This is a genomic window from Cellulomonas sp. (assembly GCF_017744555.1).
Lineage (GTDB): Bacteria > Actinomycetota > Actinomycetes > Actinomycetales > Cellulomonadaceae > Cellulomonas.
Genome location: NZ_JAGIBD010000027.1, coordinates 1 through 41984, shown reverse-complemented (window position 1 = coordinate 41984; position 41984 = coordinate 1). Strand labels below are relative to the sequence as shown.

At 73.5% G+C, this 41984-nt stretch carries 48 protein-coding genes and 1 pseudogene (1 of these 49 running past the window's edge); 19 read left to right on the top strand and 30 right to left on the bottom strand.

Annotation, left to right across the window (positions count from 1 at the left end):
- The 6 genes and pseudogenes from J7523_RS15690 to folE form a co-directional block, all read right to left on the bottom strand.
- On the bottom strand, positions 1-1330 hold the 5' portion of the coding sequence (locus tag J7523_RS15690) for a glycoside hydrolase family 11 protein (RefSeq protein WP_291888614.1). 53 nt of this gene lie to the left of the window's left edge; only the first 1330 of its 1383 coding nucleotides appear in the window; it begins with the start codon at positions 1328-1330; its stop codon lies off the left edge, out of view.
- Positions 1331-1761: 431 nt separating this feature from the next.
- Entirely contained in the window at positions 1762-2121 is a 360-nt protein-coding gene (gene nirD / locus J7523_RS15685) for a nitrite reductase small subunit NirD (RefSeq protein ID WP_291888612.1), read from the bottom strand.
- Positions 2118-4704 (bottom strand): annotated as a pseudogene (gene nirB, locus J7523_RS15680) (nitrite reductase large subunit NirB). Before nirB ends, nirD begins: the two are co-directional and overlap by 4 nt.
- A 145-nt stretch (positions 4705-4849) precedes the next feature.
- Entirely contained in the window at positions 4850-5701 is an 852-nt protein-coding gene (locus J7523_RS15675; protein ID WP_291888611.1) for a CAP domain-containing protein, read from the bottom strand.
- 124 nt (positions 5702-5825) lie between these two features.
- Positions 5826-7031, bottom strand: coding sequence for an FAD-dependent oxidoreductase (locus J7523_RS15670; protein WP_291888609.1), 1206 nt, complete (start codon positions 7029-7031; stop codon positions 5826-5828).
- A 34-nt stretch (positions 7032-7065) separates the two neighbouring features.
- Complete coding sequence (gene folE / locus J7523_RS15665; RefSeq protein ID WP_291888607.1) at positions 7066-7671, bottom strand: GTP cyclohydrolase I FolE; 606 nt, start codon at positions 7669-7671, stop codon at positions 7066-7068.
- 67 nt (positions 7672-7738) lie between these two features.
- Between folE and J7523_RS15660 the strand changes: the two genes are divergently transcribed.
- Entirely contained in the window at positions 7739-8434 is a 696-nt protein-coding gene (locus tag J7523_RS15660; protein WP_291888605.1) for a helix-turn-helix domain-containing protein, read from the top strand.
- Positions 8435-8658: 224 nt separating this feature from the next.
- Positions 8659-9606, top strand: a complete 948-nt coding sequence (locus tag J7523_RS15655; protein WP_291888603.1) for a FliA/WhiG family RNA polymerase sigma factor — start codon at positions 8659-8661, stop codon at positions 9604-9606.
- A gap of 3 nt (positions 9607-9609) precedes the next feature.
- Here the strand turns inward: J7523_RS15655 and J7523_RS15650 are convergent, their stop codons facing one another.
- Positions 9610-9939 carry a TfoX/Sxy family protein gene (locus J7523_RS15650; protein WP_291888601.1) on the bottom strand — a complete coding sequence of 110 codons (330 nt, stop codon included), beginning with the start codon at positions 9937-9939 and terminating at the stop codon, positions 9610-9612.
- A gap of 126 nt (positions 9940-10065) precedes the next feature.
- On the opposite strand from J7523_RS15650, the gene helR reads away from it, so the two are divergent.
- Positions 10066-12204, top strand: a complete 2139-nt coding sequence (gene helR / locus J7523_RS15645; protein ID WP_291888599.1) for an RNA polymerase recycling motor ATPase HelR — start codon at positions 10066-10068, stop codon at positions 12202-12204.
- A gap of 51 nt (positions 12205-12255) precedes the next feature.
- The gene (locus J7523_RS15640; RefSeq protein ID WP_291888597.1) at positions 12256-13506 is read left to right on the top strand and encodes a WS/DGAT domain-containing protein; all 1251 of its coding nucleotides are present in this window, start codon (positions 12256-12258) and stop codon (positions 13504-13506) included.
- On the opposite strand, the gene J7523_RS15635 is transcribed toward J7523_RS15640, so the two are convergent.
- Positions 13448-14191, bottom strand: coding sequence for a glycerophosphodiester phosphodiesterase (locus tag J7523_RS15635; protein ID WP_291888595.1), 744 nt, complete (start codon positions 14189-14191; stop codon positions 13448-13450). The two genes, J7523_RS15640 and J7523_RS15635, sit on opposite strands and share 59 nt — an antisense overlap.
- 106 nt (positions 14192-14297) lie before the next feature.
- Here J7523_RS15635 and J7523_RS15630 point away from each other — a divergent pair, with 106 nt between their 5' ends.
- Genes J7523_RS15630 through J7523_RS15610 form a run of 5 tightly spaced genes read left to right on the top strand, consistent with a single transcriptional unit; the run spans position 14298 to position 17392 of the window.
- Positions 14298-14423, top strand: a complete 126-nt coding sequence (locus J7523_RS15630) for a hypothetical protein (RefSeq protein ID WP_291888593.1) — start codon at positions 14298-14300, stop codon at positions 14421-14423.
- Positions 14424-14459: 36 nt separating this feature from the next.
- On the top strand, positions 14460-15305 hold the full coding sequence (locus J7523_RS15625) for an alpha/beta hydrolase (protein WP_291888591.1): 846 nt from the start codon (positions 14460-14462) through the stop codon (positions 15303-15305).
- The gene (locus J7523_RS15620) at positions 15302-16168 is read left to right on the top strand and encodes an RNA polymerase subunit sigma-70 (RefSeq protein ID WP_291888589.1); all 867 of its coding nucleotides are present in this window, start codon (positions 15302-15304) and stop codon (positions 16166-16168) included. The genes J7523_RS15625 and J7523_RS15620 overlap by 4 nt, the downstream gene beginning before the upstream one ends.
- Positions 16169-16217: 49 nt before the next feature.
- Positions 16218-16808 (top strand): sugar O-acetyltransferase, encoded by a 591-nt coding sequence (locus J7523_RS15615; RefSeq protein WP_291888587.1) that lies wholly within the window; start codon positions 16218-16220, stop codon positions 16806-16808.
- Entirely contained in the window at positions 16805-17392 is a 588-nt protein-coding gene (locus J7523_RS15610) for a TetR family transcriptional regulator (RefSeq protein ID WP_291888586.1), read from the top strand. Before J7523_RS15615 ends, J7523_RS15610 begins: the two co-directional genes overlap by 4 nt.
- 72 nt (positions 17393-17464) lie before the next feature.
- On the opposite strand, the gene J7523_RS15605 is transcribed toward J7523_RS15610, so the two are convergent.
- Complete coding sequence (locus tag J7523_RS15605) at positions 17465-18247, bottom strand: DUF4352 domain-containing protein (RefSeq protein ID WP_291888584.1); 783 nt, start codon at positions 18245-18247, stop codon at positions 17465-17467.
- A 297-nt stretch (positions 18248-18544) separates the two neighbouring features.
- On the opposite strand from J7523_RS15605, the gene J7523_RS15600 reads away from it, so the two are divergent.
- A complete protein-coding gene (locus tag J7523_RS15600) occupies positions 18545-19021 on the top strand; it encodes a YbaK/EbsC family protein (protein ID WP_291888581.1) in 477 nt (158 codons plus the stop codon).
- Here the strand turns inward: J7523_RS15600 and J7523_RS15595 are convergent.
- The 4 genes from J7523_RS15595 to J7523_RS15580 form a co-directional block, all read right to left on the bottom strand.
- Positions 18993-20252 (bottom strand): RNA polymerase sigma factor, encoded by a 1260-nt coding sequence (locus J7523_RS15595; protein ID WP_291888579.1) that lies wholly within the window; start codon positions 20250-20252, stop codon positions 18993-18995. The genes J7523_RS15600 and J7523_RS15595 overlap by 29 nt on opposite strands.
- Positions 20249-20575, bottom strand: a complete 327-nt coding sequence (locus J7523_RS15590; RefSeq protein WP_291888577.1) for a YciI family protein — start codon at positions 20573-20575, stop codon at positions 20249-20251. The genes J7523_RS15595 and J7523_RS15590 overlap by 4 nt, the downstream gene beginning before the upstream one ends.
- Positions 20576-20713: 138 nt before the next feature.
- A complete protein-coding gene (locus J7523_RS15585) occupies positions 20714-22291 on the bottom strand; it encodes a hypothetical protein (RefSeq protein WP_291888575.1) in 1578 nt (525 codons plus the stop codon).
- Positions 22292-22437: 146 nt separating this feature from the next.
- Positions 22438-22887 carry a hypothetical protein gene (locus J7523_RS15580; RefSeq protein WP_291888573.1) on the bottom strand — a complete coding sequence of 150 codons (450 nt, stop codon included), beginning with the start codon at positions 22885-22887 and terminating at the stop codon, positions 22438-22440.
- A 299-nt stretch (positions 22888-23186) separates the two neighbouring features.
- Between J7523_RS15580 and J7523_RS15575 the strand changes: the two genes are divergently transcribed.
- Positions 23187-24002 (top strand): hypothetical protein, encoded by an 816-nt coding sequence (locus J7523_RS15575; protein ID WP_291888572.1) that lies wholly within the window; start codon positions 23187-23189, stop codon positions 24000-24002.
- On the opposite strand, the gene J7523_RS15570 is transcribed toward J7523_RS15575, so the two are convergent.
- On the bottom strand, positions 23999-24400 hold the full coding sequence (locus J7523_RS15570; RefSeq protein ID WP_291888570.1) for a VOC family protein: 402 nt from the start codon (positions 24398-24400) through the stop codon (positions 23999-24001). The genes J7523_RS15575 and J7523_RS15570 overlap by 4 nt on opposite strands.
- A gap of 83 nt (positions 24401-24483) precedes the next feature.
- Here J7523_RS15570 and J7523_RS15565 point away from each other — a divergent pair, with 83 nt between their 5' ends.
- A complete protein-coding gene (locus J7523_RS15565; protein WP_291888568.1) occupies positions 24484-24897 on the top strand; it encodes a DUF6314 family protein in 414 nt (137 codons plus the stop codon).
- 136 nt (positions 24898-25033) lie between these two features.
- Here the strand turns inward: J7523_RS15565 and J7523_RS15560 are convergent, their stop codons facing one another.
- From J7523_RS15560 to J7523_RS15530, 7 genes are all read right to left on the bottom strand, one after another.
- A complete protein-coding gene (locus tag J7523_RS15560) occupies positions 25034-25636 on the bottom strand; it encodes a PilZ domain-containing protein (RefSeq protein WP_291888565.1) in 603 nt (200 codons plus the stop codon).
- A gap of 119 nt (positions 25637-25755) precedes the next feature.
- A complete protein-coding gene (locus J7523_RS15555) occupies positions 25756-26403 on the bottom strand; it encodes an NAD(P)H-dependent oxidoreductase (RefSeq protein ID WP_291888562.1) in 648 nt (215 codons plus the stop codon).
- 22 nt (positions 26404-26425) lie between these two features.
- Complete coding sequence (locus J7523_RS15550; protein WP_291888559.1) at positions 26426-27877, bottom strand: hypothetical protein; 1452 nt, start codon at positions 27875-27877, stop codon at positions 26426-26428.
- 165 nt (positions 27878-28042) lie between these two features.
- Positions 28043-29470, bottom strand: coding sequence for a cellulase family glycosylhydrolase (locus J7523_RS15545; protein WP_291888555.1), 1428 nt, complete (start codon positions 29468-29470; stop codon positions 28043-28045).
- Positions 29471-29682: 212 nt separating this feature from the next.
- Positions 29683-30045, bottom strand: coding sequence for a hypothetical protein (locus J7523_RS15540; RefSeq protein WP_291888553.1), 363 nt, complete (start codon positions 30043-30045; stop codon positions 29683-29685).
- A gap of 61 nt (positions 30046-30106) precedes the next feature.
- The gene (locus J7523_RS15535; RefSeq protein WP_291888549.1) at positions 30107-30463 is read right to left on the bottom strand and encodes an FMN-binding negative transcriptional regulator; all 357 of its coding nucleotides are present in this window, start codon (positions 30461-30463) and stop codon (positions 30107-30109) included.
- Between the two features lie 576 nt (positions 30464-31039).
- Positions 31040-31486, bottom strand: a complete 447-nt coding sequence (locus J7523_RS15530) for an SRPBCC family protein (protein WP_291888546.1) — start codon at positions 31484-31486, stop codon at positions 31040-31042.
- Positions 31487-31672: 186 nt separating this feature from the next.
- Between J7523_RS15530 and J7523_RS15525 the strand changes: the two genes are divergently transcribed.
- Positions 31673-32971 carry a HEAT repeat domain-containing protein gene (locus J7523_RS15525; RefSeq protein WP_291888544.1) on the top strand — a complete coding sequence of 433 codons (1299 nt, stop codon included), beginning with the start codon at positions 31673-31675 and terminating at the stop codon, positions 32969-32971.
- A gap of 11 nt (positions 32972-32982) precedes the next feature.
- A complete protein-coding gene (locus J7523_RS15520; protein WP_291888541.1) occupies positions 32983-33558 on the top strand; it encodes a hypothetical protein in 576 nt (191 codons plus the stop codon).
- A 4-nt stretch (positions 33559-33562) separates the two neighbouring features.
- On the opposite strand, the gene J7523_RS15515 is transcribed toward J7523_RS15520, so the two are convergent.
- Positions 33563-34141, bottom strand: coding sequence for a hypothetical protein (locus J7523_RS15515; protein ID WP_291888538.1), 579 nt, complete (start codon positions 34139-34141; stop codon positions 33563-33565).
- 167 nt (positions 34142-34308) lie between these two features.
- Between J7523_RS15515 and J7523_RS15510 the strand changes: the two genes are divergently transcribed.
- Entirely contained in the window at positions 34309-35178 is an 870-nt protein-coding gene (locus J7523_RS15510) for an AraC family transcriptional regulator (RefSeq protein WP_291888536.1), read from the top strand.
- A gap of 45 nt (positions 35179-35223) precedes the next feature.
- Here J7523_RS15510 and J7523_RS15505 read toward each other — a convergent pair whose 3' ends face one another.
- From J7523_RS15505 to J7523_RS15500, 3 genes are read right to left on the bottom strand one after another with little or no spacing between them, the layout of a single operon-like run.
- Positions 35224-35604: a DapH/DapD/GlmU-related protein gene (locus tag J7523_RS15505; protein ID WP_363267130.1), complete on the bottom strand. Its 381-nt coding sequence runs from the start codon at positions 35602-35604 to the stop codon at positions 35224-35226.
- 23 nt (positions 35605-35627) lie between these two features.
- Positions 35628-35798 (bottom strand): hypothetical protein, encoded by a 171-nt coding sequence (locus tag J7523_RS20630; RefSeq protein WP_363267127.1) that lies wholly within the window; start codon positions 35796-35798, stop codon positions 35628-35630.
- Entirely contained in the window at positions 35798-36670 is an 873-nt protein-coding gene (locus tag J7523_RS15500; RefSeq protein WP_291888533.1) for a helix-turn-helix transcriptional regulator, read from the bottom strand. The genes J7523_RS20630 and J7523_RS15500 overlap by 1 nt, the downstream gene beginning before the upstream one ends.
- A gap of 142 nt (positions 36671-36812) precedes the next feature.
- On the opposite strand from J7523_RS15500, the gene J7523_RS15495 reads away from it, so the two are divergent.
- Both J7523_RS15495 and J7523_RS15490 read left to right on the top strand, forming a co-directional pair.
- Complete coding sequence (locus J7523_RS15495) at positions 36813-37832, top strand: zinc-dependent alcohol dehydrogenase family protein (RefSeq protein ID WP_291888530.1); 1020 nt, start codon at positions 36813-36815, stop codon at positions 37830-37832.
- A gap of 23 nt (positions 37833-37855) precedes the next feature.
- Complete coding sequence (locus tag J7523_RS15490; RefSeq protein ID WP_291888528.1) at positions 37856-38254, top strand: cupin domain-containing protein; 399 nt, start codon at positions 37856-37858, stop codon at positions 38252-38254.
- Position 38255: 1 nt separating this feature from the next.
- On the opposite strand, the gene J7523_RS15485 is transcribed toward J7523_RS15490, so the two are convergent.
- Both J7523_RS15485 and J7523_RS15480 read right to left on the bottom strand, forming a co-directional pair.
- On the bottom strand, positions 38256-38897 hold the full coding sequence (locus tag J7523_RS15485) for a helix-turn-helix domain-containing protein (protein ID WP_291888526.1): 642 nt from the start codon (positions 38895-38897) through the stop codon (positions 38256-38258).
- Entirely contained in the window at positions 38897-39328 is a 432-nt protein-coding gene (locus J7523_RS15480) for a VOC family protein (RefSeq protein WP_291888523.1), read from the bottom strand. The genes J7523_RS15485 and J7523_RS15480 overlap by 1 nt, the downstream gene beginning before the upstream one ends.
- Before the next feature lie 430 nt (positions 39329-39758).
- On the opposite strand from J7523_RS15480, the gene J7523_RS15475 reads away from it, so the two are divergent.
- Positions 39759-40022, top strand: a complete 264-nt coding sequence (locus J7523_RS15475; RefSeq protein ID WP_291888520.1) for a hypothetical protein — start codon at positions 39759-39761, stop codon at positions 40020-40022.
- Between the two features lie 53 nt (positions 40023-40075).
- Here the strand turns inward: J7523_RS15475 and J7523_RS15470 are convergent, their stop codons facing one another.
- Both J7523_RS15470 and J7523_RS15465 read right to left on the bottom strand, forming a co-directional pair.
- On the bottom strand, positions 40076-40450 hold the full coding sequence (locus J7523_RS15470; RefSeq protein ID WP_291888516.1) for a YciI family protein: 375 nt from the start codon (positions 40448-40450) through the stop codon (positions 40076-40078).
- The gene (locus J7523_RS15465; protein ID WP_291888513.1) at positions 40447-40833 is read right to left on the bottom strand and encodes a YciI family protein; all 387 of its coding nucleotides are present in this window, start codon (positions 40831-40833) and stop codon (positions 40447-40449) included. Before J7523_RS15465 ends, J7523_RS15470 begins: the two co-directional genes overlap by 4 nt.
- A 121-nt stretch (positions 40834-40954) precedes the next feature.
- Between J7523_RS15465 and J7523_RS15460 the strand changes: the two genes are divergently transcribed.
- Positions 40955-41344: a Rid family detoxifying hydrolase gene (locus J7523_RS15460; protein WP_291888510.1), complete on the top strand. Its 390-nt coding sequence runs from the start codon at positions 40955-40957 to the stop codon at positions 41342-41344.
- Here the strand turns inward: J7523_RS15460 and J7523_RS15455 are convergent.
- On the bottom strand, positions 41341-41984 hold a 644-nt coding region (locus J7523_RS15455), incomplete at its 5' end, for an MBL fold metallo-hydrolase (RefSeq protein WP_291888507.1). The two genes, J7523_RS15460 and J7523_RS15455, sit on opposite strands and share 4 nt — an antisense overlap.

The window sequence follows — 41984 nt, the reverse complement described above, 5'->3', positions numbered from 1 at the left end:
CCTCGCTCATGTTCACCAGGTGCGGGTGGTCCCAGCTGTGGTTGCCGATCTGCAGCCCGGCGTTCTTGTAGGTCTGCATGAGCGACGCGTTGTTCGACGCGTTCTGGCCGGTCGGGAAGACCGTCGCGGTGGCGCCGGCGTTCTTGAGGATGTTGACGAGGTTCGTCGTGTTGCCCGCGGTCGGCCCGTCGTCGAACGTCAGGCCGACGTAGCCGGCGGAGCAGCTGCCCGTCCAGCCGCCGGTCGAGCCGCCCCCGCCACCGCTGGTCGGCGTCGGCGTGGGCGTCGGCGTGCTGCCGCCACCGCCGCCGCTCGAGGTCGCGCACGTCGCGCTCGGCAGCGCGGTGCTGCCGTTCTTGTAGAGCGTGAGCCCGAAGCTGTTGCCGGAGCCGTTGGGCGTGATGGTGCGGGTGCTGCCGCTGCCGGAGACGGTGGCGTTCCAGCTGTTCTGCAGGCTCTGGCTGCCGTTGAACGTCGTCGTGACGGTCCACGACGTGGCGCCGCTGACGGTGTAGTTGACGTTGAAGCGGTCGGACCACTCCTCACCCTTGGTGACGCTCACGGTGCAACCGTTGCTGCTGCCGCCGCCGCTCGTCGGCGTGGGTGTCGGCGTGCTGCCGCCGCCCCCGCCGCCGGAGCCCTCGCTCACGGTGATGTTGGAGTTGCCGGAGGACTGGTACCCCTCGGTGGCCATGATCATGTAGTTGTGGTTCCCGAGGTTCATGCCCTTGGACGCCCATGCGTCGAAGTGGTTTCCGGTCGTGATGGTGCCGCCGGTCTTCTTCGACTGCCGCACCGACCAGTACTGGTAGAACGTCGAGTGGTCGCCCTCGATCGACGGCTTGTCGACCCGCTGCGTCCGGTAGATGTCGTACGTGCCGCCGTCGCTGGTGACGGTGCCCATGAACGTGCCGGTGGGCCGGTAGGTGCCCCAGTTGTCGACGATGTAGTACTCGACCAGCGGGTTCTGGGTCCAGCCGTACAGGGCGAGGTAGGCGTTGCCCGACGGGTTGAAGGACCCGGAGTAGTTGACCGTCTTGCGCCCACCGGTCGACCAGCCCTTGCCGGCCACGAAGTTGCCGGTGTTGGACCACTGCGTCGAGTAGTTGCCGCCGGACCCGAGGTCCATCGACACGGTGCCCTGCGAGTCGGTCCAGAACGAGTAGAAGTACCCGTTGTGGGTGCCGGTCCCGTTCGACGAGAGGGCGGCGGCCGGGTTGGCGGCGACGAGCGCGCCGACCACCACCGCGGACGACGCCGCGAGGGCGACGAGGGCGCGCAGCGATCTGCGCCCCCGGGTGCTGCGGATCAAGGTTGAGCTGCCGGACAAGGTGCACTCCTTCGTGTGTGCTTGCGGACATCTGTGTGCGCGCGGACGCCGAGGACGAGCCGTCCGGAACGAGTGGAGGCAGCCGTGGACGGTGCCCGTCTCGTTCGACCTCGTGCTGGTGGAGGGAGGCGCTCGAAACTATCGGTCATCGTGCACTCCTTCGTGCCGGGCGCCGACCGGGAGAGGGGCCATGCGCGCCGGTTCGCTGCGTGGGGACGGGCGGACCGGCTGCTCTGCGACCGACGGCACTGTCGGCCTGGAGCACCGTCGAAATCGTTATCGAGGCGAGTCTGCAACGCGTCGCAGGCGCGAGTGAAGAGCTCGATGCGGTGATGAACCGTTTAGGTCGGTCAACTCGCCCGCCGCTCGCCGGGCACACGGAGTGGGTCGATAGTTTCCGAAAGGATTCGACCCTGCCGGACCTGCGAACCTCAGGCGTGGGCGACCAGCACCCGGCCGTCGCGGACCTCCACGGCCCACGTCGCCAGGTCGACCGGCTCGTCCAGCACCGGCACCTTCCCGCCCGTGTCCAAGCAGGCGCCCGTGCGCAGGTCCCACACCTGCTTGTGCATGGGCGACGTCACGGTCGGGGCGTCGCCGACCGACCCGACGATCCCGCGCGACAGCACGTTCGCGCCGCAGAACGGGTCGTGGTTCTGCACGGCGAGCACGGTGTCGTCGGCGAGGCGGAACAGGGCGACCTGCCGGCCGTCGACGAGCGCGGCGGCTCCGCGCTCGGGCACGAGCGCGTCGAGCGCGCAGACGTCGGTACGCACGAGGACGGTGCTCACCGGGTCACCTCCAGGGTCCGGGCGACGCGTGGGTCGTGGTGGGCGGGCTCGCCGGGCCGGGCCGGGCGGACCTGGCCGCGCAGCGGGGTGTAGGCGAGGTCGGGGTCGGCCGTGGCCGGTGCGTTGACGAACGCGGCGAACCGGTCGAGCTTGTCAGGGTCGTCGAGCGCCTCGGCCCACTCGTCGCGGTAGTCGCCGACGTGGGCGGCGATCTCGGCCTCGAGGTCGGCGGCGATGCCCTGCGCGTCGTCGACGAGGATCGTGCGGAGCTCGTCGATGCCGCCGGGGAAGTCGGCGACGAACGGGGCGGTGCGCTGCAGGCGGTCGCCGTGCCGCACGTAGAACGCGAGGAACCGGTCGATGACCGCGACGAGCGTCTCGTCGTCGAGGTCCTCCGCGAGCAGGTCCGCGTGGCGGGGGTTCGCGCCGCCGTTGCCGCCGACGTACACGTTCCAGCCGTTCGCGGTGGCGATGACGCCGACGTCCTTGCCGCGCGCCTCGGCGCACTCCCGGGCGCAGCCGGAGACGCCGACCTTGAACTTGTGCGGCGTCCGCAGCCCTGCGGTACCTGTTCTCGAGCAGGATGCCCATGCCGACGGAGTCGCGGACGCCGAACCGGCACCACGCCGACCCGACGCACGACTTCACGGCCCGCAGCGACTTCCCGTACGCCTGACCCGACTCGAACCCGGCGTCGATCAGGCGCTGCCAGATGAGCGGCAGCTGGTCGATGCGGGCGCCGAACATGCCGATCCGCTGCGCGCCCGTGATGCGGGTGTAGAGGCCGAACTCGGCGGCCACGGCACCGATGGCCATGAGCTTCTCGGGCGTGATCTCACCGCCCGGCACCCGCGGGATCACCGAGTAGGTGCCGTCCTTCTGCAGGTTCGCCATGACGTGGTCGTTGGTGTCCTGCAGAGGGGCGTGGTCGCGCGAGAGCACGTGCCCGGCGCGCAGCGACGACAGGATCCCGGCGACCACCGGCTTGCAGACCGCGCACCCACGCCCCGTGCCGTGGGCCGCGACGATCTCGCTGAACGTCCGCAGCTCGCTCGCCGCGACGAGCGCGTACAGCTCGGCGCGCGGCATCGCGAAGTGCTCGCACATCGCCCTGGACACCTCGATGCCGCTGGCCTCGAGCTGCGCGTGGACGAGCTTCGTGACGACGGGGACGCACGAGCCGCAGACCGTGCCGGCCTTGGTGCACGCCTTGACCTCGCCGACCGTGGTGCAGCCGTGCTCGGTGACCGCCTCGCGGACCGCGCCTGCGGTGACGTTGGTGCACGAGCACACGACGACGTCGTCGGGCAGGTCGCCGCCGAGCTCCGGCGCGCCGCCCTCGGGCGCGAGGAACGCGGACGGGTCGGCGCCGAGCGGGCGGCCCAGCATCGGGCGCAGCTGCGGGTACAGCGCGGCGTCGCCGACGAACACGCCGCCGAGCAGCGTGCGGGCGTCGTCCGAGACGACGAGCTTGCGGTACGTGCGGGCGACCGGGTCGGTGAACGTGACCTCGAGCGCGCCGGGGGTCAGGCCGAACACGTCGCCGAAGCTCGCCGCGTCGACGCCGACGCCCTTGAGCTTGGTGCCCTCGGGTGCGGGCGTGTACAGCCGCGGGCCGCCGAGCAGCCGGTCGACGACCACGTCGGCCATCGCGTTGCCCGGCGCGACGAGCCCGGTGCACTCGCCGTCGAAGGACGCGCACTCGCCGATCGCCCACACCGCAGGGTCCGACGTGCGGCACGTCGCGCCGACGACGACACCGCCGCGCTCGCCGATCGCGAGACCCGACTCGCGGGCGATCCGGTCGCGCGGCCGGACACCCGTCGAGAACACGACGACGTCGACGGGGAGCTCGCCGTCGTCCGACAGCCGCATGGTCGCGACGGCCCCGTCGTCCGCCGCACCGAGACCCGTGCACGCAAGCGACGTGCGGACGTCCATGCCGAGGTCGTTGACGAGCACCCGCAGGGCCTCGCCGCCGCCCGCGTCGAGCTGCACGTTCATGAGGTGGTCGGCGAACTCGACGACCGTCGCGCTCGCACCGAGGCTCTGCAGCGCGGCTGCGGCCTCCAGACCGAGCACACCACCGCCGACGACCGCGCCGCGCAGCGGCCGTCCGAGCGCCGCCGACCGGTCCGCGACCCAGGCCCGCAGTGCCTCGAGGTCGTCGAGCGTGCGGTACCGGAAGACGCCCGGCAGGTCGACGCCGTCGGTGCGCGGCGTCCACGCCCACGAGCCCGTGGCGAGCACGAGCTGGTCGTACTCGACGACCCGGCCGCCGCGCGTCGTGACCGTCTGCGCGTCGCGGTCGAGCCGGGCGACGGCGTCGCCGACGAGGAGCGTGGTGCGCGGGTCGTCTCACACGGTCGGGTCGAGCGCGAGGTCGTCGGGGGTGCGGCCCGCGGTGACCAGCTCCGACAGGTGCACGCGGTCGTACGGGGCCCACGGCTCGTCGCCGAGCACCGTGACGTGCCAGCCGTCCTGCGGTGCGCGCTCGACGAGTCCTGCGACCAGGCGGTGGGCGACCATGCCGGCGCCGACGACGACGACCCGGCCAAGTGCGGGAGGGGGAGCGGTGCGCATGGTGGACCTTCCATGGGGATGTGCTGCCAGCATCTGCGCACGCCGGACGCCCCATCCGGGCCGTTGGACCCACGCAAACTCACACCCGCACCGGGGCCACTGAGAGATCCCCTCCGCCGCGCAGCGGAGACGGACGAGCGGCGGCTCAGCCGAGGAAGACCTGCCCGCAGAGCATGCCCTTCGGGCCGGACGTGCACCCGACGCCGATCTGCGTGTACCCGGGCCGCAGGATGTTCGCGCGGTGGCCCTCGGACCCCATCCACCCGGCGACGACCGCCGCGGCGGTCGGGTAGCCGAGCGCGAGGTTCTCGCCGAGCGTGCCGATGCCGCACGCGTCGACGATCTCGCCCAGCGGGTCGTGCTCGAACCGGCCCTCGGCGACGAGCCGATCGGTCCGTGCGACCGCCATCGACGTCGCGCAGTCGTTCACCGCGAGCTCGCCGAGGCCGGCCTTGCGGCGCTCGGCGTTCGTGAGGACGACGATCTCGTTGGCGAGCGCCACGGTCGCCGGGACCTCGACGGGCGGCGCAGCCGGTGCCGGTGCGGGGCTCGCCGGTGCCGCAGGGGCCTGGGTCGACCCGGACCCGGACCCGGAGCCGGAGCCGGTGCCGGTGCCGGTGCCACCGCTACCGCCCCCGGGCGCGCCGCCGCCGTCGGCGGGAGCTGCGGTGGTCGGGACGGGCGTCGGGGTGACCTCGGCGACCGTCGTGACGGTCGGCGACGTGCTCGCGGCCGGGGCGCTCGCGTCGCCTCGGGAGAGCCCGCGGCTGACCGCGTCCGCCGCCCGCTCGACGAGGGCCGCGCCGACGTTCGACGCCTCGAACCGTGCGCTCGGCGACTGTGCGCTCGCGAACGGGTTGAGCGCCGCACCGGTGACCAGCACGCCGGACAGGACCACGGTCCCGATGACCACCCGACGGGGGCGGACCTTCGCTCGTCGCCGCCGCGCGTCCCGCCGCCGCAGGTCACGACGTCGGGGGTCCGTCGGCGAAGGCATGCGGGCGACGTTATCGGATCGTTATCTCGAACGGAACACCTGTCCAGATCGCCGGGTCGGTCCGACTCGCCGACCAGGTCCGTACCGGGGCGATGCAGACGCCAGGCGGGCGTCCCGTCGGTGCTCACAGGTCGTCGAGCGCCACGTCCTCGTCGGCCAGGCGGGCGGGGTCGATCTCGCGCCCGACGAGGGCCCGGAGCTGGTCGTTGACGTCCCAGACGTTGACGTTCATCGCCGCCCGCACGCGCCCGTCACGCAGCCAGAACGCGACCAGCTCACGTGCCGCGACGTCGCCGCGCACCACGACCCGGTCGGCGGAGTCGGCGTGGCCGACGTACTCCATGCCCAGGTCGTACTGGTCGGTGAAGAAGTACGGCTGCCAGTCGTGCACGTCAGGTCGGCCGAGGATCGAGCGGGCCGCGAGCCCGCCCTGCCGGATCGCGTTGTCCCAGTGCTCGACGCGCAGGCTGTGCCCGAGCACGGTGTTGTGGGCGTTCGCGACGTCGCCCGCGGCCAGCACGGCAGGGTCGGCGGTGCGCAGGTGCTCGTCCACGGCCACGCCGTCCCCGTCGGCGGCGAGACCCGCGGCGGACGCGAGCGCGACGTTCGGTGCCGCGCCGACACCCACCAGCACGACGTCGGCGGGGACGAGCTCGCCGCCGGCCCGCACGCCGGTCACACGGCCGCCCGACCCCTCGTAGCCCTCGACCCCGACGCCGGTCCGGAGGTCGACGCCGTGCTCGCGGTGCAGCGCGGCGAACATCGCTGCCATCTCGGGGCCCATGACCCGCAGGAGCGGCTGCGCGGCGTACTCGAGCACGGTGACGTCGAGGCCGGCCTGCCGGGCGGCGGCCGCGACCTCGAGACCGATCCACCCGCCGCCGACCACGACGAGCCGTTGCGGCGTCGCGAGCACGTCGCGCAGCGCGTCGCTGTCGGTGAGCCGGCGCAGCGTGCGGATGCCGTCGAGGTCGGCGCCGGGGACGTCGAGCGTGCGCGGACGGGACCCGGTGGCCAGCACGAGGTGGTCGTAGCCGAGCGTGCTGCCGTCGGACAGCGCGACCGTCCGGGCACCCCGGTCGAGCTGGCGCGCGGTGGTGCCGAACCGGGTCGTCACGTCATGCTCGGCATACCAACCGGGCTCGTGCACGAAGACCTCGTCGCGCGGGCTGGTGCCCTGGAGGTAGCCCTTGGACAGCGGCGGTCGCTCGTACGGGCGGTCCGGTTCCTCGCCGACGAGGGTGATCGGTCGGTCGTCGCCCTCCTCGCGCAGCGTCGCGACGACGTGCGCGGCGGCGAGTCCGGCCCCGACGACGACGGTTCCTGACATGGCGACCTCCTGCGGGCGGTGCGGACGTGGCGACCTATGGGCGGACGGCGGCGAGGAACTCGGCGCGCGTGGCGGGGGAGTCCCGCACGAGCCCGGACAGGGCCGACGTGGTGGTGACGGCGCCGCCGGCGCGCACGCCGCGCAGGCTCATGCACATGTGCTCGGCCTCGACGACGACCCCGACGCCGCGGGGCTCGAGCTCCATGTCGATCCAGTCGGCGACCTGACGGGTGAGCCGCTCCTGCACCTGGGGGCGGCGCGCGAACATCTCGACGACGCGCGCGAACTTCGACAACCCGAGGATCCGCCCGCCGGGCAGGTAGCCCACGTGCGCGACGCCGACGAACGGCAGCAGGTGGTGCTCGCAGAGCGACTGGACCGGGATCGAGCGGACCACGACGAGCTCGTCGTACCCCTCGTCGTTGGGGAACGTCGTCATCTCGAACGGGCGTGGCGTGAGCATCGCCGCGTACGCCTCGGCCATCCGGCGGGGGCTGCGCTCGGTGCCCGGGCTGTCGCACGCGATGCCGAGGGCCTCGAGGAACGCGCGGGCGGCGTCGGTAGCGGCGTCGAGCCGGGCACCGGAGCGGCCGTCGAGCGCGGTGCCGAGGTCGGCGTCGTCGTGAGTCGTCAGGGTCACCGGCCGGCCTCGTCTCTATCGAACATACTTGTTTACGTTAGAAACCCGCGCCGGTAGTGTCAAGGAGATGGAGCACGTGACCACGGGGACGTTCGCGGCCGACGCCGAGGCGATCGGCGCGCTCGCCGACCCCGTGCGCCTGGCGCTGTACCGGTTCGTGGTCGCGCAGCCCGAGCCGGTCAGCCGCGACCAGGCCGCCGAGGCCGTCGGCGTGCCACCCCACCGCGCCCGGTTCCACCTCGAGAGGCTCGCGACGGACGGGCTGCTCGCGACGAGCCACGCCCGGCTCACCGGCCGCACCGGACCCGGCGCCGGTCGGCCCGCCACGCTGTACCGGCGAGCGCCGCGCGAGCTCTCGGTGTCGCTGCCCGAGCGCGAGTACGAGCTCGCCGGCCGGCTGCTGAGCGACGCCGTCGCCGAGTCCGTGCGCACCGGCGGGCCCGTGCTCGACGCCGTCGACCGGTCGTTCGCCGCGTACGGGCGCGCGGTCGGGCGGGCCGCGGACCCCGACGGCGCCGACCCCCTCGACGCGACGGCCGCCGTGCTCGCCGGTCACGGCTACGAGCCGCGGCGCGAGCGCGACGAGGTGCACCTGCACAACTGTCCGTTCCACGCCCTCGCACAGGCGCAGACGGACCTCATCTGCCACGCGAACCTCTGCCTGGTCGCGGCGGTGGCCGACGAGGTGGCGCCGGAGAAGGTCGACGCCCGGCTCGAGCCGCGGGCCGACCGGTGCTGCGTGGTCCTCGCCGCCCGGTCGTAGCGACCGGCCCGCCAGGTTCCGGGACGTTGGACCCGCGAACGCATCGGCGTATCCACGTATTTTTCTGACATAAGTCCTCTTTCGTCCGGCCCCCGCCGGCGACCATCGGACCCCGTACGCAGCGCCGCCGGCCCTCCAGCACGGCGGCCCCTCGAGCACGCCCGTCGTGCCCGCACACCCTCAGCTACCCACGCCACGAGATCGCACCCCGATCGGAGTCGACGATGACCTACCCCAGTGCGCTGCACTGGTTGCGCGGCCTGCCCGCGGGCACGGCGCCCGAGGGGGTGATCCCGCACCCTTTCGCCGACGGTGAGCACGCGGCGCCGTCCGCGCACCCGGCCGGTGAGGCGCCGTCCGACGTCCCGATCCTGCGGCTCGTCGAGGACACGCCCGAGGATCGCGACGAGGTCGCCGACCCCGACCCCGAGTCCGCTCCGCTGTGGGCCGAGTACGCGCTCACCCGGTCCAGGCCGTCCCGCGACCGGCTGATCCTGCACTACGCGCCCGTCGTCGCCCGGGTGGCCGCGCGGGTCGGCATGCGCCTGCCGCGCGCCGTCGAGCACGCCGACCTCGTCTCGTACGGGATGTTCGGCCTCATCGACGCGATCGAGAAGTACGACACCGACCGCGAGGTGAGGTTCGAGTCGTACGCGGTGACCCGCATCCGCGGCGCGATCATGGACGAGCTCCGCGCGGGCGACTGGGTGCCCCGTTCCGTCCGGACGAAGGCGCGTGCGGTCGACAAGGCGCACGCCGAGCTCGAGGCCCGGCTGCACCGGGCGCCGACCGACGAGGAGACCGCCGCCCACCTGCACATGTCGGTCCGTGAGCTGCGCGCGGTGTACGCCAAGCTCGCGACCGTGAACGTCGCGGCGCTCGACGAGCTGACCGGCGCGCGCGGCATCCCGTTCAAGGACACGCTGCGCGACGAGCGCTGCACCGACCCCGCGGGCGCGATCGACGCGGCGGAGACCAAGCACCTGCTGGCCCGCGCGATCGAGCAGCTGGGCGAGCGGGAGCGGATCGTCGTCGTCCTCTACTACTACGAGGGCATGACGCTCGCGGAGATCGGTCGCGTGCTCGGCGTCACCGAGTCGCGGATCTCGCAGATGCACACGGGCGCGATGCTGCGGCTGCGCACCCGGCTGGTCGAGGCCGAGCGGGGCTGACCCTCAGCCCTTCGGGGGGAACGTCGCGACGTGGTCGCGCGCGCGGGCGAGCCACCCTGCGGCCTCGTCGGGCGGCATCGTCGGCGGCAGCGCGAGGTAGCTGCGCAAGGGCCGGCCGCCCGGGCTGAACGGGGTCGTGCCCTCGAGAGCGGACAGCTCGGCGCGCGCCTCGTCGTCGAGCTTCACCCCCACGTCGTCGCCGTACAGGCCGGCGAACATGTTGCCGTTCACGTAGGCACCGAGGTGGCCGAACATCGGCTTGACCCGCACGCCGGGCCCGTCGGGGACGAGCGCGCGGAACCGGTCCTTCTGGGCGTCGGTCGCGCTGATCATCGACTCCCTCGCAGGACGGGAACGTGCCTCCGTTCTCAACGTATAGCGCACAGGGGGGCTTGCCGCCAGACCCCCTGCGCGGCGCAGACTTCCTGCCTCATCCCCGCCGACCACGGAACGAGGCCCATGTCCACGGACGCGTTCGACCTGCCCGCACGGCTCGCCCCCAAGGCCGACCCGGCGCTGATCGGCGACGACGAGCGCCACTTCGCGGCGATCGCGGAGAGTCTCGAGCAGACGCTCGCGGAGCTCACCGAGCGGCTCGACGCCGCTCGTCGGGCACCCGGACGCGGCGGCACGGCCGCGCTCGAGCGGGACCAGGAGGTGCACCGGCTGTCGTCGCGCCTGCGGACGCTGCGCCGGTTCGGGCTCGACCTGTGCCTCGGCCGGATGGTCGGCACCGACGGCGGGTCGCCGGTGTACGTGGGACGGCTCGGGCTGACCGACAGCGCGGGGCGACGGCTGCTCGTCGACTGGCGGTCGCCCGTCGCGGAGCCGTTCTTCGGTGCGACGCACGCGAACCCGATGGGCCTCGTCAGCCGGCGGCGGTACCGGTGGACCGGCGGGCGGGTCAGCGACTACTGGGACGAGGTGTTCACACCCGAAGGGCTCGTCGGGCACGCGGCGCTCGACGACGAGTCGGCGTTCGTCGCGAGCCTCGGGGCCAGCCGGTCGGCGCAGATGCAGGACGTGCTCGGCACGATCCAGGCCGACCAGGACGCGATCATCCGGCGCGGGTCGCGCGGCACGGTCGTCGTCGACGGCGGCCCCGGCACCGGGAAGACGGTCGTCGCGCTGCACCGGTCGGCGTACCTGCTGTACTCCGAGCCGCACCTCGGCCGGCACCGCGGCGGCGTGCTGTTCGTCGGCCCGCACGAGCCGTACCTCGCGTACGTCGCGGACGTCCTGCCGCGCCTGGGGGAGGAGGGCGTGCAGATCTGCACGCTGCGTGACCTCGTGCCCGAGGGGGCGGCGGCCCGCCCGGAGACCGACCCGGAGGTCGCCCGGCTCAAGGCGTCGGCGGACCTGGTGCGGGCGATCGAGCCGGCCGTGCGGTTCTCCGAGCGGCCGCCGACGGAGGGCCTGCTCGTCGAGACGCCGTGGTCCGACCTGTGGCTGAGCACGCAGGACTGGGCGGACGCGTTCGACTCGCCCGACCCCGGCACGCCGCACAACGACGCGCGCGACCAGGTGTGGGAGGAGCTGCTCGACATCCTGGTGAGCAAGAACGACGACGAGGACGTCCCGCAGGACCAGCTGCGCGGGTCGCTCGCGCGGAACCGCGACCTGGCGGCGGCGTTCAACCGGGCGTGGCCGCTGATCGACGCGACCGACCTCGTCGCCGACCTCTGGTCCGTGCCGGCCTACCTGCGGATGTGCGCGCCCGGCCTCACGCCCGACGAGGTGCGGGCGCTGCAGCGCGACGACACCCACGCGTGGACCGTGTCCGACCTGCCGCTGCTCGACGCCGCCCGGCAGCGGCTCGGCGACCCCGACGTCTCCCGGCAGCGTCGTCGCCGGGAGGCCGCGCTGGCCGCCGAGCGGGAGGAGATGAGCCGCGTCGTCGAGCACCTCGTCGAGTCCGACGACTCCGAGCTGCAGGTCATGAAGATGCTCCGCGGCGACGACCTGCGGGCCGCGCTCGTCGACGAGTCCGCGCACGCCGGCCCGGCGCCCGACGCGCTGGCCGGGCCGTTCGCCCACGTCGTGGTCGACGAGGCCCAGGAGCTCACCGACGCCGAGTGGCAGATGCTGCTCAGCCGCTGCCCGTCGCGCAGCCTCACCGTGGTCGGCGACCGGGCGCAGGCGCGCGACGGGTTCGACGGCACCTGGCACGACCGGCTATCGCGGATCGGGCTCGACGACGTCGACGTGCGCTCGCTCAGCGTCAACTACCGGACGCCGTCGGAGGTCATGGCCGAGGCCGAGCCGGTGATCCGTGCGGTGCTGCCGGACGCGAACGTGCCGACGTCGATCCGCAGCAGCGGCGTGCCCGTGGTGCACGGGTCGACGGCCGACCTCTCCTCGATCCTGGAGCGCTGGCTCACCGACGACGCCGACGGCGTCGCGTGCGTCATCGGCGACCCGACGTTCCAGGAGGTCCCGCGCGTCCGCTCGCTGACGCCGCAGACGGCCAAGGGGCTCGAGTTCGACCTCGTCGTGCTCGTCGACCCGGCGGGGTTCGGGGACGGGACCCGTGGGGCGGTCGACCGGTACGTGGCGATGACGCGCGCGACTCGGCAGCTCGTGGTGCTGACGAGCTGACCGGGACGAAAGGACCTGCCGGGCCCCGCGCCGGAGGACCAGGCTGGCGGGGTGCCCGATCGGCTGAGCGTGTACGACCGTGCGGAGCTGGCGACCGACGTCGGGCCCGGCCCGCGGAACGTCGCCGTGCTGCTCGTGCTCGCCGGACCTGTGCCGGACGTCGACGAGGTTCGGCGGCGGATGGCGGCCGCCGTCGCCCACGAACCGCGGCTGGGCGCGCAGGTGCGGCGCACGTGGCGCGGGCCCGTCTGGCAGGGCGGGTCGGTGGACCTGCGGGAGCACGTGCGGGTGCTGTCCGCACCCGGAGCGGACCCCGTCGAGATCGCGGTCGACGAGCTCCGGCGGCCCATGCCGCCCGGGCACCCGGCCTGGCGGCTGACGCTCGTGGACCTCGCGGACGACGAACGGTCCGCGCTCGTGTGGACCAACGGGCACGTGCTCGGCAACGGGCCGAGCGTGCTGGGCGTGCTCCTGGACCACCTGACCGACGGGCCACCCGCGGTGCCCTGGCGCACACCGGGTCGTCGGCCGTCGCCGGGGCGTGATCCGCGCGTGCGTGCCGGCCGGGCGGGTCGGAGCGCGCTCGTCCGGCCCGTGACCGCCGGGCTCACGGCCGCGCCCGTGAGCGTGGACGTCGCCGACCTGCGGGCAGGGGCTCGGACGTGCGGGGCGACGGTGAACGACGCGCTGCTGTGGGCGTGGGGACGGGCGTTCCGGCGGGCCGACGCGGCGGCCGGGGGCCCGGGCGAGCGCGTCGTCGTCTCGGTGCCCGTGACCGTGCCGGGGTCGCGGTTCGGGAACCGGGTCGGCGCGCTGCGCGTGCCCGTGCCCGACGGTCGCGGGTCGGCAGCAGAGCAGCTCGCCGCGCTCGCGGCCCGCACCCGCGACGCGAAGCGGCACGTCCGGCCGTGGACGTGGGCCCTGGCACCCGCCGGCGTGCTCGTCGTGCGCCGGCTCGGGCTGCTCCCGGCGATGCTCCGTCGTCAGCGGCTCATCTCGACGGTCGTCACGCACGCGCCCGGGCCGCCCGACGCGATGCACGTGCTCGGCGTGCCGGTGGTCGCGACCGTGCCGCTCGTGCCCGTCGTCGGGAACGTGACGACCGCGGTCGCGGCCGTGTCCGTCGGCGGGCGGCTCGACGCCGCGGTCGTCTGCTCGCCCGAGTCCGCCGGGCTGGCGCACGTGCTCGCGGACGACCTGCGCGACGGCCTGGCCGAGGTCGCCGCGCTCGCCGACGCGGCGCTCACGCCCACAGCCGACGCTCGGCAAGCACCTCGCGCAGCAGGTCGGCCCGGTCGCTGATGATCCCGTCGACCCCGAGGTCGAGCAGCGTGCGCATGTCGTCCGGGTCGTTCACCGTCCAGACGTGCACGGGCCGCCCGGCCCGGTGGGCAGCGCGCACGTGCCGGGCCGTGAGCACCTGCCGGCCACGGAACCGCCACGGCACCTGGTAGGCGTCGAACCCGCGGGTCGCACGGCCGCCGACCAGGAACGCCACGGCCTCCGCGGTCGCCGCCGACGTCGCCACCGGCCGGGACAGTCGCGCGACGGTCGCGTCCCTGCGGGCCGCCGAGAACGACGCGACGCACACGCGGTCGTGCGCGTTCGTGCGCTCGATCGCCGCAGCGACGGGCTCGATGCCCGACCGCTCCTTGACGTCGACGTTGACCCGCACGTCGGGCCACGCGCCGAGCAGGTCCTCCAGCAGCGGCACCGGCTCGCTCCCGCCGACGCGGGCGGCGCGGACCTCGGACCACGGCAGCTCGGCGATGCGGCCCGTGCGGTCCGTGGTGCGGTCGAGCGCCGCGTCGTGCATGAGCACCGCGTGCCCGTCGGCGGTGCCGTGCGCGTCCGTCTCGACGTACCGGTACCCGAGGTCGACGGCCGCCCGGAACGCGGCCATCGAGTTCTCGAGCCCGTCCGGGGCGAACCCGCGGTGGGCGAGCGCGGCGACCCAGCCGGGTGCGCCGAAGTACGGGTGCGTCATGCCGCGACCTCCGGGGTCCAGTGCAGCACGTCGCCGACCTGCGTGCGGCGGACACGCGTGCGGCGGGCGGCCAGTCTGGACGCATGACGTCACGGGAACCGCCGTGGTGAGGCGGGCCGAGGAGCTGCGGAGCGAGGCGGTCGCGGTCGTCGAGCGCGAGCGCGCCGCGCTCCGGGACCACGAGGAGCTCAAGTCCGACTTCTTCACGCGGCTGCTCGCGGGCGACGTCTGACCGATTCCTTTCGCGGGGCGTGGGGGTCTACCCCTCATGACGACCACGACGCAGGACCCGAACCGTGCCCACTGGGAGGCCGTCGCGCGCGGCGAGCCCGTCGACTGGGGTGCGCTCGCCACCTCGCCGGAGGGCGTCGACTGCGATGCGGTGGACGAGCCGCGCGGGCTCTGGCTGCGCCCGCGCGACGCCGTCCCCGGGGTCGCCGTGCTGGCCGTGCACGGCGGCGGGTTCGTCAGCGGCTCGGCGGGCACCCACCGGCGGACGTTCGCGCACCTGGCCCGTGCCGCGGGCGTCGCGGCGTTCGTCGTCGAGTACGGGCTCGTGCCCGACCACGTGTACCCGAGCCAGCTGGTCGCCGTGACGGACGCCTACCAGTGGCTCCTCGACCAGGGTGCGGGGCGGGTGGCGCTCGCGGGCGACTCGTGCGGCGCGACCCTCGCGCTCGCGCTCGCGGTGCACGCCCGGGACGACGGCCTCCCGCCGCCCGCGGCGCTGCTGCTGATGTCGGCGTGGACGGACCTGCTGGCGACCGGTGCGTCGTACGACGGCGGCCGCGACCCGTTCTTCACGCGGGACCTCGTGCGCGGGCTGGGCGCCGGGTACCTGGCGGGCGCCGACCCGCACGACCCGCTCGCCGCTCCCGTGCACGCCGACCCGCACGGTCTGCCGCCCACGTACCTGCAGGTCGGCGCGGACGAGGCGCTGCTCGACGACAGCCGGGCGGTCGCCCGTCGTCTGGCTGCCGCCGGCGTCGACGTTCGGCTCGACGAGTTCGAGGGCCAGGTGCACTCGTTCCAGATGGCCGCGGGCCGGAGCCCGGTGGCCGACGACGCGATCGGGAGGGCGGGAACGTGGCTGCGGTCGACACTGGTCCCGTGACGTTCGAGGAGGAGTCCGCCGGGCTGCGGCCCGAGCTCACCGCGCACGCCTACCGGATGCTGGGGTCGTGGGACGAGGCCGAGGATGCCGTCCAGGAGACGTACCTGCGCGGGCACCGGTCGTGGGACGGCTTCGAGGGGCGGTCGTCCGTGCGCACGTGGCTGTACCGGATCGCGACGAACGTGTGCCTCGACCTCGCCCGTGACCGCGGGCGCCGGGCGCTCCCGTACGGGCACGTCGACGCGCTGCCGACCGAGCGCTGGGTCCAGCCGTTCCCGGGCGACCGCGACGACCTGAGGCTCGCGCTCGTCGCCGGGATGCAGGCCCTCCCGCCCGCGCAGCGGGCCGTGCTGCTGCTGCGCGACGTGCTGCAGCTCCCGGCCGACGAGGTCGCGTCGATCCTCGGGACGACCGTGCCCGCCGTCAAGAGCAGCCTGCAGCGCGCCCGGGCCCGGCTCGTCCGGATTGCACCGACGCCGCACGACGTCGTCGAGCCGTCGTCGCCCGAGGCGCGGCGGCTGCTGGACGTGTACGTGCAGGCGTTCGAGACCGCGGACGTGGGGCTGCTCACCGCGGTGCTGCGGGCCGACGCGACGCTCGCGCTCGTGCCCGACGGGGCGTGGTTCGACGGCAAGGTCGCGTGCGCGGGGGTGCTCGCCGATGCCGTGGGGACGCCCGGCGACTGGGTGATGCGGCCGACCGTGGCGAACGGTGCGCCGGCCGTCGTGGTCCGGCTGCGCGGCGAGCCGTTCGGGGTCGCGGTGCTCGACGTGCGGCGCGACGGGATCGCCGGGATCACGGTGTTCGCCGACGCCGCGCTCGTCGAGCGACTCGAGGTGAGGTCGCGTCGATCGCTCATGTGACGGGCAAATGATGTGTACGGACGTACGCATCGTCGCCTACCCTGGACCCGTGACCACCGACTACTTCGCAGGCGACCCCCGCACCCACCGCGAGCGGATGCTCGCGGGCGACCTCTACCTCGGCGGCGACCCCGAGAGCGGGCGCATCGCCCGCGAGGCGTTCCGCCTCACCGACGCCTACTACCGCGCCGAGTCCGCCGGCGAGCCCGACGCGCGCGAGCACCTCACGGCGCTGCTCGGCACCCTCGGCGAAGGTGCCTACGTCAAGCCACCTCTTTTCGTCGACTACGGCGAGAACATCCACATCGGCGCCCGCACGTTCGTCAACTACAACCTCATGGCGCTCGACGTCGCGACCATCACGATCGGCGAGGACTGCCAGATCGGCCCCAACGTCCAGCTGCTCACGCCGACGCACCCCATCGCCCCGCAGCCGCGCAAGGACAAGCTCGAGGCCGCCAAGCCGATCACCCTCGGCGACAACGTGTGGCTCGGTGGCGGCGTCATCGTCTGCCCCGGCGTCACGATCGGCGACAACACCGTCGTCGGTGCCGGCGCGGTCGTCACGAAGGATCTCCCTGCGAACGTCGTCGCGGTCGGCAACCCCGCACGCGTCGTCCGCGAGATCACGGAGGAATGAGCGACGGCGCCGCGGCGAGGTCGCGGCGGTACGACCCCGGCCGCCGCGACCGCATCGTCGACGCCTGCCTGCGGGTGATCGGCGAGGCCGGTGTGGCGGGGACGTCCAACCGCCGGGTCGCCGCGGCCGCCGACGTGCCTCTCGGGTCGATGACCTACCACTTCACCGACACCGACGAGCTGCTCCACGAGGCGTTCTCGCGATTCGCGCACGCGATGAGCGACCGGTTCGAGCAGGCCATGGCCGGGGCGCGCGACGTCGACGAGGCCCGGCGGGCGGTCGTCGACCTCATCAGCGTCGACGTGCTCGCCGACCCCCGCGAGCTCGTCCTGACCCACGAGCTGTACACGCTCGCCGCCCGGGACCCCCGCTACCGGCGGCTCACCCACGCGTGGATGGCCCGGAGCCGGCGGGCGCTCGAACGCCACTTCGACCCGACGACCGCCCGGCTCCTCGACGCCCTCATCGAGGGCCTGACGATCCATCGCGCCCTCGACACCGAGCCGCACCGCCGCGACGAGGTGGTCCGTGCGGTCGACCGCATGACGCGCAGCTCCACCGCAGGACCGGCAGCGACGCGCTGAGCACACCGAAGGTCCCGCCCGGCCCGTCGCGCGATCGCGACGAGCCGGCCGGGACCGGCGCGGCGGGGAGCCTCAGCCCAGGACGACCTTGACGCCGCCGGAGAAGGCCGAGTCGTGCAGCTCCACGCTGGTGGGCGTCACGCCGACCGGGACGTCGAACACGACTGTCCCGTCGATGCCGTTCCCAGGGTTGATCTCGGACATCCAGCTGTCCGCGTCGTCGAGGTAGATCGACGCGCTCGAGTTCGCGGAGTACTCCTGGCCGTCCGCGTTGAACGCCTTCTGGTTGTCGGCGAAGAAGTACTGAGGCTTGTCGCCGATGTTCGTCGCCCGGACGTGCACGAGGCAGAACTGACCCTGCGCCGTGGTGTTGATGTACTCGTCTCCTAGCGTCGTCTGGCCGCACTCGACACCTGTGACGACGAACTCGAACTTGCCGTCGCGTACGGGCGTGTTGAGGCCGGCGGCCGCGGGCGCCGGCTCGGGCGCGGCGGGTTCAGCCGGCGCCTCGGAAGGCGTCTCGGTCGGCGCCTCGGCCGGCGGCGCCTTCTCGTCGGCCGGCGCGACGGCCACCGTGTCGTCGGCGGCAGCGGGTGCGCCGTCGTCACCGCCGCCCGATGCGATCGCCGCGACGACGAGCACGGCGGCCGCCGCACCGACGCCGGTGAGGACCTTGTGGCGATTGATCCAGCTGCCCTTCGGCTTCGCGATCTCCGCGGGTTCGGAGTCGTCCACCCAGAGCTGCCAGCCGTCCGGCACCGGCCCCCAGGCGGGGTCCGGCTTCCAGTCGGCGGGCGGCGTCCACCCCACGGGCGGTGCGGGCCAGTTCGGGGGCGCGTTGAAACGCAGAGCCATGGATGAGTCCTCCGATCGAGCCGCGTCACCTCTCAGTGGGCGACGCGGAGGCAGCTCAGCGGGGATGCGAGCCGCGGGCCGTCCACGCTAGGTTCGCCCACGCCTACGCCTTGCGGACCTAGGACCCTCAAGTCCGGCGCATGGCCGCGTGACCTGCGGCGGGGTGGGTGGCCCTTCACCCGCCTTTCGGGCGGCGAACTGTGCGCGAGTCGCCGGACGACCGGCGGTTCGTGGTTCCGCCTGACGGGTCGCACCGGTCATGCTCGACCCTGAGCACCGCCGACCGACGGGGAGACCATGAGCACGCAGCGAGTCCATGCCTTCCTCGACGAGCGCGACCTCGCGCCGCGCCTCATCGAGACGGACGCCGACACGTCGACCGTCGAGACCGCCGCAGCCGCGCTCGGCGTCCTGCCCGCGCAGATCGCCAAGACGCTCGCGCTGCGGGCCGGGGACCGGACGCTGCTGGTCGTCGCGTGCGGTGACGCGCGGATCGACAACGCGAAGTTCCGCGCGCAGTTCGGCGCCAAGCCCCGCATGCTCTCGGCGCCGGAGGTCGAGGCGCTCACGGGTCAGCCGGTCGGCGGCGTCAGCCCGTTCGGCCACCTCGAGGCCGTCGAGGTGTGGCTCGACGCGTCGCTGCGGGCGTTCGACGTCGTCTACCCGGCCGGTGGGAGCCGGAACAGCGCGGTCCGCCTGACGCCGTCCGAGCTGGCCGACGTCACCGGTGCGGGCTGGGTCGACGTCACGAGGACGGCGGGCGTCCAGGCGTGACTGAGCCGAGCTCGTCGCGGCGACGCGTCAGGTAGGCCGTCTCCGCGGTGTTGCCGGCCAGCCCGATCGCGTCGTCGTACGCCGCCCGCGCACCGTCCGCACGGCCCAGCCGCCGCAGCAGCTCGGCGCGGGTCGCGTGGAAGGCGTGGTACCCGGCGAGCGCGCCGCCGAGCTGGTCGACAGTCGCGAGCGCCACCTCCGGCCCGTCGAGCTCGGCCACCGCGACCGCGCGGTTGAGGGCGACGACCGGGGACGGGTCGAGCCGCACCAGCTGGTCGTAGAGCGCGACGATCTGCGACCAGTCGGTGTCGCGCGCCTCGCGGGCGGACGTGTGGACCGCGTTGATCGCGGCGAGCACCTGGTAGCGGCCCGGGGCCTCGCCGGACGCCAGCCGCTCCCGCACCAGCGCGTGGCCTTCCGCGACGAGCGAGGAGTCCCACGCGGTCCGGTCCTGCCGGTCGAGCGGGATCAGCTCGCCGTCCGGCGAGACGCGCGCGAGGCGGCGGGCCTCCGTCAGCAGCATGAGCGCGAGCAGCCCGGCGACCTCGCCGTCGTCGGGCAGCTGGGCACGGACCAGACGCGTCAGCCGGATCGCCTCGGCGGTCAGGTCGGCGCGCACCGGGTCGGTGCCCGGGCCCGTCGCGAGGTAGCCCTCGTTGAACACCAGGAACAGGACCGCGAGCACGCCGGACACGCGGGCCGGCAGGTCCTGCGCCGACGGGACCCGGTACGGGATGCGGGCTGCCTTGATCTTGGCCTTCGCGCGCGTGATCCGCTGACCCATCGTCGGCTCCTGCACCAGGAACGCCCGGGCGATCTCCGGCACGGTCAGCCCGCCGACCATGCGCAGCGTCAGCGCGACGCGGGTCTCTGGCGCGAGCGCGGGGTGGCAGCACGTGAAGATCAGCCGGAGCCGCTCGTCCTCGACCGCCCCGAGTGGGGGAGCCGGGTCGTCGTCGTGCCACATGACCGCCGCCCTCTGCTTCTCGCCGCGCTTGCTCTCACGCCGCAGCCGGTCGATGGCGCGGCGGTTCGCCGTCGTGGTCAGCCAGCCGCCCGGGTTGACGGGCACGCCGTCCCTCGGCCAGCGCTCGACGGCGGTCGCGAACGCCTCCGCCGCCGCGTCCTCGGCGACGTCGAGGTCGCCGAACCGCCGCGTGAGGGCCGCGACGACCCGGGCCCACTCCTCGTGGTGTGCCCGGGTGATCGCCTCCGTGACGTCGACCGTCACAGGAACGGCCGGACCTCGAGCTTCCGGTGACAGGCCTTCGACCCCTCGACGGCGAGCGCGAGCGCCTCGTCGAGGTCCTCCGCCTCCCAGACCCACAGGCCGGCGACGTGCTCCTTCGTCTCGACGAACGGCCCGTCCGTCACGGCGGGCGGTCCGTCGGCCCGGCTGTCGACCGTCGTGGCGCTGGACGGGGCCGCGAGCCCGCCGGCGAACACCCAGTGGCCGCCCGCGCGGAGCTTGTCGTTGAACACGTCGATCGCCGCCATCTCCTCGGCGGTCCCGGTCGAGCTCCCGTCGTGGATCACGGACACCAGGTACTGCATGCGGCCATCTCCTGAGGTCGGCGGCCGCTCGGGGTGAACGGCCCGTCATCCTTGCTACGAACGACTCTGCCGCGATCCGACAGCCGGCGCGTCACCTGGTGCCCGGCGCGCCCGTCGCGGGGCGCGCCGAGCACGGCGTCAGGAGATGACGGCCGTCTTCGCCGACGTCACGGAGGCCGTGGCGTAGCCCGTCTTCTTGCCGGTGACCTTGACGGTCATCGTCTTGCCGCGGTCAGCGGAGACGAGCTTGTACGTGCTCGCCGTCGCGCCGCTGATCGCGGTCCCCGAGCGGTACCACTGGTACGTGAACGTCACCGGGGACGGGCCCCACGTGCCGGGCTTGGCCGTGAGCGTGGAGCCGACCGTGCGCGTGCCGGAGATCGTCGGCGTCGCCGTGGTCAGCTTGCCGAGGATCGCGGAGGTCGCCGCGGAGGTCTTCGACGCTGTCGTGAAGCCCGACTTCGAGCCGGTGACCTTGACGGTGAGGGTCGCGCCCATGTCCGTGGTGGTGAGCGTGTAGGTGCTCGCGGTCGCGCCGCTGATCGCGGTGCCGGACCGGTACCACTGGTACCTCAGCGTCACGGGGGCCGGTCCCCAGGTGCCCGGTGCGGCGGTCAGGGTCGACCCGACGACCTTGGTCCCGCTGATCGTGGGCGTGGCCGCGGTGAGCGTCCCGGTGACGACCGTGACCTGCGCCGTCAGGTGGAGCTCGCCGTCGCCGACGACGGTCATCCGGACGGAGATCTTCTTGCCGACGTGGGCGGCCGTCGGCGTGAACGTGCCCTCCTGCCCGGCCTGGCCGCCCACGGGGACGCCGTCGACGAGCCACTGGAACCCTGCCCACGCGTCGGGCTGGGACAGCGTGCCGTAGGTCGGCGTGAGGACGCTCCCCGGCACGGGGGTGCCGCTGATCGTGAGCGGGCTCGACGTGGTGGGCACGGTCGCGCCGACGGTCCCGGCGTAGCCCCACCGGCTCATCGTCTTGTAGCCGGAGCGCGTGGCCGTGACGGCGACCGTGAGCGCGCGGCCGCCGAGGTCGGCGGTGGGGACGAACGTGGCGGCGGTGGCTCCCGGGATGTCGGTCAGGCCGGAGTCGCCCGACACCATCCACTGGTACGTGAGGGCGGCGTCGGTCGGCTGCCACGTGCCGGTCTGCACGGTGAGCGTGCCGCCGACCGTCGCGCTGCCCGTCACGAACGGGTCGACCGGGGTGAGCGACAGGCCCGCCGACGGCAGGACGACCGTGAGGTCCTTGCGCTGGCCCAGCGCGTCGAACGACACCGGCGTGGCCTGGTCCAGGGTCGCGCCCGTGGTCCCGGACGACGTCCAGCAGCCGTCGACGTGCCGCTCGGCCGGGGTCCACGCCTCGTCGGGGAAGTCGGGGGAGTCGTAGTAGTAGTCGTCCCTGAAGCAGAGCTTGTACTGGTGGCCCGGCTCGGCCTGACGCCACATCGACCCGGTGGCGTCGGTGAGCAGCGGGCCCATCTGCATGCCGAACCAGTCGCCCTGCTCGGGACGGTACTCGTACACGTTCCAGATGACGTTCCGCAGCGGGTTGCCGGCGGTGTCGACGGCGTGGCCTGCGATGCCCGTGTCCTCGGCGGTCGCGGCCGTTGCCGGTCCGGCGATGGCGGGCAGCAGCCCGACCACGAGGGCGGCGGCGACGGCCGCCACCGCGGCGGACGTGCGGCGGGACGGTCGGTGACGGTGCGGCACGAGCTCTCCTCGGGGACGACTCAGGGACGACCGGCGCGACGCGACGCCGCGACGCGCCGCACAAGGTAGCGACGGCCGTGCGGCACCGGACAAATCGCCCAGCAGGTGAACGCTGACCGACCTGTTCGTCGTCGGCCTTCGTCGGGTCAGGCGGGCGAGGCCAGCTCCGCGGCGAGGTGCCGGACGACCAGCCGACCGGTGCGTCCGGGCGTCGCGACGGCCGGGGCGGGCGAGTGCGTCACCCGGCGGATGACCCGGCGGCCCATCGCGTGCTCACCGGTCAGCCACCGCACGACCAGGATGTGCCCGACCCGCGCGACCGCCCCGTCCGGCACCGGCGCATCCACCACGTCGGCCGTGCGGCCCTCGTCGCGCACCCGGCGGGCGTGTGTGTCGACGAGGTGCTCGAGGACCGACGCGACGTTGCGCGGGGTGTCCGGGACCTCGTCGAGCAGCGCCGTGAGCTCGTCGGGCGCGGGGCCGTCGGTGACGGCGGCGTCGAGGCGCTCCTGGAAGTCCGTCAGCTCGTCGCCGGACCAGTCGTCCGCGTGCGCCAGGAGCGGCGGGTCGTCGAGAGGCGTGTGGTTGCCGGACACGGGACGTTCCTCCAGGGTCGGGGACGACGCGGACCGCGCCGGCGTCGAGTCTGCCCCGGGCGTCCGCGGGGCGATGCCGGATTCGTCCGATTTCGCTCGATCGGCTGAGCCGGTCGCAGGTGCGTGTGCCCGCCCGGGTGAACGACCTGATCCGGTGCCCGCAGTGGTCGTCAGCCGGTCACGACCAGCTCGAGGAGCGGCTGACCCGTGTCGGCCAATCGTTTCGGGCACGGACACACGAGTGACGTCCCGCCTAGCCTGCGAGCACCCCTCTCCCGACGGACGGCTGGAGCGCGCGCATGAGGATCAGGGCATCGGTCACGGTCGGCCTGCTGGCCACGACGCTGCTCGTCGCGGGCGTGGCCGTCGCGGCGGCACCCGTCGCGTCGGCGGGTGGCGGACCGCACGGCCCGCGGACGCCGTGCGCGCGGACCGACGCGCTGTTCTGCGAGGACTTCGAGGGTCAGCCCGTCGGCGGCGCGTCGAGCCTCGACTGGGGCGTCGACACCCGTCACGGCACCCTGCAGGTCGAGCGCGCCGGGCGGGCCGGGAAGGTGCTGCACGTGCACACCGAGGGCAACGGCGCGGCGTTCCTCGAGGTCCCCGACGTCGCCGGCCCGGGCACCAGCTTCTTCGGTCGGCTGCGGGTCAAGGTCGACGACTTCCCGACCGCACCCGACTGGGCGCACTTCACGCTCGTCGAGGTCACGGGCGCGGGCAGCAGCGAGGTCGTGCGGCCGCTCGGCGGGCAGTTCGCGCCGACCGTCGGGCCGGACGCGACGTTCTGGGGCGTCGGTGCAGACGGCGGCCCGACGGGCGACTGGACGAGCTGGCGCGAGTCGGCGCCGACCGTCGAGGACCGGTGGCAGTGCGTCGAGTTCCAGTGGGACGTGACCGAGAACCGCATCTCGCTCTGGTTCGACGGCGTCCCGCAGCCCGACCTCTCCGTCACGCAGACCGAGCACGGCGGCGCGCCCGTCGACCTCGTCCTGCCGTCCGCCGACAACGTCCGCGTCGGCTGGCAGCTCTACCAGGGCGGCTCGACGCCCGACCACTTCGACGTGTGGATTGATGACATCACGTTCGCCGCCGAGCGGGTGGGCTGCGGGCGCTAGCTGCCCTCGTAGCCGATCAGCCACCGCAGGCCGTACCGGTCGACGACCTGCCCGTCGGCGGCACCCCACGGCTTGGTCTCCAACGGGTCGACGACCGTCCCGTCCTGGGCGAGCGCGTCGAACCAGCGGTGCAGGGTGGCCGGGTCGGCGGCGCCCAGCAGCGAGAACAGCAGTCCTTCGCTGCGGAACGTCGGCTGGTCGCCGGCGACGTCGGACGCGAACAGCTCGACGGGTCCGCCGGTCAGATAACCGTGTGCGATCGCGTCCGCGGGGCCGTCGGTGCGGTTGAACTCCGCGAACGTGTGCAGCCCGACCTCGCAGCCGAACACGTCGCCGTAGAACGTCAGGGCCGCGCGGGCGGTGCCGGGCAGATGCAGGTACGGAGAGGGTCCAGGCATGACGGGCAGCGTATGCGCTGGTCGCAGCATGCGGCGGACGAAACCGCGATCTCCCGCGCGGCACCTGTGAGACGGTCGGGGACATGGCCGTCGAGCGGTTCGCGGGGGAGTGGTCGATCGACCGCACCGTCGTCGACGCCCGAGCCGGCCTCGACGGGACGCTGGTCGGCACGGCACGGTTTGATCCGACCGACGACGGCGGCCTCGCGTGCGTCGAGGAGGGAGTGCTGACGTTCGGCGGTTCTGAGCGCCCGGCGACCCGGCGGCTCCTCCTGCGGCCCGGGCCCGACGGGTCGGTCGACGTGCTGTTCGGCGACGGCCGCCCCTTCTACCGCTTCGACCTGCTCGACGACCGCTGGTCGGGGGTGCACGACTGCGGCCGGGACACCTACACCGTGGCCGGTCGGTTCCTCGACGACGACACCTTCGAGGAGACCTGGCACGCCACCGGCCCGGCGAAGGACTACCGCCTCACGACGACGTACCGGCGGTCCTGACCGCGGGGTCAGCTCGTCGGCGTCGAGACGCCGGGGACCACGACCGAGGACCCGCCACCGGGGCAGCTGAACCTCGGGGGGACGCGCGCCGTCGACCCTGCGGACGGGCGCTCGGCCACGGCGGGCCGGGCGGTCGTCAGACGCGCAGGCGGTTCCTCCGCTGCGCGCCCTGCGTCTGCAGGACGAACCGGAACAGCGCGTCGGCGTCCCGCTCCTGGATGTCGACGAACTGGCAGCCGTACTGGGTCGCGCCGGTGGCGGTCGGCTGGGCGCGGAGCACCTCGGCGGTCAGCAGGACGGCCGCGTCGCGGGTCGGGAACCGGAAGCTGATCCGGTCCTTCTCCGCGAGCTCGGCGTTGGTGGAGATGCGCATGCCGCCGGCGCCGATGTCGATGACGGCGAAGCTGATCGCGCGGGCGGTGCCGTCCGCGGACTCGGCGACGCCACCGCACAGCTGCGTGATCCGCACGCGTGCGACCTGCCGCTTCTGCAGCATCGACGTGAGCTCGAGGTCCGCGACCTCCACGGTCGTGACGCCGACCTCGGTGATCCGACCGGTGTACCGGACCTCGCCGCGCACCTCGTCGAGCACGAGCACCTGGACGTCGTCGCCGACGCGGAGCCCGCCGACGACGCCGTGCTCGGCGCCGAACGTGAGCGTGCCGTCCTCGTACGCGGCGACGTGGCCGTGCAGCGCGCGGTCACCGACCGCGATGGCGCAGCGTGCGAGGTCATGCATGGTCAGGTCCGTCCGACGGTGAGGTCGCCGCGTCCGTGCGGCGACGTGGTGCTGGTCGTGCGTCCCTCCTATCGGCTTGTCACAGCCCGACCTGAGACGTGTGACTGGCGTGTCTCGGGTCACGCCAGGAGGTGCACGAGACGGGTGCCGAGCTCGTCCATGTCGTCGAGCCAGCGCGCACGCCGGGCGTCGTCGGCCTCGTTCACCGACGCCAGCACGATCCGTTCGACGACCGTCGGCGCCCCGGCCGGGCCCAGGTAGGAGCCGACGCAGCGCTCCCAGATGTCCGCGAGCGGGTCGCCGAAGTCCGCCTCCTCCCGCGCCGCCGGGGTGTCGGTCGTGTTGACCACCACCAGCCGACGCACCCGCAGCAGCGGCTCGGGCAGCCCGCCCGCCGACGGCAGCACGTACGCGACGCCGGGGACCAGCACGCGGTCGAGCCAGCCGGCGAGGATCGCGGGCGGCTTGCCCCACCAGTTCGGGTGGACGACGACGAGCGCGTCGGCCGCCGCGAGCTGTTCGCGGTGCACGTCCAGGAGCGGGTCGCCCGACGGGCCGGCCGCGAGCAGGTCGCGCCCGACGACGAACGACTCCTCCGCCCGCAGCACCGGGTCGAACCCCTCGGCGTCCAGGTCGTGCGCCAGCAACCGGCCGCCCGCCCGGGTCACGGCGGAGCCCAGACGGTCGGCCAGCGCGTGGTTGTAGCTGCCGGGCCGGGGGTGGGCGAGCAGCAGCATCACGACGGGTGCCGCCGGGTCGGTCGTCACGGGCCCCAGGGTGCCCGACGGGTCACCAGGTTGTCAGGAAGCGTTCGCTGCCGGTGGACCCGCGGGACGAGCTCGACGGCGACGCCGCCGGTGCCGTGCTTGGTGCCGTGCTCGGTGTCGTGCTCGGCGAGCCGGACGGCGCCGGCGGCATCGGCATCGGGGACGTCGGCCGCGGGTCGGGGTCGTTGCACGACGTCAGTGCGTCCGACGGGTCCGCGGTGCACACGTCCGGCCCGTCGCCGCCGTCCAGCCGGTCGTTGCCCTCGACGCCGTCGACGCCACGCAGCGTGTCAGGGCCGCCGCCGCCGCGCAGCACGTCGGCACCGCCGCCGCCGACGAGCGTCTCCGCCCACCGGCCGCCGGTGAGCACGTCGTCGCCCGACCCGCCGCGCACCTCCTCGACGTCCGGCGAGGCGTCCCACGGAGACGGCACGCCGATGGCGTCGCCCTCGCCGACGGCACCGTCGCCGCCGACCCCGTCGAGCGTGACCGTCACCGCGCCGGTGCGAGAGCCGTAGTCGACGGCGTCGCGTCCCGGCCCGCCGACCACCTGGTCCGCGCCGGACGGTGCCGCGCCCATGAGGAACCGGTCGTCGCCCTGGCCACCCTCGGAGCGGCCGCTGTCGGCGCCGCCGTCGAGCACGTCGGATCCCCAGCCGCCCTGCAGCAGGTCGTGGCCGTCGCCGCCGAGCAGCGTGTCGTTCCCGTCGCCGCCGACGAGCACGTCGTCGCCGCCGAGACCAGAGATCCGGTCGTCGCCCGCGCCGCCGCAGATCACGTCCGGGCCGGGGGTGCCGCGCAGCACGTCGGGCCCGGAGGTCCCGCGGATCGTGCAGGGCCGTCCGGGGGCTGTGTCGTAACGCAGGTAGTCCCAGCTCGAGCTGCCCTGGTGCGTCTCGAAGCCCAGCCCGACGGTGCCCGCGCCGCGCCCGGTGAGCGTCCGGTCCAGCACCGCGCGACCGTCGACGAGCAGCCGCACGTGCTGCCCGCGCGCCTCCAGGTGGTACGTGTGCCAGCGGGCCGTGTCGACCGGCGCCGCCACGCGGTCCTCGTACGGGTGGACCAGGCACACCTCGCCCGGGCCGAAGCCGACCTGCAGCAGGTCGGTCGTGTCGCCGACCCACAGGAGCGTCGCCGGGGGACTGCCCTGGTCGTCGAGGCACGGCTGGGTGGACCCGGCACCGAGCCGCATCCGGAAGTCGACGTCCCAGCCGCTCAACCGGTTCGCCGAGCCGGTCCACTCCGACGGCGGCCCGTACTCGAGCAGCATGACGAGCGTCTGCTCACCGATCGTGACCGTCCCGCCGCGCGTCGAGATGACCGGGTCGCCGCTGAACCCGTGCACCTGCCACGGGTCGCCGGGCGGCTGCCGGAACTCCTCGCGCTGGACGTCGCCCGCCCACGCCGGGACGGGCAGGAACAGGGCGGTGGCCAGCACGGTCGCGACCGCCAGGCCCAGCCGGGTACGCCTCATCGAGTCCCTCCCAGGGTCGGTGCTGTGCACCCTAGGGCGGGAGGCGGATACGAAAGGGTTCGGTGCGCGAACGCTGCCCGTCAGGGCAACCGCGCGCGGACGACGTGGCGCGTCCCGCCGCCGCCGGAGGGGAGTCGGCGGCGGCGGGACGCGCGGCGGGTGACGTCAGCTCGTCGGGAAGCTGTCCGCCGTCATGATGCGGCTGCGCACGAACTGGCCGGACTGCGACAGCTGCGACGTGCCGTAGTTCGAGCCCGAGCACGTGCCCGCCTTGAACGCGGCGCTGGACTCGTTCGCGTCGGAGTACGTCCAGTTGACGTGGCTGATCTTCAGCGAGTCGAGCAGGTCGAGCCACGTCGTCGAGCTCGCGATGTCGACGGTGCCACCGCCGGTCGCGCTCGTCGTGCCCCACTCGGTCACGAAGAGCGGGAGCTTGCTCGCCGCGTTCCGGACCTCGTTGCGGTAGGTGTCCGTGTGGGACGCCGCGTAGAAGTGGAACGTGTACATGATGTTCGGGAAGTTGACCGGATTGGCCACGATCTCGGCCGAGCTCGACCCGTTCGACACCCCGAGCGACGACCAGCCGCGCGTGCCGACGATGACCACCGCGTCGGAGTCAGCCGCGCGCACGACCGGGATCACCTGGTTCGCGTAGGTGCGGATCTGGTCCCACGAGACGCCGTTGGGCTCGTTGGCGATCTCGTAGATGACGTTCTTCTTGTTCGCGTTGCGGGTCGCGACGTTCTTGAAGAACGTCTTCGCGTTGTCCAGGTTCACGTTCGGGTCACCGGGCGTGAGCGTGTGGAAGTCGATGATCGCGTACATGCCGCGCGCCTCGGCCTGGTCGACGAGGTCGTTCACCTTGGCCGTGAACGCCGCGGGGTTCGTGACGTAGCCGTCCTCGTTGACGTACATCGCGATGCGCAGGACGTCGGCCTTCCAGTCGTTCGCGAGCGTGTCCAGCGACGCCGTGTTGTAGCAGGACGGGAACCACTGGAGCCCATGCGTACTGACGCCACGCAGCTGGATCGGCTTGTTGTACTGGTTGCAGAGGTTGGTGCCGCAGACGTGCAGCTGGCCGTTGATGGCGAGCGGCGTCGTGCCCGTGGGGGGCGGGGGCGTCGTCGTGGTGGTCGGCGTCGGGGTCGGGGTCGTCGGCGTCGGCGTGGGGGTGCTCGTCGTCGAGCCCGTGCACGCGGTGCCGTTGAGGGTGAACTGGGTGGGCACGGCGTTGGCGCCGCTCCAGGTCCCGTTGAACCCGAAGCTCGCCGTGCCGCCCTTGCGGACAGACGCGTTCCAGCCGGCGTCCTTCACTGACACCGTGCTGCCCGACTGCGTGACCGTGCCGTTCCAGAGGTTCGTGACCTTCTGGCCCGACGGGAACGTCCAGCCGACCGTCCAGCCGTTGACGTCGTCCCCGAGGTTCGTGAGCACGACGTTCGCGCCGAAGCCGTCGTTCCACTGGTTCGTGACGGTGTACTCGACCTTGCAGCCGGCGGCCGCCTGCGCCGACGTGGCGGCGATGGCGCCGACCCCCGTCGTCACGAGCAGGGCCGCGGACAGCAGGGCGGCCACCCTGGTGCGCTTTCCCATGAGTCTCCTCGTCGTGGTGGTGTGCGCGGGCGGCGGGACCCGGCTCTCCGGACGAGCAGTGGACGCGTGCCGGGCGCCGGCCCTCGCAGTGGGCGTCGGCGCCTGCATCGCGTCCGGGCCGGCCGCCGTGGATGCGCGGTCCGACGCTAGTGATGGGGGCTCTGGGCGGCAGGCGCTCGAAACGTTTCGCGCTTCGGGCGCCGTGCGCGCGGCTATCCGTCCGCGAGGTTCGTGCGCAGAAGCTGGGCGAGGCGCAGGGACTCGTCGCGCTCCTCGACGTCGCCGAGGCGCTCCTCCACCTCGGCCCACCTGGCGATCTCTGCCAGGACGAACGACCAGTCCGCGGCCGGAAGCCGGACGGTGAGGCTCGCGCCGTCCAGCGGCCAGCCCATCGACCCCGCTGCGACGTCAGGGTGAGACCTGGCGGCCGCCCATCCCGCCTGGCGCACCCGGGTGCCGCTCCCGCTGCGCTCGTCGTCGCCGTCCACCGCCGCGAGGGCGACGGAGTTGTCGATCGTGCCGTCGATCAGCTTCCAGTCACGCACCGACAGGGTGACCTCGTGTGCGTCGTCCACGGCGGCAGTGTCGACGGGTCTCTGGCACCGTCGCTACCGCTGGGAGAGTGACCGGTCGGCCTCAACCGTCGCGGGACCTGCGCATCTCGGCGGCGAGCTCGGGGTTCTTCGTCGAGAGCTCGTCGACGATGCGGTCCTGCACGTGCGCGGGCTTGTTCTGGCTGAGCTTCGCGCGCGCGTCGAACCGGTCGACGCGCATGCGCAGCCCGACGGTCCCCCTGGCCGTGCGCCGGGTCCCGGCCTCGTCCTCGGACAGATGGCGGGCACCGGGACGGTCACCCTCGAAGTGGTCGGTGAGCCGCGACAGCACCGCGTAGTTCTCCTCGTCGCTGAGGATCTCGGGCGTCCCGTACAGGTGAGCCGTGACGTGGTCGGCCCACCACCGCCAGACGAACTCGGCGACGCTGCGGCAACCCACGTCGACTCGTCCTCGCCCCGCGGCGGCGCTTCGTCGTCGTCGGCGTATCCCAGAGGGTCGGAGGTACACACGACGCCCGTCGACCCGTCGTCGCCGATGTACGCGAGCCAGTGCACGACCCACTGCGAGTCGGACACCAGGTGCAGCAGGTAACCGCCCGGGACGCGCTCGAGGTGCTCGCCGGCGTCCACGTACGCGTCCGTCGCGCTGAACAGTCGCCGGTGCAGGTCAGGATCGGTGGCGAACGCGCGGAGGTCGGCTGGGAGCTGGTCGAAGGCGGTCGGGGCGTCGACCGCCCGGAGCAGGCTCTCGACGCCCTCCCGGGAGGACGGCGTCGTCGACACGTCGTGCTCGCCGGGCGTCATCCCCGGGCCGATCGTCGGGAGCTCGCGCAGCCACCCGAACCCGTCGCCCTCGGACACGGCGCGAGGCACCGGCGGCAGGCGGTCGGCGGGATAGGCGAAGTACGTCCCGGTGGCGTGGTCGGTGCCGGGCACGCCGATCGTCACCCAGGCGTGGGGGAGGGACTCCCGAAGCGTCATGCCGGGCAGCATGTCAGCAGGGGGCCGAGATCCGTCAGTGCTGGGCGGCGACCCGGTCGGCCAGTCGGTCCAGCGCGTCCATGGCGAGCTTGTCGAGCGCCGCCTGATAGGACGAACTGCGCGCTGCCGGTACGGACGGACGGAGGTGCCAGCCGCTGATGCGCACGAGGGTCTCGCCGTCGGGTGCGTCAGTGAAGAACCAGGTCTCCTCGTGCTCCCATGCACCGCCGTGCGTCTGCACGGAGCGCCAGTGGCCGTCCAGCTCGGCGACCACTTCGCTGAACATCACCGTGCGGATCCCGTGTGGAGGTGCGGGCGGACCGAGAATGACGTGCCTTGCCCCCACGCCGGACTTAGGTGCGCCGACGATGTGCTGGCACAACCCTGGGTCCTCCTCGCAGTCCGGTGTGGCAGCAACGGCCCAGACGTCCGCGCGCGGCGCGCCGATCACGCGTGAGGCGTTCGTCTGGATGCGGGGCACGGGCGCTCCGGGGCCGTCGGCGCTCGCTCGGTTGCGGCGCGCGTCCCAACGCGCCTCCAGCCCGTCCCGCCAGCCGCCGTTTCCCACCCGGAACGCATCGGCACGTGCGACGGCGGAGTTGACCTGTCCCGACTGTGTGGCCGCACGCCGCCACGATTGCCGCGCGACGACGTCTACGGTGACCCCGTGAACCCGTCGGACCTGCCGCTCGACGCGCTCGTCGCTGCCGCGCTGGACGAGGTGCGCGACGACCACGCAGACGCACCGTGGCCCCACGTGGTGGAGCTGCAGAGCCGGGCGACCGACCAGGTCCTCGACCTGGCGCTTGCCTGGAGCGTCGACCACGACCCCGATGTCCGGGACCTCGGGATCCTCGTCCTGCGCGAGCTGGGCCCCGCCGACGACGCGGGCCGGCGCCCGTTCAGCGACCGGGTGGTCCCGCATCTGCTCGCCCTGCTCGACCGCGAGGACGACCCCGCGACGGAGCGCAGCCTCCTGGCGGCGCTCGCACTCAACGGCGCGACCGAGGCGCTCGACGAGTTCCTGCGCCGGCTCGACCACCCCGACGACGGCGTCCGGGTGACGGTCGCCTTCCAGCTGCCGTACCTGACCGACCCGGACGCCCCGGCCGCCGAGGTGATCGACGCGCTCGAGCATCTGACCCACGACGCGGACGGCGAGGTCCGTCACTTCGCGCTCTACGCCCTGGTGGCCGAGGACGGCTTCGTCGTCGACCCCGCGCGTGCGCTCCGCGTCGCCCGTTCGCTCGCCGAGGACCCCGATCCTCAGGTGCGCGAGATGGCCCGCGCGCACAGCGGCGAACGGATCGCGACGCCGCTGGGGCCGCTCGTGCTCAGCGTGACCTGCGGGGATGTGCTCGGGATGCCGAGCGCGACGTCACTCCTGCCTTCGGGTGCACGGACGGCACGATGGGACAGCGGTGACCTCGTGGTCGACGCGCTGGTGGTGCCGTACACGTGGGAGAACGACGTCCTGGGACACCCGCGGTGCACGTGCTGGGGCGTCGAGTGGCGGTTGCACGCACGTGCCGACACGGCTCCGATCACGGTCTCCGCACTTCTGCCGGAGGTCCTCGAGGGGAGCCCCGACGGCGACGAGCGCCTCGCGACGACCGGGTTCGAGGACGACGGGTACGTGCTCGCGATCGGCGGACCCGACGACCAGGCGTTCGCCGAGGGGGTTGAGGCCGGGCTCCAACCTCCGTCGTGGCGGGGGCTGGTCGACTGGGACGGCCCGTTCGGGGTGACGTGGGTCGCGAACGGGCTGACCTGGCAGCTCCCGGCGCTGCTGCGCGACGAGAGTGCGGCCACGCACGTCGCGGTCGCGTGGACACCGAGCGGTCACGAGAAGGCGGACGACGCCGTCTCGGGTTGGGCGGTCGACGTCACGAGGTCGTACCTGCGCGCACGTGCCGGCGTTCCCAGCGGGAGCTCGATCGGCGCGCCGCGCCGGCGCCGGAGATGACACCATGCGCCATGACGAACCGGCTGACGCTCGTCCCCGCGCGCAGCGCCGACAGGTTCGGGCTCGCCTTCTGGGAGCTGACGGTTGACGGTCGTCCGCTGCGCGAGCTCGTCGAGTTCACGGATCCGGAGGACCGGCGCCTCGACGTGGCCGGTCTCGGTCCCGCGGGCGAGAACGTCCCGGTCCTGGTCCACAACTGGCCGACCGCAGGCGTCGACGGCGCCCTCGAGCTCGCCGGTGAGCGGGTACCGCAGCTGACCAGCGGCCGCGTCCTGCTGTACGTGTGCCCCGCCTGCGGCGACGTCGGGTGCGGAGCCGTGTCGGCGGTCATGGACCGCTCGGAGCAGACCGTCGTCTGGCGAGACTTCGGCTGGGACGTCGGGTGGGAGGACGGCGAGGACGACATCCGTTTCGCCGGCGGCCCCTTTGTCTTCGACCGCGGCCAGTACGACGCCGAGCTCCGCCGCTTCGTCGACACGTACGCCGCCGTCCGCGCCTCCGTGCCGGCCCTGACGCCTCTCGTCGAGGCTCACCCGCGCGGCCGGCGGAGGTGGTGGCGGCGCTCCGGTCCGCCGGCAGGCGAGTGAGCCGTCAGCGGGGACGGACGGGCAGGTGCAGCCGGGTCGTCTCCGGCTCCTCGAACCATCGCCGCTGCCGTCGCACCGGCCGGCTGCCCGCACGGAGCCAGCGCTGCCCGAGCGCGTCGGTGAACCGGACCGTCACGGGCGCGAGCGTGATCCACGGTGCACGCCCGTCGTCGAGCGCGACGTCCGGGCCGAGCTCGCCGTAGAAGGGGATGACGACGTCGGCCTGCGCGACCGTGTCCGCGGGGATCTCCGGGACGGTCAGCTCCCGGCGAGGTTCAGGCGGAGGGCCGCCGGTCGGCGCGGTGACCTCGGGGAGCGAGTAGACGACGGACACCGAGAAGACGGGTCCGTCCGACCGGTTCGCGACGTGGAGCCGCACGGGCACGTCGGCCCGGTAGGCGCGCTCGGTGTCGGCGACGAGCGTGGGTGCGGGTGGTCGCTCGAACCAGGCCGCGACCCGGGAAGCCTGCTCACGCTTGCGGTCGTAGAGGCTGCGTCGGTACGACACGACCGCGACGAGGGCCGAGACGGCCACCACGAGCGTGCCGGCCCAGTTCCGGACCGACTCCCAGTCGACGTCCACGAGCTCACCTCACCAGGCAGGTCGTGCACCGAGCGGCGTCGTCGCCACGCCCTGGTCCACCCTGCCATCCCGGACGGGGTCTGGCGTCGTCCTGATCGCACCGGGCCACGATGATCGGGTCGAGCGGCAGCCATGGACGTCAGGCTGGTCGTCGGAAGGAGGCCACAGTGATCGCCTGGCTCAACCGGCTCGTCGACCTCGTCGAGGACGACGTGACCGAGGACCTCGACGTCCCCCGGCTCGCCGCCGCGCTCGGCACTACCGAGTACCACCTGCGTCGGATGTTCTCGTCGCTCGCGGGCATGCCGCTGTCCGAGTACGTCCGACGGCGGCGCATGACGGTCGCCGCGGCGGACGTCGTCGCCGGGCAGGACGACCTGCTGAGCATCGCCGTGCGGTTCGGGTACGGCTCGGCGGAGGCGTTCGGGCGGGCGTTCCAGGCCGTGCACGGCGTCAGCCCGGGCCAGGCCCGGCGCGACGGTGGCCCCTTCCGGTCCCAGCCACGCCTCAGGTTCCGCCTGACCGTCGAAGGAGCATCACCCATGGACGTCCGACTCGTCTCCCGGCCCGCTTTCCGCCTCGTGGGGCACGCCGTCCGTGTGCCGCTCGTGCACGCGGGGGTCAATCCCGCCATCCAGCAGCACGTCGCGTCGCTGCCGCCGCAGGAGCACGGTCGTCTGAAGGCGTTGGGCGACACCGAGCCGCACGGGCTGCTCGCGGTGAGCACCGACCTGGACCCGGACCGACGGGAGGGGACCGAGCTGACGTACCTGCACGGCGTCGCCCTGTCGGACGCGGCGGAGGTCCCTGACGACCTCGACGTGATCCCGGTCGAGGCCGGCTCGTGGGCCGTCTTCCGCGTGGCCGGTCCGTACCCGGAGACGCTGCAGACGCTGTGGGCGGCGACGGCGACCGAGTGGTTCCCGTCGAACCCGTGGCGCCTGCGGCCCGGCCCGGAGGTCGTCGCCGTGCTCGACCGGGCTGACGACTTCAAGACCGCGACGGTCGAGCTCTGGCTGCCGGTCGAGGGCGCCTGACGCGCGACGGCGCTTACCCGTCCGGCAATCAGGCGGCGGTCGACGTCAGGCGTCGAAGCCCGTCGTGCGCACGACGCGGGCGGCGACGCCGGCCACCACGCTGTTCGCGGGCACGTCCTTGGTGACGACCGCGCCGGCACCGACGATGGCGCCGTCGCCGATCGTCACGCCGGGCACGACGGTGACGGCGGCGCCGAGCCACACCTCGCGCCCGATCACGACGGGCGCGGCGACCATGTCGGCGCGACGCGCAGGGTCGACGGCGTGGTTGAGGGTCACGATCGTGGTGCCGTGCCCGACGAGCGTCCCGTCGCCGAGCGTGATGCCGCCGGCGTCCTGGAAGCGGCAGCCCATGTTGACGAACACGTCCTCGCCGAACGTGAGGTTCTTGCCGAACTCACAGTGGAACGGCGGGAACAGCGTCACCGACTCGGGCACCGCCCGCCCGGTCAGCCGGGACAGCAGGGCGCGGACCTCGTCGGGCGTGCGGTAGCCGCGTTCAGCTCGGCGACGACCCGGAGGGCGTCCTGCGCCGCGCCGTGCATGAAGGCGTGCTGCTCCGACCCGCCCTCGATCACGGCACCGCGGGCGACGTGGTCGAGGAAGTCCTGCAGCTCCATCAAGACTCCGTCGGGAGGGCGGTGGATGCCGCCCACGACGCGAGCAGGCGCAGTCGCTCGGCCGACGGCGAGCCCGGTTCGGCGGTGTAGACCATGAGCACCTGGCCCGGCTCGGCCGTGATGGCGAGCTCCTCGTAGGCGAGCGTGAGGTCCCCGACCACGGGGTGGTGGAACCGTTTGGTGCCGGCGCCGTGGGTCCGGACGTCGTGCGCGCCCCACAGCCGCCGGAACACGTCGCTGCGGGTCGACAGCTCGCCGACCAGGTCCTGCAGCCCCTTGTCGTTCGGGTCGCGGCCAGCCTCGGCGCGCATGATCGCGACACACATCTCCGCGAACAGGTCCCAGTCCGGGTAGAAGTCGTGCGCGGCGGGGTCGAGGAACTGGAACCTCGCCAGGTTGGGTGTCCGGCCGCCGTCGCCGATGACCGGCGAGTAGAACGCGCGCGCCAGCGCGTTGGTCGCGAGCACGTCCTGGCGCTGGTCGCGCACGAACGCGACCCCGTCGGTGATCGCCGACAGTGCCCACTGCAGGCTCGGCCGCGGTGTCGCCGACGAGGCGGCGCGGCGCCGGGTGCGGCCCGAGGAGGGGATGCCGTCGGCGGCGCGCGCGAGGTCGAACAGGTGCGCGCGCTCGGTGTCGTCGAGCTGCAGCGCGCGGGCGAGGGCGTCCAGCACCGACGACGACGCCCCGGCGATCGCCCCACGCTCGAGCTTGGCGTAGTACTCGACGCTGACGCCCGCGAGCATCGCGACCTCGCTGCGCCGCAGCCCCGGCACGCGCCGGTGGGCGCCGCCGACCACGCCGGCCGCCTCGGGGGTGACCTTCGCGCGTCGCGACATGAGGAACTCCCGCACGTCCGCTCGGTTGTCCATGCTCTCGACGGTAGGCCGGGAGCGAGCGACGAGGGAGGCCACGTCGTGGGGTGCACTGCCAGTACACGGAACGCCAGGGACTCCCGGCAGCGGGAGCCTGGGGGTTCGCTGGTGGCATCCCCCGACAGAGAGGCGCTCCACCATGCGCGCAGTCGTCATGCACGCCCCCGGCGACGTCCGGGTCGACGAGACCGAGCGGCCGACGATCGTCGAGCCGACCGACGCGATCATCAAGCTCGCCGCGACCTGCATCTGCGGGTCGGACCTGTGGCCGTACCGCGGGGCCGACGAGGTCGACCACCAGCCGATGGGCCACGAGTACGTCGGCGTGGTCGAGGAGATCGGGTCCGCGGTGCGCGACGTGAAGGTCGGCGACTTCGTCGTCGGGTCGTTCTTCTCGTCCGACAACACGTGCGAGATCTGCCAGGCCGGCTACCAGACGCACTGCGTCCACCGCGGGCCCGGCGCGGTCCCCGGCGCGCAGGCGGAGTACGCCCGGATCCCGCACGCGGACGGCACGCTCGTCGCGACCCCGGGCATGCCCGACGACGGTCTGATCCCGTCGCTGCTCGCCGCGTCCGACGTGCTCGGCACCGGCTGGTTTGCGGCCGTCGCCGCGGAGGTCGGACCGGGCAAGACGGTCGCGGTCGTGGGCGACGGTGCGGTCGGCCTGCTGGGCGTGCTCGCCGCCCGACAGCTCGGCGCCGACCGGATCATCGCGATGTCCCGGCACGCCGACCGACAGGCGCTCGCCCGTGAGTTCGGCGCGACCGACGTCGTCGAGGAGCGCGGCGACGCGGGAGTGGCCCGCATCAAGGAGCTCACCGGCGGGCTCGGTGCGCACTCGACGATCGAGGCGGTCGGCACGCAGGAGTCGATGATGCAGGCCATCCGCGCGACGCGGGCGGGTGGGCACGTCGGTTACGTCGGTGTCGCGCACGACGTGGCGCTGCCCGGCGACGAGCTGTTCTTCTCGGGCGTCCACCTGCACGGCGGTCCCGCGCCCGTCCGGCGGTTCCTGCCCGAGCTGATCGAGCTCATCTGGGACCGCACGATCGACCCCGGCAAGGTCTTCGACCTCACCCTTCCGATCGAGAAGGCCGCGGAGGGGTACGAGGCGATGGACGAGCGCCGGGCCGTCAAGGTGCTGCTGACGTTCTGACGTCGACCGAGAGGAACAACACGATGAGGCTCACGCGCAGCGGCGGCCAGACCGCCGCCGGCCCGGCCGCCTGGTTCACCGGGACCGTCTGGCTCGACGGCATCCGCAACCCCGGCGACGACTCCGCGATCGGCGCCGCCCACGTCCGGTTCGCGCCGGGTGCCCGCACGGCCTGGCACCGGCACCCGAAGGGCCAGACGCTCTACGTGACCGACGGCATCGGCTACGTCGGCACGCGCGACGGCGAGGTCCTGGAGATCCGTCCGGGCGACGTCGTCGTCATCGAGCCCGGCGAGGAGCACTGGCACGGCGCCACGCCCGACCGGTTCATGTCCCACGTCGCGATGCAGCAGGCGGACGACGACGGCCAGGTCGTCACGTGGTTGGAGCACGTCGCCGACGGCGACTACACCCAGCCCTGAGTCAGGCGGCGAGGTGGAAGGTGCTCGCGAACCGGTCGAGCAGCTCGCCGCGCCCCCTAAGCACCTTCACCGCGCCCGTCGCGATGGCCCGGTCGGGCGCGAGCTGGCCGGAGATGACGCGGTGGATGGCCGGTCCGGTGGTGAACTCGACGTCCACCGGACCGTAGTCGCGGGTCACGGCGAGGGTCGGCCCGTCCACTCGGACGAGCAGGCGGTCGAGCCCCAGCCGCGCCGCGTACGCCGTCGCGGGCAGGTCGGCGGCGACCTGCGGCCGGAACGCGGTCCGCAGGGTGATGGTCATCGCGTCGGGCGTGAGGACCTGCTCGTCGCGCGGCTCGCCCATCGCCTTGAACCCCCACGCGCCGAGGGCGAGCACCACGGGCTCGAGCTCGCGCCCGTACGAGGTCAGCTCGTAGACGACGATCCGCAGCCGCGGCACCCTGCGCAGGATGCCGGCGGCCTGCAGCTCCTTCAGGCGCGCCGCGAGGATGTTGCTCGGGATGCGGGGGAGCCCCGCGGCGAGCTCGCCGTAGCGGCGCGGCCCGACGAGCAGGTCGCGGACGATGAGCAGCGCCCAGCGCTCACCGACGAGCTCGAGCGCCCGGGTGATGCCGCAGTACTGCCCGTACTCGCGTGACGCCATCAGGCCTGCTGCGCGACGGCGTCCGACTGCTGCGCGAGCGCGGCCGGGTCGACGAAGCCGAGGTCGAGAAAGTTGCCGTCCGGGTCGATGAGCTGGCGCTGGTACATGAACCCGTAGTCGGAGGCGGGCTGCTCCTCGGTGCCGCCCGCGGCGATCCCGGCGGCGACGGCCGCGTCGACCGTGTCGCGGCTGTCGAGGAACACGGCGACGGACGCCGTCGGGTGCACTGCCGGGTCGCCGATGGTGCGGTCGGTGAACGTCTGGAAGAACTCGCGCAGCAGCACCATGACGTAGCTGTGGTCCTCCTCGACGACGAAGCACGCGGCGTTGTGGTCGGAGCGGACGGGGTCGAGCGTGAAGCCGACGGCCGTGTAGAACGCCTTGGCGCGCTCCAGGTCGTTCACCGGCAGGTTGACGAACATCGCGGTCATGACGGTTCCTCCCTGCGCATTTCGTGGATGAGAGGGACACTTGCAAAAAACAAGTGTCGGGTCAAGACCTTGTCGAGACCTCCGTCGACCGGGAACCGGGCAGGATCGCTGCGTGGTCGAACACCGACGGTTCAACGATCGCGACGAGCCGCTGCGCTACCTCCGGGTGTCCCGGGTGCTCGTGCGCTGCCCACGGTGCGGCGGCCCGGCCGTCGCGACGGGTTCGCGGGTTGGATGCTCCGCGTGCGGGTTCGCCCGTCAGGGCGACGGTTCGCTGGCGCCCGACGCCCCCTTCACGGTGGTCGTCCGCGGCAGGTGCGCCGGGTGCGGACGCCGGGCGGCCGCCGCGCGGAAGGGCCGGGGAACCGTCCGACCCGTACCGGTGCGCTGCGACTGCTGCGGGACCGTCACCCGCCACGCCGTGCTGCGGGTGGACCGCGACAGCGGACCTGACGTCCCGCGGTTCCGCGGGCTCGACCTCTGGCTGCAGACCCCGTGCGAGGGCCACGTGCTGTGGGCCTACGACGAGGCCCACCTCGACTATCTCGAGCGGTACGTCGCCGCCGGCCTCCGTGAGCAGGAGCCCGGCAACGCGTCGGTCGCGAGCCGGCTGCCGGCCTGGATCAAGGCGTCGAAGAATCGCGACTCGGTCGGTCGCGCGCTTTCGCGGCTCCGCGCGACGGTGCCTGCGTAGGGTGCCCGGTCCGGGGAGATGAGGCGAGAGCCGCCTCGCCTCCCCGGCGGGCGTCACGACGTCGCCGTCGCCCTCTCGACCGCCGACGGGTCCCGCTCGGGGTCGCCGAGCTCCCGAACCTCCTGCGCGCACCGGCAGGCCGCGGCGAACTTGGCGGCCCAGTGCAGGGCCTCCTCGCGGGTGGCCACCTCGATGACGGAGAACCCGCCGATGACCTCCTTGGTCTCCGGGTACGGGCCATCGGTGACCGACCCGTCCGTGCCGACGATGCTGGCCCGCTGCCGCTCGAGCCCGCCGCCGTAGACCCACACGCCGGCCTCGACGGCCTCCCGGACCACCGCGTGCGCGTCGTTGCCGACGTCCTCCCAGTCCCCGGCGGGGATGTGGTCCATCGCGCCCTCGTCGAACGAGATCAGGTACTGCGTCATCGGACCGCTCCCTCGGCTGCGGCCCGCTCGGCCAGGAACTCGTCCATCTTGGGATCCGGCATGAGCTCCCGGACCTGCTGCGCGCACCGGCACGCGGCGGCGAGCTTGGCGGCCCAGAAGAGCGCCTCCTCGCGGGTGGCCACGTCGACCACGGAGAAGCCGCCGACGACCTCCTTGGTCTCCGGGTAGGGCCCGTCGGTGACCGACCCGTCGGTGCCGACGATGCTGGCCCGCTGCCGGTCGAGTCCGCCGCCGTACACCCACACGCCGGCCTCGGTGGCCTCGGCGACGACGGCGCGGACGTCGTCCCCGACCTCCCCGATGTCGTCGGCGGAGATGTGGTCCATCGCGCCCTCGTTGAACGAGATCAAGAACTCCGTCATCAGATGGCTCCCTCGTGTCCGGTGACCGCGCGCAGCGGTCGCTCACCCGTTCGACGAACGACTCGCGCCGGATCCGACGCTAGGGCAGAACTTCTTCGCGCGGATCGTCGACCATGGCCGGATGACGCGTTCCACGGTGACCGCCCCGTCCGCCCCGGCTGCCATCGGCCCCTACTCGCACGCCGCGACCGGGGGCGGCGGCCTGCTGTACCTGTCGGGCCAGACCCCGATCGACCCCGCGACGGGCCGCCTCGTCGAGGGGGACGTCGCGGCGCAGACGCGGCAGGTGTTCGCGAACCTCGACGCCGTCCTGCGCGCCGCGGGCGGCACCCTCGCCGACGTCGTGAAGGTCAACGTGTACCTGACGTCGATGGACGACTTCGCCGCGATGAACCAGGCGTACGCGGAGGCCTTCACCGCGCCGTACCCGGCCCGGACGACGGTCGCCGTCGCCGGCCTCCCGCTGGGAGCCAGGGTCGAGATCGAGGCCGTCGCCGGGATCCAGGGCTAGGCCCGGGCGGCCGCCTCGCGCACCAGGCGGACGGCCTCCGCGGTGCCGCCGTCCCACGGTGCCCCGTGCCCCGGGAGCACCCACCGGGCACCGAGTCCGGCGATGCGGTCGAGGGACGCGAGCGCGGTCGACGGGTCGTCGGTGAACGGCGTCGGCGCCGGTCCGCGGACGCCCGTGAGGACGTGCCGCGTCGTCAGCCCGTCACCGACGAAGACGGCGTCGACTTCCGGCACGTGCACGGCGATGCTGCCGGGGGAGTGCCCGGGCAGCGCGAGCACCCGCGGCGAGCCCGGCAGGTCGAGCACGTCCCCGTCGTCGACCTCGACGACGGCCGAGAGGTGGTGCGTGCGCAAGGCACGTTTGCGGATCCCGTAGGCGAGGAAGCCGAGCGTCGGGCCGAGCCGCATCGGGCCCCACGACGGCGACGTCTTCTCCTCGCCGCGGGCGCGTGCGGCGTCGCCGTGGCCGACGAGGACGGGGATGTCGTTGCGCCGCCGGAGTCGCTCGGCGAACCCGATGTGGTCGCTGTCGCCGTGGGTGAGGACGATGCCACGCACGTCGTCGAGCGAGCGTCCGAGCGAGCCGAGCTCGACCTGGAGGTCCTTCCACTGGCCGGGGAGCCCGGCGTCGACGAGCGTGA

What these genes read in the sequence shown, in the direction of transcription:
- J7523_RS15470 (WP_291888516.1), bottom strand. Translation starts at nt 40,450, where the DNA reads ATGACGCAGTACCTGATCTCGTTCGACGAGGGCGCGATGGACCACATC.
- J7523_RS15670 (WP_291888609.1), bottom strand. Translation starts at nt 7,031, where the DNA reads ATGTCAGGAACCGTCGTCGTCGGGGCCGGACTCGCCGCCGCGCACGTC.
- J7523_RS15485 (WP_291888526.1), bottom strand. Translation starts at nt 38,897, where the DNA reads ATGGCGTCACGCGAGTACGGGCAGTACTGCGGCATCACCCGGGCGCTC.
- J7523_RS15605 (WP_291888584.1), bottom strand. Translation starts at nt 18,247, where the DNA reads ATGGCTCTGCGTTTCAACGCGCCCCCGAACTGGCCCGCACCGCCCGTG.
- J7523_RS15500 (WP_291888533.1), bottom strand. Translation starts at nt 36,670, where the DNA reads ATGGACAACCGAGCGGACGTGCGGGAGTTCCTCATGTCGCGACGCGCG.
- J7523_RS15495 (WP_291888530.1), top strand. Translation starts at nt 36,813, where the DNA reads ATGCGCGCAGTCGTCATGCACGCCCCCGGCGACGTCCGGGTCGACGAG.
- J7523_RS15490 (WP_291888528.1), top strand. Translation starts at nt 37,856, where the DNA reads ATGAGGCTCACGCGCAGCGGCGGCCAGACCGCCGCCGGCCCGGCCGCC.
- J7523_RS20630 (WP_363267127.1), bottom strand. Translation starts at nt 35,798, where the DNA reads ATGGAGCTGCAGGACTTCCTCGACCACGTCGCCCGCGGTGCCGTGATC.
- J7523_RS15465 (WP_291888513.1), bottom strand. Translation starts at nt 40,833, where the DNA reads ATGACGGAGTTCTTGATCTCGTTCAACGAGGGCGCGATGGACCACATC.
- J7523_RS15660 (WP_291888605.1), top strand. Translation starts at nt 7,739, where the DNA reads ATGGAGCACGTGACCACGGGGACGTTCGCGGCCGACGCCGAGGCGATC.
- J7523_RS15650 (WP_291888601.1), bottom strand. Translation starts at nt 9,939, where the DNA reads ATGATCAGCGCGACCGACGCCCAGAAGGACCGGTTCCGCGCGCTCGTC.
- J7523_RS15550 (WP_291888559.1), bottom strand. Translation starts at nt 27,877, where the DNA reads ATGAGGCGTACCCGGCTGGGCCTGGCGGTCGCGACCGTGCTGGCCACC.
- J7523_RS15545 (WP_291888555.1), bottom strand. Translation starts at nt 29,470, where the DNA reads ATGGGAAAGCGCACCAGGGTGGCCGCCCTGCTGTCCGCGGCCCTGCTC.
- J7523_RS15625 (WP_291888591.1), top strand. Translation starts at nt 14,460, where the DNA reads ATGACGACCACGACGCAGGACCCGAACCGTGCCCACTGGGAGGCCGTC.
- J7523_RS15675 (WP_291888611.1), bottom strand. Translation starts at nt 5,701, where the DNA reads ATGCCTTCGCCGACGGACCCCCGACGTCGTGACCTGCGGCGGCGGGAC.
- J7523_RS15590 (WP_291888577.1), bottom strand. Translation starts at nt 20,575, where the DNA reads ATGCAGTACCTGGTGTCCGTGATCCACGACGGGAGCTCGACCGGGACC.
- J7523_RS15575 (WP_291888572.1), top strand. Translation starts at nt 23,187, where the DNA reads ATGAGGATCAGGGCATCGGTCACGGTCGGCCTGCTGGCCACGACGCTG.
- J7523_RS15600 (WP_291888581.1), top strand. Translation starts at nt 18,545, where the DNA reads ATGAGCACGCAGCGAGTCCATGCCTTCCTCGACGAGCGCGACCTCGCG.
- J7523_RS15480 (WP_291888523.1), bottom strand. Translation starts at nt 39,328, where the DNA reads ATGACCGCGATGTTCGTCAACCTGCCGGTGAACGACCTGGAGCGCGCC.
- J7523_RS15565 (WP_291888568.1), top strand. Translation starts at nt 24,484, where the DNA reads ATGGCCGTCGAGCGGTTCGCGGGGGAGTGGTCGATCGACCGCACCGTC.
- J7523_RS15635 (WP_291888595.1), bottom strand. Translation starts at nt 14,191, where the DNA reads ATGACGCACCCGTACTTCGGCGCACCCGGCTGGGTCGCCGCGCTCGCC.
- helR (WP_291888599.1), top strand. Translation starts at nt 10,066, where the DNA reads ATGTCCACGGACGCGTTCGACCTGCCCGCACGGCTCGCCCCCAAGGCC.
- J7523_RS15560 (WP_291888565.1), bottom strand. Translation starts at nt 25,636, where the DNA reads ATGCATGACCTCGCACGCTGCGCCATCGCGGTCGGTGACCGCGCGCTG.
- J7523_RS15610 (WP_291888586.1), top strand. Translation starts at nt 16,805, where the DNA reads ATGAGCGACGGCGCCGCGGCGAGGTCGCGGCGGTACGACCCCGGCCGC.
- J7523_RS15570 (WP_291888570.1), bottom strand. Translation starts at nt 24,400, where the DNA reads ATGCCTGGACCCTCTCCGTACCTGCATCTGCCCGGCACCGCCCGCGCG.
- J7523_RS15655 (WP_291888603.1), top strand. Translation starts at nt 8,659, where the DNA reads ATGACCTACCCCAGTGCGCTGCACTGGTTGCGCGGCCTGCCCGCGGGC.
- J7523_RS15520 (WP_291888541.1), top strand. Translation starts at nt 32,983, where the DNA reads ATGACGAACCGGCTGACGCTCGTCCCCGCGCGCAGCGCCGACAGGTTC.
- J7523_RS15460 (WP_291888510.1), top strand. Translation starts at nt 40,955, where the DNA reads ATGACGCGTTCCACGGTGACCGCCCCGTCCGCCCCGGCTGCCATCGGC.